At 59.3% G+C, this 56,263-nt stretch carries 54 protein-coding genes and 1 other RNA gene (2 of these 55 cut by a window edge); 38 read left to right on the forward strand and 17 right to left on the reverse strand.

Features of this window, described 5'->3' with window-relative positions; translation table 11 throughout:
- On the forward strand, positions 1-1,480 hold the 3' portion of the coding sequence (ppk1, locus tag ABVN21_RS24315; protein ID WP_339552608.1) for a polyphosphate kinase 1. The gene continues 743 nt to the left of window position 1, outside the view; 1,480 of the gene's 2,223 nt are visible here — the last part of the coding sequence; the start codon falls outside the window, past its left edge; its stop codon occupies positions 1,478-1,480.
- A 457-nt stretch (positions 1,481-1,937) separates the two neighbouring features.
- On the opposite strand, the gene ppx is transcribed toward ppk1, so the two are convergent.
- From ppx to ABVN21_RS24340, 5 genes are all read right to left on the reverse strand, one after another.
- The gene (ppx, locus tag ABVN21_RS24320; RefSeq protein WP_339552609.1) at positions 1,938-3,446 is read right to left on the reverse strand and encodes an exopolyphosphatase; all 1,509 of its coding nucleotides are present in this window, start codon (positions 3,444-3,446) and stop codon (positions 1,938-1,940) included.
- Between the two features lie 202 nt (positions 3,447-3,648).
- On the reverse strand, positions 3,649-4,386 hold the full coding sequence (locus ABVN21_RS24325) for an amino acid ABC transporter ATP-binding protein (protein ID WP_339552610.1): 738 nt from the start codon (positions 4,384-4,386) through the stop codon (positions 3,649-3,651).
- On the reverse strand, positions 4,373-5,023 hold the full coding sequence (locus ABVN21_RS24330) for an amino acid ABC transporter permease (protein ID WP_339552611.1): 651 nt from the start codon (positions 5,021-5,023) through the stop codon (positions 4,373-4,375). Before ABVN21_RS24330 ends, ABVN21_RS24325 begins: the two co-directional genes overlap by 14 nt.
- Positions 5,020-5,700 carry an amino acid ABC transporter permease gene (locus ABVN21_RS24335; RefSeq protein WP_339552612.1) on the reverse strand — a complete coding sequence of 227 codons (681 nt, stop codon included), beginning with the start codon at positions 5,698-5,700 and terminating at the stop codon, positions 5,020-5,022. Before ABVN21_RS24335 ends, ABVN21_RS24330 begins: the two co-directional genes overlap by 4 nt.
- A gap of 22 nt (positions 5,701-5,722) precedes the next feature.
- Entirely contained in the window at positions 5,723-6,508 is a 786-nt protein-coding gene (locus tag ABVN21_RS24340) for a transporter substrate-binding domain-containing protein (RefSeq protein WP_339552613.1), read from the reverse strand.
- Between the two features lie 256 nt (positions 6,509-6,764).
- On the opposite strand from ABVN21_RS24340, the gene ABVN21_RS24345 reads away from it, so the two are divergent.
- The 7 genes from ABVN21_RS24345 (at position 6,765) to ABVN21_RS24375 (ending at position 13,832) form a co-directional block, all read left to right on the forward strand.
- A complete protein-coding gene (locus ABVN21_RS24345; protein WP_339552614.1) occupies positions 6,765-7,472 on the forward strand; it encodes a FadR/GntR family transcriptional regulator in 708 nt (235 codons plus the stop codon).
- Between the two features lie 121 nt (positions 7,473-7,593).
- Entirely contained in the window at positions 7,594-7,923 is a 330-nt protein-coding gene (gene trxA / locus ABVN21_RS24350; RefSeq protein ID WP_003206727.1) for a thioredoxin TrxA, read from the forward strand.
- 246 nt (positions 7,924-8,169) lie between these two features.
- Positions 8,170-9,429 (forward strand): transcription termination factor Rho, encoded by a 1,260-nt coding sequence (gene rho / locus ABVN21_RS24355; protein WP_003206716.1) that lies wholly within the window; start codon positions 8,170-8,172, stop codon positions 9,427-9,429.
- 297 nt (positions 9,430-9,726) lie between these two features.
- Complete coding sequence (ubiD, locus tag ABVN21_RS24360; protein ID WP_020797260.1) at positions 9,727-11,193, forward strand: 4-hydroxy-3-polyprenylbenzoate decarboxylase; 1,467 nt, start codon at positions 9,727-9,729, stop codon at positions 11,191-11,193.
- Positions 11,193-12,161 (forward strand): CDP-6-deoxy-delta-3,4-glucoseen reductase, encoded by a 969-nt coding sequence (locus ABVN21_RS24365; protein WP_339552615.1) that lies wholly within the window; start codon positions 11,193-11,195, stop codon positions 12,159-12,161. Before ubiD ends, ABVN21_RS24365 begins: the two co-directional genes overlap by 1 nt.
- A gap of 206 nt (positions 12,162-12,367) precedes the next feature.
- Entirely contained in the window at positions 12,368-13,036 is a 669-nt protein-coding gene (locus ABVN21_RS24370) for a gamma-glutamylcyclotransferase (RefSeq protein WP_339552616.1), read from the forward strand.
- A 181-nt stretch (positions 13,037-13,217) separates the two neighbouring features.
- Positions 13,218-13,832 (forward strand): energy transducer TonB, encoded by a 615-nt coding sequence (locus ABVN21_RS24375; RefSeq protein WP_339552617.1) that lies wholly within the window; start codon positions 13,218-13,220, stop codon positions 13,830-13,832.
- A gap of 63 nt (positions 13,833-13,895) precedes the next feature.
- On the opposite strand, the gene ABVN21_RS24380 is transcribed toward ABVN21_RS24375, so the two are convergent.
- A complete protein-coding gene (locus ABVN21_RS24380) occupies positions 13,896-14,873 on the reverse strand; it encodes an NADPH:quinone oxidoreductase family protein (RefSeq protein WP_339552618.1) in 978 nt (325 codons plus the stop codon).
- A 150-nt stretch (positions 14,874-15,023) separates the two neighbouring features.
- Between ABVN21_RS24380 and ABVN21_RS24385 the strand changes: the two genes are divergently transcribed.
- A complete protein-coding gene (locus ABVN21_RS24385) occupies positions 15,024-15,431 on the forward strand; it encodes a flagellar basal body-associated protein FliL (protein ID WP_339552619.1) in 408 nt (135 codons plus the stop codon).
- Between the two features lie 84 nt (positions 15,432-15,515).
- Here ABVN21_RS24385 and ABVN21_RS24390 read toward each other — a convergent pair whose 3' ends face one another.
- Positions 15,516-15,965: an EVE domain-containing protein gene (locus ABVN21_RS24390; RefSeq protein ID WP_339552620.1), complete on the reverse strand. Its 450-nt coding sequence runs from the start codon at positions 15,963-15,965 to the stop codon at positions 15,516-15,518.
- A gap of 197 nt (positions 15,966-16,162) precedes the next feature.
- On the opposite strand from ABVN21_RS24390, the gene ABVN21_RS24395 reads away from it, so the two are divergent.
- Complete coding sequence (locus ABVN21_RS24395) at positions 16,163-16,318, forward strand: hypothetical protein (RefSeq protein ID WP_223504843.1); 156 nt, start codon at positions 16,163-16,165, stop codon at positions 16,316-16,318.
- A 35-nt stretch (positions 16,319-16,353) separates the two neighbouring features.
- Here ABVN21_RS24395 and ABVN21_RS24400 read toward each other — a convergent pair whose 3' ends face one another.
- The 4 genes from ABVN21_RS24400 to ABVN21_RS24415 all read right to left on the reverse strand — a co-directional run bounded on the left by ABVN21_RS24400 (position 16,354) and on the right by ABVN21_RS24415 (position 17,778).
- Complete coding sequence (locus ABVN21_RS24400; protein ID WP_032831317.1) at positions 16,354-16,959, reverse strand: 5-formyltetrahydrofolate cyclo-ligase; 606 nt, start codon at positions 16,957-16,959, stop codon at positions 16,354-16,356.
- Between the two features lie 86 nt (positions 16,960-17,045).
- A non-coding RNA gene (gene ssrS, locus ABVN21_RS24405) (6S RNA) lies at positions 17,046-17,224 on the reverse strand.
- 30 nt (positions 17,225-17,254) lie between these two features.
- Positions 17,255-17,572 (reverse strand): cell division protein ZapA, encoded by a 318-nt coding sequence (locus ABVN21_RS24410; protein ID WP_008055229.1) that lies wholly within the window; start codon positions 17,570-17,572, stop codon positions 17,255-17,257.
- Positions 17,569-17,778: a TIGR02449 family protein gene (locus ABVN21_RS24415; protein ID WP_007942437.1), complete on the reverse strand. Its 210-nt coding sequence runs from the start codon at positions 17,776-17,778 to the stop codon at positions 17,569-17,571. Before ABVN21_RS24415 ends, ABVN21_RS24410 begins: the two co-directional genes overlap by 4 nt.
- Positions 17,779-17,971: 193 nt before the next feature.
- Between ABVN21_RS24415 and ABVN21_RS24420 the strand changes: the two genes are divergently transcribed.
- The 10 genes from ABVN21_RS24420 (at position 17,972) to gcvP (ending at position 30,469) form a co-directional block, all read left to right on the forward strand.
- Positions 17,972-18,529, forward strand: coding sequence for a YecA family protein (locus tag ABVN21_RS24420; RefSeq protein ID WP_339552621.1), 558 nt, complete (start codon positions 17,972-17,974; stop codon positions 18,527-18,529).
- Between the two features lie 26 nt (positions 18,530-18,555).
- The gene (gene pepP, locus ABVN21_RS24425; RefSeq protein ID WP_339552622.1) at positions 18,556-19,890 is read left to right on the forward strand and encodes a Xaa-Pro aminopeptidase; all 1,335 of its coding nucleotides are present in this window, start codon (positions 18,556-18,558) and stop codon (positions 19,888-19,890) included.
- Positions 19,887-21,074, forward strand: a complete 1,188-nt coding sequence (ubiH, locus tag ABVN21_RS24430) for a 2-octaprenyl-6-methoxyphenyl hydroxylase (RefSeq protein ID WP_339552623.1) — start codon at positions 19,887-19,889, stop codon at positions 21,072-21,074. The genes pepP and ubiH overlap by 4 nt, the downstream gene beginning before the upstream one ends.
- A complete protein-coding gene (locus ABVN21_RS24435; protein ID WP_339552624.1) occupies positions 21,067-21,552 on the forward strand; it encodes a DUF4442 domain-containing protein in 486 nt (161 codons plus the stop codon). The genes ubiH and ABVN21_RS24435 overlap by 8 nt, the downstream gene beginning before the upstream one ends.
- Before the next feature lie 9 nt (positions 21,553-21,561).
- Complete coding sequence (locus ABVN21_RS24440) at positions 21,562-22,779, forward strand: 2-octaprenyl-3-methyl-6-methoxy-1,4-benzoquinol hydroxylase (protein WP_339552688.1); 1,218 nt, start codon at positions 21,562-21,564, stop codon at positions 22,777-22,779.
- Positions 22,780-22,992: 213 nt separating this feature from the next.
- Entirely contained in the window at positions 22,993-23,997 is a 1,005-nt protein-coding gene (locus ABVN21_RS24445; RefSeq protein ID WP_339552625.1) for an extracellular solute-binding protein, read from the forward strand.
- A 184-nt stretch (positions 23,998-24,181) separates the two neighbouring features.
- The gene (locus ABVN21_RS24450) at positions 24,182-25,798 is read left to right on the forward strand and encodes an iron ABC transporter permease (protein WP_339552626.1); all 1,617 of its coding nucleotides are present in this window, start codon (positions 24,182-24,184) and stop codon (positions 25,796-25,798) included.
- A 156-nt stretch (positions 25,799-25,954) separates the two neighbouring features.
- Positions 25,955-27,037, forward strand: coding sequence for a glycine cleavage system aminomethyltransferase GcvT (gene gcvT, locus ABVN21_RS24455; protein ID WP_339552627.1), 1,083 nt, complete (start codon positions 25,955-25,957; stop codon positions 27,035-27,037).
- Between the two features lie 49 nt (positions 27,038-27,086).
- The gene (gene gcvH, locus ABVN21_RS24460) at positions 27,087-27,470 is read left to right on the forward strand and encodes a glycine cleavage system protein GcvH (RefSeq protein ID WP_339552628.1); all 384 of its coding nucleotides are present in this window, start codon (positions 27,087-27,089) and stop codon (positions 27,468-27,470) included.
- A gap of 125 nt (positions 27,471-27,595) precedes the next feature.
- The gene (gene gcvP / locus ABVN21_RS24465) at positions 27,596-30,469 is read left to right on the forward strand and encodes an aminomethyl-transferring glycine dehydrogenase (protein WP_339552629.1); all 2,874 of its coding nucleotides are present in this window, start codon (positions 27,596-27,598) and stop codon (positions 30,467-30,469) included.
- A gap of 170 nt (positions 30,470-30,639) precedes the next feature.
- Here the strand turns inward: gcvP and ABVN21_RS24470 are convergent, their stop codons facing one another.
- The 3 genes from ABVN21_RS24470 to ABVN21_RS24480 all read right to left on the reverse strand — a co-directional run bounded on the left by ABVN21_RS24470 (position 30,640) and on the right by ABVN21_RS24480 (position 33,241).
- The gene (locus ABVN21_RS24470) at positions 30,640-30,957 is read right to left on the reverse strand and encodes a DUF2388 domain-containing protein (protein ID WP_339552630.1); all 318 of its coding nucleotides are present in this window, start codon (positions 30,955-30,957) and stop codon (positions 30,640-30,642) included.
- A gap of 70 nt (positions 30,958-31,027) precedes the next feature.
- Positions 31,028-32,812 carry an ATPase, T2SS/T4P/T4SS family gene (locus ABVN21_RS24475; protein ID WP_339552631.1) on the reverse strand — a complete coding sequence of 595 codons (1,785 nt, stop codon included), beginning with the start codon at positions 32,810-32,812 and terminating at the stop codon, positions 31,028-31,030.
- 90 nt (positions 32,813-32,902) lie between these two features.
- Positions 32,903-33,241, reverse strand: coding sequence for a hypothetical protein (locus ABVN21_RS24480; RefSeq protein WP_339552632.1), 339 nt, complete (start codon positions 33,239-33,241; stop codon positions 32,903-32,905).
- A gap of 126 nt (positions 33,242-33,367) precedes the next feature.
- On the opposite strand from ABVN21_RS24480, the gene ABVN21_RS24485 reads away from it, so the two are divergent.
- The gene (locus ABVN21_RS24485; RefSeq protein WP_339552633.1) at positions 33,368-33,832 is read left to right on the forward strand and encodes an Lrp/AsnC family transcriptional regulator; all 465 of its coding nucleotides are present in this window, start codon (positions 33,368-33,370) and stop codon (positions 33,830-33,832) included.
- 124 nt (positions 33,833-33,956) lie between these two features.
- On the opposite strand, the gene ABVN21_RS24490 is transcribed toward ABVN21_RS24485, so the two are convergent.
- Entirely contained in the window at positions 33,957-35,327 is a 1,371-nt protein-coding gene (locus ABVN21_RS24490) for a CYTH domain-containing protein (RefSeq protein ID WP_339552634.1), read from the reverse strand.
- A gap of 156 nt (positions 35,328-35,483) precedes the next feature.
- On the opposite strand from ABVN21_RS24490, the gene argE reads away from it, so the two are divergent.
- From argE to ABVN21_RS24545, 11 genes are all read left to right on the forward strand, one after another.
- Positions 35,484-36,650, forward strand: coding sequence for an acetylornithine deacetylase (gene argE / locus ABVN21_RS24495; protein WP_339552635.1), 1,167 nt, complete (start codon positions 35,484-35,486; stop codon positions 36,648-36,650).
- A gap of 232 nt (positions 36,651-36,882) precedes the next feature.
- Positions 36,883-38,181: an amino-acid N-acetyltransferase gene (argA, locus tag ABVN21_RS24500; protein WP_339552636.1), complete on the forward strand. Its 1,299-nt coding sequence runs from the start codon at positions 36,883-36,885 to the stop codon at positions 38,179-38,181.
- A 521-nt stretch (positions 38,182-38,702) separates the two neighbouring features.
- On the forward strand, positions 38,703-40,052 hold the full coding sequence (locus tag ABVN21_RS24505; protein ID WP_339552637.1) for an OprD family outer membrane porin: 1,350 nt from the start codon (positions 38,703-38,705) through the stop codon (positions 40,050-40,052).
- A gap of 414 nt (positions 40,053-40,466) precedes the next feature.
- Entirely contained in the window at positions 40,467-41,837 is a 1,371-nt protein-coding gene (locus tag ABVN21_RS24510) for an OprD family porin (protein ID WP_339552638.1), read from the forward strand.
- A 288-nt stretch (positions 41,838-42,125) separates the two neighbouring features.
- Positions 42,126-42,764, forward strand: coding sequence for a peroxiredoxin (locus ABVN21_RS24515; RefSeq protein ID WP_339552639.1), 639 nt, complete (start codon positions 42,126-42,128; stop codon positions 42,762-42,764).
- Between the two features lie 294 nt (positions 42,765-43,058).
- The gene (ssuE, locus tag ABVN21_RS24520) at positions 43,059-43,652 is read left to right on the forward strand and encodes an NADPH-dependent FMN reductase (RefSeq protein ID WP_339552640.1); all 594 of its coding nucleotides are present in this window, start codon (positions 43,059-43,061) and stop codon (positions 43,650-43,652) included.
- A gap of 99 nt (positions 43,653-43,751) precedes the next feature.
- Complete coding sequence (locus tag ABVN21_RS24525) at positions 43,752-44,717, forward strand: sulfonate ABC transporter substrate-binding protein (protein ID WP_339552641.1); 966 nt, start codon at positions 43,752-43,754, stop codon at positions 44,715-44,717.
- A 28-nt stretch (positions 44,718-44,745) separates the two neighbouring features.
- Entirely contained in the window at positions 44,746-45,894 is a 1,149-nt protein-coding gene (ssuD, locus tag ABVN21_RS24530; RefSeq protein WP_339552642.1) for an FMNH2-dependent alkanesulfonate monooxygenase, read from the forward strand.
- A gap of 8 nt (positions 45,895-45,902) precedes the next feature.
- Positions 45,903-46,685: an aliphatic sulfonate ABC transporter permease SsuC gene (ssuC, locus tag ABVN21_RS24535; protein ID WP_339552643.1), complete on the forward strand. Its 783-nt coding sequence runs from the start codon at positions 45,903-45,905 to the stop codon at positions 46,683-46,685.
- Positions 46,682-47,488 (forward strand): aliphatic sulfonates ABC transporter ATP-binding protein, encoded by an 807-nt coding sequence (gene ssuB / locus ABVN21_RS24540; protein ID WP_339552644.1) that lies wholly within the window; start codon positions 46,682-46,684, stop codon positions 47,486-47,488. Before ssuC ends, ssuB begins: the two co-directional genes overlap by 4 nt.
- A 33-nt stretch (positions 47,489-47,521) precedes the next feature.
- On the forward strand, positions 47,522-47,737 hold the full coding sequence (locus ABVN21_RS24545) for a TOBE domain-containing protein (RefSeq protein ID WP_003229256.1): 216 nt from the start codon (positions 47,522-47,524) through the stop codon (positions 47,735-47,737).
- 149 nt (positions 47,738-47,886) lie between these two features.
- Here ABVN21_RS24545 and ABVN21_RS24550 read toward each other — a convergent pair whose 3' ends face one another.
- Complete coding sequence (locus tag ABVN21_RS24550; RefSeq protein ID WP_339552645.1) at positions 47,887-48,525, reverse strand: TetR/AcrR family transcriptional regulator; 639 nt, start codon at positions 48,523-48,525, stop codon at positions 47,887-47,889.
- A gap of 156 nt (positions 48,526-48,681) precedes the next feature.
- A complete protein-coding gene (locus ABVN21_RS24555; RefSeq protein WP_126367464.1) occupies positions 48,682-50,058 on the reverse strand; it encodes a glutamine synthetase family protein in 1,377 nt (458 codons plus the stop codon).
- A 278-nt stretch (positions 50,059-50,336) separates the two neighbouring features.
- On the opposite strand from ABVN21_RS24555, the gene ABVN21_RS24560 reads away from it, so the two are divergent.
- From ABVN21_RS24560 to potA, 6 genes are all read left to right on the forward strand, one after another.
- Positions 50,337-50,699, forward strand: a complete 363-nt coding sequence (locus tag ABVN21_RS24560; RefSeq protein WP_339552646.1) for a glutamine amidotransferase — start codon at positions 50,337-50,339, stop codon at positions 50,697-50,699.
- A 38-nt stretch (positions 50,700-50,737) separates the two neighbouring features.
- Positions 50,738-52,096 (forward strand): glutamine synthetase family protein, encoded by a 1,359-nt coding sequence (locus tag ABVN21_RS24565; protein WP_339552647.1) that lies wholly within the window; start codon positions 50,738-50,740, stop codon positions 52,094-52,096.
- A 59-nt stretch (positions 52,097-52,155) separates the two neighbouring features.
- A complete protein-coding gene (locus ABVN21_RS24570) occupies positions 52,156-53,520 on the forward strand; it encodes an aspartate aminotransferase family protein (RefSeq protein ID WP_339552648.1) in 1,365 nt (454 codons plus the stop codon).
- A gap of 169 nt (positions 53,521-53,689) precedes the next feature.
- Complete coding sequence (locus ABVN21_RS24575) at positions 53,690-54,802, forward strand: polyamine ABC transporter substrate-binding protein (protein ID WP_339552649.1); 1,113 nt, start codon at positions 53,690-53,692, stop codon at positions 54,800-54,802.
- A 188-nt stretch (positions 54,803-54,990) separates the two neighbouring features.
- A complete protein-coding gene (locus tag ABVN21_RS24580) occupies positions 54,991-56,088 on the forward strand; it encodes a polyamine ABC transporter substrate-binding protein (RefSeq protein WP_339552650.1) in 1,098 nt (365 codons plus the stop codon).
- A gap of 73 nt (positions 56,089-56,161) precedes the next feature.
- Positions 56,162-56,263 carry the start of a polyamine ABC transporter ATP-binding protein gene (potA, locus tag ABVN21_RS24585; protein ID WP_339552651.1) on the forward strand. The gene runs 1,041 nt beyond the window's last position, so only the first 102 of its 1,143 coding nucleotides appear in the window; the start codon lies at positions 56,162-56,164; the stop codon falls past the right edge of the window.

Genomic DNA, 56,263 nt, shown 5'->3' on the forward strand with positions numbered 1-56,263 from the left:
CGACAACTACGTGTTCCTGTCGTCGATGATTCACGCCCACGCCGATGATCTGTTCCAGGGCATGAAGGTCAAGGGTTGCTACCAGTTCCGCCTGACCCGAAACGCCGACCTGGCACTGGATTCCGAGGACGTCGAAGACTTGGCTCGCGCCCTGCGTGGCGAGTTGTTCTCCCGTCGCTACGGCGATGCGGTGCGTCTGGAAGTGGCTGATACCTGCCCGAAACATCTGTCCGACTACCTGCTCAAGCAATTCAACCTGAGCGAGACCGAGTTGTATCAGGTCAATGGCCCGGTCAACCTGACACGGCTGTTCAGCATCACCGGCCTCGATAGTCAGCGCGAACTGCAATACACGCCGTTCACGCCGCAGATCCCGAAATTGCTGCAGAACAGCGAGAACATTTTCAGCGTAGTCAGCAAGCAGGACATCCTGTTGCTGCACCCCTTCGAGTCGTTCACTCCGGTGGTCGATTTGCTGCGCCAGGCTGCCAAGGACCCGCACGTGCTGGCCGTACGCCAGACGCTGTACCGCTCCGGTGCCAACTCGGAAATCGTCGATGCACTGGTGGACGCGGCGCGTAACGGTAAGGAAGTCACCGCCGTCATCGAATTGCGCGCGCGGTTTGACGAAGAGTCCAACCTGCAACTGGCCAGCCGTCTGCAAGCGGCCGGTGCGGTGGTGATCTACGGCGTGGTCGGCTTCAAGACCCACGCCAAGATGATGCTGATCCTGCGCCGCGAGGCGGGTGAGATCGTGCGTTACGCCCATCTCGGCACGGGCAACTACCACGCCGGCAACGCCCGCCTGTACACCGACTACAGCCTGCTGACTTCAGACGACGCCTTGTGCGAAGACGTCGGCAAGCTGTTCAGCCAGCTCATCGGCATGGGTAAGACGCTGCGCATGAAGAAGTTGCTACACGCGCCGTTCACCCTGAAGAAGGGCATGCTCGACATGATTGCCCGCGAAACCCAGTTCGCCCTCGACGGCAAACCGGCGCACATCATCGCCAAGTTCAACTCGCTGACTGATCCGAAGATCATCCGCGCGCTGTACAAGGCCAGTCAGTCGGGCGTGCGCATCGACCTCGTGGTGCGCGGCATGTGCTGCCTGCGGCCGGGCATCGCAGGGGTTTCGCACAACATTCACGTGCGCTCGATCATCGGTCGCTTCCTGGAGCACACCCGAGTCTTCTACTTCCTCAATGGCGGCGACGAACAGATGTTCCTCTCCAGCGCCGACTGGATGGAGCGCAACCTCGATAAGCGCGTCGAGACTTGCTTCCCGGTAGAGGGCAAGAAGCTGATCATGCGGGTCAAGAAAGAGCTGGAGCTTTATCTCACCGATAACACTCACAGCTGGAGCCTGCAGTCGGACGGCCGTTACATCCGCAACACGCCGACCGGCAACCAGAACCCGCGCAGTGCCCAGGCGACGTTGCTGGAGCGTTTGGGTAGCCCGATCCTGGCGGTTCGTTAACCCAGACACCGGATAAAAAAATGGCGATCCCTGCGGATCGCCATTTTCATTTACACCCCACCCCTGTAGGAGCTGGCTTGCCAGCGATGACGATCTCTCAATCACCGCAAGGCTGAAGGCCCTATCGCCAGCAAGCCGGCTCCTACCAACCTTGACCTTCAGCCATCCCCGTTAATGTAGGAGCTGGCTTGCCAGCGATGACGATCTCTCAATCACCGCAAGGCTGAGGCCCTATCGCCAGCAAGCCGGCTCCTACAGACCTTGACCCCCAGCCATCCCCGTTAATGTAGGAGCTGGCTTGCCAGCGATGACGATCTCTCAATCACCGCAAGGCTGAGGCCCTATCGCCAGCAAGCCGGCTCCTACCGACCTTGACCTTCAGCCATCCCCGTTAATGTAGGAGCTGGCTTGCCAGCGATGAAGATCGTTCAGCCACCGCATGAGTAAGGACCGTGTTTCAGCGCACGTTCAACACAAAATTCACGCGAGTCAGCCATTCCGCTTCGAGGGCGAAGTCGGCCTGGGTCAACTGGTTCTCTTCCAGCCACTTTTCCGGGAACAGCACGTCGAGGCTGTCGCCGTTGGCTTGCAGGACCACCTGAGGCATTTGCTGAGTGCCGCGAATGTGATGGAACAGAATCGCGAAGCGCAGCAGCACGCACAGGCGAATCAGCTTGATGCCGTCATCGCCGAACTCGGCGAATTTGTCCTTGGGAATGTTGCGGCGGTGGCCGCGTACCAACAGCGCTAGCATCAGCTGGTCTTCGCGGGAGAAACCGGCCAGGTCCGAGTGCTCGATCAGGTAGGCGCCGTGCTTGTGGTAGTGATAGTGCGCGATGTCGAGGCCCACTTCATGCACCTTGGCCGCCCAGCCGAGCCGCTCGCGCCAAACACCGTCTTCGTCGTCCAGATCCCAATCCTTGGCCACCTGATCGAAGGCATGCAGGGCTTTGCGTTCAACCCGCACCGCCTGTTCCTGGTCGACGTGATAGCGCTCCATCAGCGACGTCAGGGTGCGCTCGCGCACGTCTTCGTGATGATGGCGGCCCAGCAGGTCGTAGAGCACACCCTCGCGCAGGGCGCCTTCGCAGTGGTCCATGCGTTGCAGTTCGAGGGAGTCGAAGATCGCTTCGAGAATCGCCAGGCCGGCGGGGAAAATCGCGCGGCGATCCGGCTTGATGCCTTCGAAGTCGATTTTATCGACATCGCCGAGTTTGAACAGTTTGCGCTTGAGCCAGGCCAGGCCTTCGGCGTTCACCTCGCCCGCACCGTGGCCGCCGGCCTTCAATGCCAGGCCAATGGCGCGAATGGTCCCCGAGGAGCCGATGGCTTCGTCCCAGGTCAGGCGGTGCAGGGCGTGTTCGATGCTCATGATCTCCAGCCGCGCCGCCGTGTACGCCTGGGCGTAGCGGGCCGGGGTGATCTTGCCGTCCTTGAAGTAGCGCTGGGTGAAGCTGACGCAACCCATTTGCAGGCTTTCACGCAGCAGCGGTTCGAAGCGCTGGCCGATGATGAATTCGGTACTGCCACCGCCGATGTCGGCCACCAGGCGCTTTCCCGGCGTGTCGGCGAGGGTGTGGGACACGCCAAGGTAGATCAGGCGCGCCTCTTCACGACCGGAGATGACTTCCACCGGGTGGCCGAGGATTTCTTCGGCGCGGTGGATGAATTCGTTGCGGTTACGCGCTTCACGCAGGGCGTTGGTGCCCACGATCCGCACGGCGCCGGGCGGCATACCGTTGATCAGTTGGGCGAAGCGTTTCAGGCAATCGAGCCCGCGCTGCATGGATTCTTCGCTGAGCTTGCGCTCTTCGTCGATGCCGGCGGCGAGCTGAACCTTCTCGCCGAGACGCTCGAGAATACGGATTTCGCCGTTCTGGGCCTTGGCCACGACCATGTGAAAGCTGTTGGAGCCCAGGTCGATTGCGGCGATCAGGGACAGATTCTTGGCTTGGGATAGCGGCATGGTCAGGGGGTCTCGGTCGATAACCCTGACATCGTGCCACGATCAAAGGCTGACGCCAACGCGTACGAGACCGCTTCGCGGTCAATCGCGAGCAGGCTCGCTCCCACAGGGAACCCTGTAGCCGCGAAACCCGAGACCGACACAGGACCAATGTGGGAGCGAGCCTGCTCGCGATGGCGGCCTCTACGGCACCGAAGATCTGTCAGCCCGCCGCCTCAACCGTCCCAATGAAATTCGCCAGCTCAGCTGTCTGGGGATTGGCAAACAGCACTTTCGGATCGCCCACCTCATGCACCAGGCCCTGATGCATGAACACCAACTTATCCCCAACCTCCCTGGCGAAGCGCATTTCGTGGGTGACCATGATCAGCGTCATGCCTTCCTTGGCCAGTTGCCGGACCACGCTCAGCACTTCGTTGACCAGTTCCGGGTCCAGGGCGGAGGTGATTTCATCGCACAACAAAACCTTCGGCGACATCGCCAGTGCGCGGGCAATCGCCACCCGCTGTTGCTGGCCGCCGGACAGTCGGTCCGGGAAGGCATCGAATTTCTCCCCGAGCCCGACCCGCTCCAGCATCTGCCGCGCCAATTCGGCGGCTTTGGCTTTCGGGACTTTCTGCACCACCTGCGGCGCGAGCATCACGTTTTCGCCTACGGTCAGGTGCGGGAACAGGTTGAACTGCTGGAACACCATGCCGACCTTCTGCCGCAAGCTGCGCAGGTCGGCGCGGGCGGCGTCGAGGTATTCGCCGTCGACTTCGATGACCCCGTCGTTGATCGATTCCAGCCCGTTGAGGGTGCGCAGCAAGGTCGACTTGCCCGAACCGCTGCGGCCGATGATCGCCACCACCTGGCCTTCCTCGACGCTCAGGTCGATGCCTTTAAGCACATGGTGGTCGCCGTAATATTTATGCAGGGCGGAAATTCTAAGCAGAGGCATGCAGTCTCCTTTCCAGGTAGCGCGCACTGAGCGACAAGGGGTAGCAGAGCAAGAAGTAGCCGAGGGCGACGAGGCCGTAGACCATGAACGGTTCGAAGGTGGCGTTGGCGAGCATGCCGCCGGTCTTGGTCAGTTCGGTGAAGCCGATGATCGAGGTCACGGCGGTGCCTTTGACCACCTGCACCGAAAAGCCCACGGTCGGCGCCACGGCAATGCGCAGGGCTTGCGGCAGGATCACGTAGCGCAATTGCTCCAGAGGGTTCAGCGCCAGGCTCGACGAGGCTTCCCACTGGCCGTGGGGGATCGACTCGACGCAACCGCGCCAGATCTCCGCCAGATAGGCGCTGGTGAACAGCGTCAACGCAATCGCCGCCGCCATCCACGGCGAAATCTCGATACCGGCCAACGCCACGCCGAAAAACACCAGAAACAACTGCATCAACAGCGGCGTGCCCTGGAACAGTTCGATGTAAGTCCGGGCGAAATTGCGTGGGAGGGATTTGCCGGAAATGCGCATGACCATGATCAACAGGCCGATCAGCCCGCCGCCAATGAATGCCACCAGCGACAGCGCCAGCGTCCATTGCAGACCGGTGAGCAGGTTGCGCACGATGTCCCAAAAGGTGAAATCGCTCATCGGCTGCCCCTTGCGCTGTTTCTTGCCACAAATCGATGGCCGATCCAATTCAGCAACTGGCGGATCATTAGCGCCATGCACAGGTAGACCAGCGTGGTCAGCGCGTAGGTTTCAAAGGCGCGGAAGTTGCGCGATTGAATGAAGTTGGCGGCGAAGCTCAGCTCTTCGGTGGCGATCTGCGAGCAGACCGCCGAACCGAGCATGACGATGATGATCTGGCTGCTCAGGGCCGGCCAGACCTTGCCCAGTGCTGGCAGCAATACCACATGGCGGAAGGCTTCGAAGCGCGTCATTGCCAGCGCCGCTGCGGCTTCCAGCTGACCCCGGGGGATCGCCTGGATGCCCGCACGAATGATCTCGGTGGAATAAGCCCCCAGATTGATAACCATCGCCAACACCGCTGCCTGCCACTCGGAAATCTGCACACCCAGTGACGGCAAGCCGAAGAAGATGAAAAACAACTGCACCAGGAACGGTGTGTTGCGGATCAACTCGACGTAAACGCCGAAGATGCCGGCGAACGGGCGAATATTCCACGCCCGCACCAGGGCTCCGACGATGCCCAGCGCTACACCGAGCACCGCGCCGATGGCCGTCAGCTCCAAGGTGAACAACGCACCGCGCAACAGCAAATCGGTGTTTTGTACCACCGGCAAGAAATCGAACTGATAAGCCATAATGTGTCTCCTGCGTGCCGGATCAGAGGTCGGCCGGCAGCGGTTCTTTCAGCCAGGTCAGGGCGTTTTTCTCCAGTGCGCCGTCGCTCTTGGCAGTGACGAGGATCTGGTTGACCTTGTCCAGCAGCGCCGGCTCGTTCTTGTTCACGCCGACGTAGACCGGCGAATCCTTGAGCTTCACTTTCAACGCAGGCACACGTTTCGGGCTCTTCTCGCTGATCGCCACCATCACCACGTTGCCGCTGGCGATCAGGTCGACCTGACCGGCCAGGTACGCAGCAATGGTCGAGTTGTTGTCTTCGAAGCGCTTGATGGTCACGCCTTCAGGGGCGACTTTAGTCAGCTCGATGTCTTCGATGGCGCCGCGGGTGACGCTGATGGTTTTGCCCTTGAGATCGTCCAGGCTTTTGATGTCGGCGTCTGGCGGACCGAACACGGCGAGATAGAACGGCGCATAGGCGCGGGAGAAGTCGATGACTTTTTCGCGCTCCGGGTTTTTACCGAGGCTGGAAATCACCAGGTCAACTTTGCCGGTGGTCAGGAACGGGATGCGGTTGGTGCTGTTGACCGGGGTCAGTTCGAGTTTGACCTTGAGCTGGTCGGCCAGCAGTTTCGCGGTGTCGATGTCGAGGCCGCGCGGCTTCATGTCCGGGCCGACGGAGCCGAAGGGCGGGAAGTCCTGCGGCACGGCGACCTTGAGGACGCCGCGCTTGACCACATCCTCCAGGCCGTCGGCGTGGGCGGGTGCCTGGCTCAGCATCAGACTGGCAAACAGGGCAGCGAGGAGGGCGCTGTAACGCTGGGTCATGGCAAATCTCCGAATCGGCGAGGTGTGAATTCTGCGATTCGGCAGAGCATGGGCCATGCCAACATGGGTTTATCGGGTCGGAAAGCCGCGGTTTTGCTGGCGCCGCAAGGTCTTACTGGTCTGAACAGTCAACTCTCGTTTCGCACCTCGATAGCGCACCTGCGAAAATTCCCGAACCCCCGTGGGGCACGACTTGCCGGACGCCGCGAATAGCTTTACAACTGGCCGCACATTGGCCTGGTTCGTCTGGAAAACCATGAATTCGATCTCCCGTGCCGTACCCGAAGTTGCGCTGCAAGCCATCCGCAAACTGATTACCGAGCAGGGTTTCGGGCCGGGGGATGCCTTGCCTTCGCAAAGGGACCTGGCTGTGCAATTGGGCGTCAGCAGGGCGTCGTTGCGGGAGGCGTTGTCGTCGCTCAGCGCGCTGGGCGTCATCAGTATCCAGCCGGGCAAAGGCGTGTTTGTGCAGGCACCGGTGGAGCTGCCGCGAGGCGATGCGGCGCCGGGCTGGCCGTTCGCGGCGCAGGCTTCGCCGCTTGATATCTTCCAGTTGCGCTATGCGTTGGAGGGGTTCGCCGCGGGATTGGCAGCTGTGACCTTGAGCACCGACGAGCTTGATGCGCTGGAAGACAATGTCGCGGCCATGCGCAACGAATTGAAGTCCGGCGACTTCGATGCGGCGGCGCGCCTGGACTTCGAATTTCACCGTCGCATCCTATTGGCCAGCGGCAATCAGGCGATGTTGAGCATCCTCACCGCCAGGGCCGACATCTTCCTGGAGAGCCAGAAACTGCCGTTCATCCGGGCAGAGCGAGCCATGGAAACCTGGCAGGAGCATCGCAAAATCCTCCGTGCGCTGGCCCGGCGGGCCTCTGGCGCTGCACAGAAGGCCATGCACGAACACGTGCGCAACGCTGCGCTGCGTACGGGCATTGCATTCGTGGCTCCCGCCACGGCATGACTTGGGCTATACCCAAACTCATGGACCACCATAGCGAGACTCAATCATCTGCGGCTTCCTGAACACGGGAAGGGCGGCTATGATGGGCCACGTTTTTTTGCTTACAACCCTGGAGAATTCCATGAGCAGCGATCTTATCAAACACGTTAGCGACGCTAGCTTCGAGGCCGACGTACTCAAGGCTGAAGGCGCTGTACTGGTCGATTACTGGGCTGAGTGGTGTGGTCCTTGCAAAATGATCGCTCCTGTTCTGGACGAAATTGCCGAGACTTACAAAGGCAAGCTGACCGTTGCCAAACTGAACATCGACGAAAACCAGGAAACCCCGGCCAAGCACGGCGTGCGTGGTATCCCGACTCTGATGCTGTTCAAGAACGGCAACGTTGAAGCGACCAAGGTCGGCGCACTCTCCAAGTCGCAGCTGGCGGCTTTCCTCGACGCCAACATCTAAGCGTCGTTGTAGCGTGTCAAAAAAAGGCCCCGCATATTGCGGGGCTTTTTCGTTATTGAGGGCTAGACGCTCCGAAACTCAGGTGTTACATTCGGCCCCGCGCTGGTTTCTCCAGTGCCCCCTGCTAGCCGTCGCCGACGCTCTCCTTTCGAATAAGTACGCGATCCTGTCGCCTTCTCCGCGGCGCGGCCTCATTAAGCCAAAAGCTTAATTTCCCCCCTCCATAAATGATTACGTCATTCCTATATGAATCTGACTGAACTCAAGCAAAAGCCGATTACCGAACTGCTCGAATTGGCCGAACAGATGGGCATAGAAAATATGGCCCGTTCGCGCAAGCAGGACGTGATTTTCTCCCTGCTGAAAAAGCACGCGAAAAGCGGCGAGGAAATCTCCGGTGATGGCGTGCTGGAGATTCTCCAGGACGGCTTCGGCTTCCTCCGCTCTGCAGACGCCTCCTATCTCGCCGGCCCAGACGATATCTACGTCTCGCCGAGCCAGATCCGTCGCTTCAACTTGCGCACCGGTGACACCATCGTTGGCAAGATCCGCCCTCCGAAGGAAGGCGAGCGTTATTTCGCGCTGCTCAAGGTCGACACGATCAACTTCGACCGTCCGGAAAACGCGAAAAACAAGATTCTCTTCGAGAACCTGACTCCGCTGTTCCCGACCGTGCGCATGAAGATGGAAGCCGGTAACGGTTCCACCGAAGACTTGACCGGTCGCGTGATCGACCTGTGTGCCCCGATCGGTAAAGGCCAGCGCGGTCTGATCGTTGCACCGCCGAAAGCCGGTAAAACGATCATGCTGCAGAACATCGCGGCGAACATCGCTCGTAACAATCCTGAAGTTCATCTGATCGTGCTGCTGATCGACGAACGTCCGGAAGAAGTAACCGAAATGCAGCGCACGGTGCGCGGCGAAGTGGTTGCCTCGACGTTCGACGAGCCGCCAACCCGCCACGTGCAGGTTGCCGAAATGGTGATCGAGAAGGCCAAGCGCCTGGTCGAACACAAGAAGGACGTGGTGATCCTGCTCGACTCCATCACTCGTCTGGCCCGTGCCTACAACACCGTGATCCCGAGCTCCGGCAAAGTGCTCACCGGTGGTGTCGATGCCCACGCCCTGGAGAAACCGAAGCGTTTCTTCGGCGCCGCGCGGAACATCGAAGAAGGCGGCTCGCTGACCATCATCGCCACCGCGCTGGTTGAAACCGGCTCGAAGATGGACGAGGTGATCTACGAGGAATTCAAGGGCACCGGCAACATGGAACTGCCTCTGGATCGCCGGATCGCTGAAAAGCGTGTCTTCCCGGCCATCAACATCAACCGTTCCGGCACCCGCCGCGAAGAGTTGCTGACGGCTGACGACGAGTTGCAGCGCATGTGGATCCTGCGCAAGCTGCTGCACCCGATGGACGAAGTCGCTGCCATCGAGTTCCTGGTCGACAAGCTGAAAACGACCAAGACCAACGATGAGTTCTTCCTGTCGATGAAACGCAAGTAAGTCGAGCAGGGCTGTGCCCTGTGTGGCTGTTTCGTTAGTTCAAATTCGGATGCCGCTGGCTCATAGCCAAGGCGCTGCGACGAGTCATAGCCCGCTATGGCGAGGAGCAGCAACGCAGGATATGAGCCAGCGGCGCCGAAGTTGACTAACAGAGACAGCCATACAGGGCACCTGAGCCGGGGAAACCCGGCTTTTTGCTATCTGATTTTTGATCAAGCGGCAGTTCGTGGTTCTGAATGGAAGGGTTCGGCGCTAAACTGCCACCCCCGAACGCCACGGCCAATACGAGGCTCACGCATGCAGTATCGCGACTTGCGCGACTTTATCAGCGGCCTGGAACAGCGCGGCGAACTCAAGCGCATCCAGGTTCCGGTGTCCCCAGTGCTCGAAATGACCGAGGTCTGCGACCGCACTTTGCGCGCCAAGGGCCCGGCCCTGCTTTTCGAAAAGCCCACCGGTTTTGATATTCCCGTGCTCGGCAATCTGTTCGGCACCCCCGAGCGCGTAGCGTTGGGCATGGGCGCCGAAGCGGTCAGTGAGCTGCGTGAAATCGGCAAGTTGCTGGCGTTCCTCAAGGAGCCCGAGCCGCCGAAGGGGCTGAAAGACGCCTGGTCCAAGCTGCCGATCTTCCGCAAGATCATCTCGATGGCACCCAAGGTCGTCAAAGACGCGATCTGCCAGGAAGTGGTCATCGAAGGCGATGACGTTGATCTCTCGACCCTGCCGGTGCAGACCTGCTGGCCAGGCGACGTCGCGCCGCTGATCACCTGGGGCCTGACTGTCACCAAGGGTCCGAACAAGGACCGGCAGAACCTCGGCATCTACCGTCAGCAAGTGATCGGCCGCAACAAAGTCATCATGCGCTGGCTCAGTCACCGTGGCGGCGCGCTGGATTACCGCGAGTGGTGCGAGAAGCATCCGGGTCAACCGTTCCCGGTGGCGGTGGCGCTGGGCGCCGATCCCGCGACCATCCTCGGCGCCGTGACGCCAGTGCCCGACAGCCTCTCGGAGTACGCTTTCGCCGGCCTGCTGCGCGGCAACCGTACCGAATTGGTGAAGTGCCGCGGCAACGACCTGCAAGTGCCGGCCACCGCCGAAATCATCCTTGAAGGCGTGATTCATCCGGGCGAGATGGCCGATGAAGGGCCATACGGCGACCACACCGGTTACTACAACGAAGTCGACAGCTTCCCGGTGTTCACCGTCGAGCGCATCACCCATCGGATCAAACCGATCTACCACAGCACCTACACTGGCCGTCCGCCGGATGAGCCGGCGATTCTCGGCGTGGCGTTGAACGAAGTGTTCGTGCCGATCCTGCAGAAGCAGTTCCCGGAGATCACTGACTTCTACCTGCCGCCTGAAGGCTGTTCGTACCGCATGGCTGTCGTGACCATGAAGAAGTCGTATCCGGGTCATGCCAAGCGGGTAATGCTCGGTGTCTGGTCGTTTTTGCGACAGTTCATGTACACCAAGTTCGTTATCGTCACTGACGACGATATCAACGCACGTGACTGGAATGATGTGATCTGGGCCATCACCACGCGCATGGACCCCAAGCGCGACACGGTGATGATCGAGAACACGCCAATCGACTACCTCGACTTCGCCTCGCCGGTCTCCGGCCTGGGCTCGAAGATGGGGCTCGATGCCACGCATAAATGGCCGGGCGAAACCACGCGTGAGTGGGGTCGGGTGATCGTCAAGGATGATGCTGTGACCCAGCGGATCGATGCCATCTGGAATCAGTTAGGAATAGATTGATGCGTGTAACCTTGCAGCCCTCCGGAGCAGTGCTGGATATTTTGCCCGGCGAGCGGATTCTCGATGGCGCACGCCGTCTGGGCTATGAATGCCCGCAAAGCTGTCGTAACGGCAACTGCCACGTGTGCGCCGCGTTGCTGGTGGAAGGGCGCGTCGAACAGTCGGGGAATGTGCGCGACCATGGCGAGTTCTACACTTGCATAGCAGAGCCGCTGGAAGACTGCATCGTGCTGTGGGATGGCGTGCTCGCGCTGGGAGAATTGCCGGTGCGCAGTCTTTCGTGCCAGGTCACCAGTTGCACCGACGTCGGCGGTGATACATGGCGGGTGCGGCTGCGGGCACCTGCCGGCAAGCCGCCGCGATATCACGCCGGTCAGTACCTGATGATTCATCGGGACAACGGCGACAAGTCGTCCTTTTCCCTGGCCTCGGCGCCGTCTTCGGGGCGCGATCTGGAAATCCATGTGCTGGCGCGCGAAGCCAGTGCATTGAACCTGATCAAGCAGCTGCAACGTGACACGATGGTGCGAATCGACATGCCGTTCGGTGATACGCACCTGGCCGAGTTACCGGATGGTCCGTTGGTGTTGATTGCCGCGGGCACCGGTATGGGCCAGGTTCATGGCTTGATCGAACATTGCCGCGCCACCGGTTTCAAGCATCCGGTGCATCTGTATTGGGGCGTGCGACGTCCTGAAGACTTTTACGAAATCGAACATTGGGACGAGTGGCTGAAGTTGCCCAATCTGTTCCTGCATAAAGTCGTCAGCGATCATTGCGGCTGGGAGGGGCGCTGCGGCATGTTGCACGAGGCGGTGTGCGAGGATTTTCCCGATCTCAAAGCATTGCACGTTTACGCCAGTGGCTCGCCGGCGATGGTCTACGGCACGCTGGATGCGCTGGTCGAGGCGGGGATGGACGCCCATCAGATGCGCGCCGACGTGTTTGCGTACGCGCCTCGCTCTTGAGTCGCACTCTCTCGTTATAACTCCCTATATAGCCTATCGGTATTTATGCAATCGTATAAATACCGGTAGGTTATATATCAGCAAGGCTATTAATTAAGAACTGTGCCATGGCACTTAAATTGCCTTAAAACATATGTGCCTTATTGTTACAGCGGTGCGTTCTATTAAGTAATTCTTCACTCGCGGGGAGCTGAACGCTAATCGCCATGAGCGCCATTGAATCGTCCATTTTGAATCTGGCTTACCCTCCGCGGCTCGATCTGGGGCCGCAGCTCACGCACGAACAATTACTCAACTCCATGCAGTCGACCATGGCACGCCACAAGGGTGGGCCGGTGTGGTTGTTCGCTTACGGTTCACTGATCTGGCGTCCCGAGTGCACGGCGGTTGAACGGGTTCGCGGGCGTGTGCATGGCTACCATCGCGGCTTGTACCTGTGGTCCCACGAACATCGCGGCACGCCGGAAATGCCCGGTCTGGTCTTCGGCCTGGATCGCGGCGGTTCCTGCAGCGGGTTTGCCTACCGCTTGCCGGAAGAACAATTGGACGCTTCGCTGTATGCGCTGTGGAAACGGGAAATGCCATTTCCGTCCTACCGTCCGCACTGGCTCAATTGCCGACTTGAAGACGGCAGTCAGGTTCAGGCGTTGGGCTTTGTTCTGGAGCGGCATCTGCCCAGTTATGCCGGCAACTTGCCGGATCACGTGCTGAGCCACGTGTTCGAAAACGCTTGCGGGCGTTACGGCACCACTCGCGATTATGTCGAACAGACCGCCCACGCCCTGCGTAGCCATGCCATGCCAGACCGGAATCTGGAGGCGCGGCTCAAGCGCTGCAAATCAAAGGTCGAGCAAACGAGTGCTCCGCTTGTCTGAGCCAAGCGTAGGAAATGTTCACCTCATCGTTTTAATGCACCTGAATTGTCCGAATTAAGGGGGGACTTTGGGAAATGTCCTGCGCTTTTCCCGGAAGCCATGACCTTCAGCTCAAAGCCCTCGATCTTTACCCTTTGTCCTGCTGCCAGACATGGCATTTCAGGTGCGAAGGGGAGGGTTTATGCGGTGGTTTGTGTTGATGCTCATGCTGGCGATGTCTGGTGAAATCCGGGCCGGGGAGGTTTTTCTGATACCGGAGGACAATCCCAGACCGATTTATCCAACGGCACTGCAACGGGCCGGGATCATCGGCGATGTACGAGTCAGTTTCATGGTCAAAGCCGATGGATCGGTCAGCAAGGTGAACATTTTGCAAAGCGATCATCCCGATCTCGCTGAAGCGACGAGAGTGGCAATTGGGCAATGGCGGTTCAAGCCATGGAGGGTCGAAAGTGACAAACCAGCCGAGCAGGAAGTGATAGCCCCGATGGTTTTCGGATTCGATTCAAGGCTGCCGATTCACCTCAACAAATCGCTCAAGGAACTGAAATGCCGGGAGCTTAACGAGACCACTGTACGAGCCCCGGAACACGCTTGGGTTGATGTCGCCGCGTTCCACTACACCCGTGCTTATTTGTCGAACGCGTTTTCTACGACAACACTGACCAACGAGCGACGCCTGGCGTTGATAGCCAGTCTGAACAGAAAAGTACCGATTATTGTCAGGAAATGCATGAATAGCCCTGTTTCGAGGTATATGAGGTTTTTGCCGGAGGACATTCGCAAGTTGCTGTAGACAGATAAATAAGAAGGCCGGAACAACCCCGTCAGTTGTTCCGGCCTTTTTTCAAGCACAGATTCAGCGAACCTGAACCACCACTTTCCCTACGGCCTTGCGCTGACCAAGATCATTGATCGCCTGCGCCGCATTGCTCAGCGGGTAAACCTGCGACACCAGCGGCTTAAGCTTGCCTTCGGCAAACCAGCCAAACAGTTGCTGGAAGTTCGCTGCGTTGTCCTGGGGTTGGCGTTGGGCGAAGGAGCCCCAGAACACGCCAAGGACGGCCGCGCCTTTGAGCAGTGCGAGATTGACCGGTAGTTCGGGGATGCGACCGCTGGCGAAACCGACCACCAGCAGGCGGCCGTTCCAGGCGATGGCGCGGATGGCCTGATCGAACAGGTCACCGCCCACTGGGTCGTAGATCACATCGGCGCCCTGGCCGTCGGTCAGGCGTTTGATTTCGTCCTTCAGGCTGGTTTCGCTGTAGTTGATCAGTTCATCGGCGCCGGCGGCTTTGGCCACGGCGAGTTTTTCGGCGCTGCTGGCGGCGGCGATCACCCGGGCGCCCATGGCTTTGCCGATCTCTACTGCCGCCAGGCCGACGCCACCGGAGGCGCCAAGCACCAGCAGGGTTTCACCCGGTTGCAGGTTGCCACGTTGCTTGAGCGCGTGCATCGAGGTGCCGTAGGTCATGCTGAAGGCAGCGGCGGTGTTGAAGTCCATTGAAGGTGGAATCGGCAGCACGTTGTAGCCCGGCACCGCGACCTGTTCGGCGAAGCTGCCCCAACCTGTGAGGGCCATGACCCGGTCGCCGACTTTCAGGTGACTGACCTTCTCGCCCACCGCGCTGACAACACCAGACGCTTCGCCGCCCGGGGAAAACGGGAAGGGCGGTTTGAACTGGTATTTGCCTTCGATGATCAGCGTGTCCGGGAAATTCACCCCGGCGGCGTGCACGTCCAGCAGGATTTCGTTCTTCTTCGCGACAGGACTGGCGACGTCTTCCAGCACCAGCGATTCGGCAGGGCCGAAGGCATTGCACAGCACGGCTTTCATCAGGGCTATTCCTTTGGGAGTGATGGCCGATAAGTGTAGGTGTGTGAGTCGATGGGTCAACGAGCATGCCCGGCCCTGATAGTCAGCCATAAGCTTGTGCTTGAGCGGCGGGTCGATATGCTAGGCCGCAAACCGGATAAGGAGCGAATTGTGAAAGCGTGGATCATGTTGATGCTGGCCCTGACCCTGCCTGTGGCAGCGGTGGCCGAAGAGGCCAAGGAAGATGCAGCACCGAAGGTCAGTTACATAACCCTGAGCCCGCCATTTGTCGGCAACTATGGGTTGGACGGGACACCGAAGCTCAAGGTCTACAAGGCCGATGTGGCGTTGCGGGTAACTGGCGATGAGGCGACCAAAGCGGTGAAAGCCAACGAACCGTTGATTCGTAATCAACTGGTGGCGCTGTTTGCCCAACAGACCACCGAGGCGATGAACAACGTCGAAGCCAAGGAAAAACTGCGTCAGGAAGCGTTGAAGCAGACCCAGCAAATCATGAACGACGAAACCGGCAAGCCGGTGGTCGAGGATCTGTTGTTCAACAACCTGATCATCCAGTAATGCTGGATCCTGTAGGAGCCGGCTTGCCAGCGATAGCGCCCTAAAGACCGCCATCGCCAGCAAGCCGGTTCCTACAGATGCATCTCAGCGCAGGGCAATCACCGCCGCCCACTGCTCGGGCGTCACTGGCATCACCGACAGCCGCGATCCTTTCTGCACCAGCGGCATCTCCACCAACGCCGTCTGTTGCTTCAGATAATCCAGCTTCAAGACCCTGGTAAATGTCTCAACGTGAGCGACATCAATCGCGCTCCAGGCGTTTTTCTCTGCCGTTGCCTTTGGATCGTAGTAATGGCTCTCAGGCTCCAGCGCTGTCGGGTCTGGATAAGCCGCTTCGACAATCTTGCCAATCCCGGCAATCCCCGGTTCGGGGCAGCTGGAATGGTAGAAAAAGAACTCGTCCCCTACTGCCATCGCCCGCAGGAAGTTACGTGCCTGATAGTTTCGCACCCCGTCCCAGCGCGCTCGGCCAAGCTTCTCCAGGCCTTTGATCGAGAGTTCGTCGGGCTCGGATTTCATCAGCCAATAGGCCATGTTTTTTGCTCCTTGCGAGGTGAGTGGGCAGGTTGTCCGGCAATTTTATGACAAACCGACAGTCGGTTGACGCCAGCATTTGCGCAGCGGTTCACGTTGTCGCAAAATGCCGGCCTTTAAAGCTTGACGCTGCTGCACGGCCTACAAAACGGAAACCGCTGCTGTCATCGTGTTGATATGCCTTTGGGGGGCAATCGATGAAACGCAAACCGGATTTACTATGGATTTTGGTCATTTTGTTCGGCCTCGGCGTCGTGACCACTGGCTATGCCCAAAGCCTGTGGGCCAACAAGCCCGACGCACCGGTCGAAGTGGCGCAGCTGCAACAACAATCGACCGCGTTCAAGCGCTGAGCCTGTCTTTCCGACGCCGCTGATTCCAGTGGCGTCTAGCCTGCGTAATACCAGGCCTTGTCCGTTACCGTTCCTTGCAGCGGCACATCCCAGCTCGCTTGGGCCAATCGCTCCACCTTCTGACATTCATGGGCCAGCCCCAGCAACGTCGGCTTGCGCCAGTCATTACGCCGCGCCAAGTACGCCAGGCTTCGATCATAGAAGCCGCCACCCATGCCCAGGCGTCCGCCGACATCATCAAACCCCACCAACGGCAGCAGCACCAGGTCCAGTGCCCAGACTTTACGTTGCCGGGCGAGGTTGTGCCGGGGCTCAAGAATGCGGAAGCGATTGGGTTTGAGTTTTTCGCCGGGGCGGATGCGCTGGAACACCATTTTGGTTCGCGGCCAGGCACTCAATACCGGCAAATAGGTGGCTTTGCCGCGACGTTGGGCTGCACGCAGCAACAGGCGCGGATCGATTTCACCGTCGGTCGGCAGATAAAGAGAGATATGTTTTGCACGGCGAAACAGCGGTTGCTGGGCCAATTGCTTGTACAACCCGCGAGCAGCCTGGCGCTGTTGGCTGGGTGTCAGTGCGCGGCGGGCCTTGCGCAGCATGCGTCGAAGTTGCGGGCGAGGGAGCAGCGCAGGTTCGGTCATGGATTGGGGCTTCGGCAGTACGGATACGTAAAGCGTATCCGTAAAAAAGCCGATGCCGGTATTTAAACCGGCATCGGACTGGAATCAGGCTCCCCGGATGTACCGCTGTCGACTTAGCCCTTGAACCCGAAAGTTCAAGGTGGAAGATGCAGTAGGCTTTAAGGCTTTCCGTCTAGCGGACATGCACACCAGCCCAACGTGCAACCTCCAGGGTATAGCAAATCGGCTCAGGGACATCGCCAACTGGCAAGCACCCCAGGGAGTGATGCGAGTATAACGCAAGCGGTGGCGTGAATCAGCCTTTGGTGACGTCCGGATCAGTTGCGAGCACCAGATCGACACGATCCAGCAGGTCGCGCACCTGCTCGCGGGTCGAGCCGCTGGCCTGGATATCCGGACGTTCTTCCTTGTGCAACAGGTCGTGGGTGATGTTCAGCGCGGCCATGACGGCGATGCGATCGGCACCGATGACTTTGCCGCTGCTGCGGATTTCGCGCATCTTGCCGTCGAGGTAGCGGGCGGCGCTCACCAGGTTGCTGCGTTCCTCCTGGGGGCAGATGATCGAATATTCTTTGTCGAGGATCTGCACGGTGACGCTATTGCTTGAACTCATGAGTCTTGCTCCAGGGCCTTGAGGCGCGAAATCATCGATTCGACCTTACGCCGGGCGATTTCGTTTTTTTCAATGAGGTGAGCGCGTTCCTCGCGCCAGGTCTTTTCCTGAGCTAGTAAGAGTCCGTTTTGGCTCTTAAGTTGCTCGACTCGGCTAATCAGCAATTCGAGTCTGGCCATCAGCGCTTGCAGGTCGGTGTCTTCCATTGTCTTCACTGTCTGATGGGGTTGGACTGTAGGAGCGAGCTTGCTCGCGATGAGCCTGAGAACGCCGCGGGGTGTCAGGTGCCCAGCGTTATCGTTGAAGACCATCGCGAGCACGCTCGCTCCTACAGGGGTAGTCGATGTAGGATACAAGGCCTTCATTCTAGACATAGCGCCGTCTGGCGCCTAGCTGCCCATGCCCATTCAGAATTCCCCGTACCAAGCCTTTGCCACCCTGCTGACCTCTAGCGGTCATAACGTCTCGCCTGCCGAACTGCACGGCCTGCTGCTCGGCCGCAGCTGCGCCGGTGCCGGTTTTGACGCCGAAGGCTGGCTGATCGACGCCGCCGAGTTGCTCGAAAGCGAGCCACAGGACAACGTCCGAGCAGCCTTGATCGGCCTGCAAGAGATGGTCAAGGGTGAGCTCACCGGCGACGACGTGACCGTTGTTCTGCTGTTGCCGACTGACGATGCCCCGCTCACAGAGCGTGCCGCTGCACTGGGCGAGTGGTGCCAGGGGTTCCTCAGCGGTTTCGGCCTGAACTGCCGCGACAGCAGCGCCCTGAGCACCGAAGCCACCGAGGTGCTGCAGGACCTGGCGGCCATTTCCCAAGTGCAAGACGCTCTGGAAGAATCCGACGACGGCGAAAATGACTATATGGAAGTGATGGAGTACCTGCGCGTCGCACCGCTGCTGTTGTTCTCCGAAACCAAGAAAGACGTAGCGCCCGCCGCCAAACCATCGCTTCACTGATCAATGCCAGGGAACGCCATCTGCCCATGACTCATATCCCGAAATCGGAATACAGCCGTCGCCGCAAGGCCTTGATGGCGCAGATGGAACCCAACAGCATCGCCATCCTGCCCGCCGCCGCGGTGGCCATCCGCAATCGTGACGTCGAGCACGTTTACCGGCAGGACAGCGACTTCCAGTACCTCAGCGGTTTTCCCGAGCCTCAGGCCGTGCTGGTCCTGATCCCGGGGCGTTTGCATGGCGAATACATCCTGTTCTGCCGTGAGCGCAACGCCGAACGCGAGTTGTGGGATGGCCTGCGCGCCGGCCAGGAAGGCGCGATCCGCGATTTCGGTGCCGATGACGCTTTCCCGATCACCGATATCGACGACATCCTGCCGGGCCTGATCGAAGGCCGCGACCGGGTGTATTCGGCCATGGGGAGCAACCCGGAGTTTGATCGGCACCTGATGGACTGGATCAACGTGATCCGCTCCAAGGCCAATCTCGGCGCCCAGCCGCCGAACGAATACGTTGCTCTGGATCACCTTCTTCATGACATGCGCCTTTATAAATCGTCGGCGGAAGTGAAAGTGATGCGCGAAGCCGCACGTATTTCCGCCCAGGCCCATGTGCGGGCGATGCAGGCCAGTCGGATCGGGTTGCATGAGTTCAGTCTTGAAGCCGAGCTCGATTACGAGTTCCGCAAGGGCGGGGCGAAGATGCCGGCCTACGGTTCGATCGTCGCAGCGGGGCGCAACAGCTGCATCCTGCATTACCAGCAGAATGACGCGGTGCTCAAGGACGGCGATCTGGTGTTGATCGACGCCGGATGCGAAATCGACTGCTACGCCAGCGACATCACCCGCACCTGGCCGGTCAACGGCAAGTATTCAGCGGAACAGAAGGCAATCTACGAATTGGTACTGGCTGCCCAGGAAGCCGCGTTTGCCGAAATCGCTCCGAACAAGCACTGGAATCAGGCCCACGAGGCCACGGTTCGGGTGATTACCGCCGGTCTGATCGAGCTGGGTTTGTTGCAGGGCGACGTTGATGAATTGATCGCCAGCGAAGCCTACAAAGCGTTTTACATGCACCGCGCCGGCCACTGGCTGGGCATGGATGTACATGATGTCGGCGAATATAAAGTCGGCGGCGAGTGGCGCGTGCTGGAAGTCGGCATGGCGCTGACCGTGGAGCCGGGAATCTACATTGCTCCGGACAACCAGAACGTGGCGAAGAAATGGCGCGGCATTGGCGTGCGCATCGAGGACGACGTTGTGGTCACCAAAAGCGGCTGTGAAATCCTGACCAAAGGCGTACCGAAAACCGTCGCCGAGATCGAGGCCCTGATGGCGCAAGCACGGACACAAGCGGCATGAGTCGAGTCAATCTGGCGATCATCGGTGGCGGTCTGGTCGGCGCGAGTCTGGCGTTGGCCCTGCAGGCCGGCGCGAAGTCCCGTGGCTGGAAGATCGTGCTGATCGAGCCGTTCGCTCCCGGCGATACTTATCAACCGAGCTACGACGCGCGTTCCACGGCGTTGTCCTTCGGTGCGCGGCAGATTTATCAGCGCTTGGGCGTCTGGCAGGAAATCTCCCGCCACGCCGAGCCGATCAAACAAATTCACGTCTCCGACCGTGGGCGTTTTTCCACGGCGCGGCTCTCCGCAATGGAAGAAGGCGTACCGGCGCTGGGTTATGTGGTGGAAAACGCCTGGCTCGGCCAATGCCTGTGGCAAGGCCTGGACAAGGACGTGATCAGCTGGCGTTGCCCGGCGGAAGTTACGCGCATGGAGCCGCTCACCGACGGCTACCGCTTGACCCTCAATGACGAAACCACCCTGGAATGCGACCTCGCGGTGCTTGCCGATGGCGGCCGTTCAGGTTTGCGCGAGCAACTGGGGATCGGCGTCAAGAAACGCCCGTACAACCAAAGTGCACTGATCGCCAACATCACCCCGAGCGAAGCCCACAACGGCATGGCTTTCGAGCGTTTCACCGACGAAGGCCCGATGGCGTTACTGCCGCTGCCGGACAACCGTTGTGCGCTGGTCTGGACTCGTTTGGGGATGGACGCGCAGCGTCTGGCCGCGCTTGATGAACGCAGTTTCCTCAGCGAATTGCAGGGCGTTTTCGGTTATCGCCTCGGTACCTTGAAGCAAGTCGGCGCGCGGCACTTGTATCCGCTGTCGTTGGTGGAGGCCGAAGAACAGGTGCGACCGCATCTGACGATTCTCGGCAATGCTGCGCACAGCCTGCACCCAATTGCCGGACAGGGGTTCAACCTGTCCCTGCGGGATGCCCAGGCCTTGGCAGACGCGCTGCTCGCCAGTGAACAACCGTTGGGTGATTTTGCGACCTTGCAAACCTATCGCGAACGCCAGCGCCTGGATCAGAACCTGACCGTGGGCTTCTCCGATCAGGTCACGCGCTTGTTCGGCAGCACACAGCCACTGGTTTCCATGGGCCGTAATCTCGGCCTGCTGGGTCTGGATCTGCTGCCGCCGGCCAAGCGCTGGTTCGCCCGCCAGGCCATGGGTTTGGGTACTCGTCCTGATGTTTAAGTGGCTGACCAAGACGTTCGGCAAGGCGCGGTTGATGCGCTGCTTCATGAATTTCTACCCGCCATACCTTGGCGCCGGAGTTCGAGTGCGGCACATCAGCGACGATTTTCGCGAGGTTCAGGTGTCCATGGGCTTGAGCTGGTACAACCGCAATTACGTGGGTACCCAGTTCGGCGGCAGCCTGTATTCGATGGTCGACCCGTTCTTCATGCTGATGCTGATGGAAAACCTCGGGCGCCATTACATCGTCTGGGACAAGGCGGCCGACATTGATTTCATCGCGCCGGGCAAAGGTCCGGTGTTCGCACGATTCAACATCGACGACACCTTGCTCGACGAGATCCGTCGGCAGACGGCGGGTGGCGAAAAATACCTGCCGCAATTGCAGGTCGACATTCACGATGGCGCCGGCAATCTTGTAGCGCGTGTCGGAAAAACCCTTTACGTGCGGCTCAAGCCGCAAGCGAGACAGGCTTAAAGCATGGAAATGCGCGCAGATCTGCTGATTGTCGGCGCCGGAATGGTCGGCAGCGCCCTGGCGTTGGCGTTACAGGACAGCGGGCTGGAAGTCCTGTTGCTGGACGGCAGCCCCATGAGCGTCAAACCCTTTGACGCCCAGGCGCCGTTCGAGCCGCGGGTGAGTGCCTTGTCTATCGCCAGCCAGCGGATTCTCGAACGTCTGGGCGTGTGGGACGGCATCGCCAACCGGCGTAGCAGTCCCTACAGCGACATGCACGTGTGGGACGGCAGCGGCACCGGGCAAATCCATTTCTCGGCGACCAGCGTGCACGCCGATGTGCTGGGCCACATCGTCGAAAATCGCGTGGTTCAAGACGCCTTGCTCGACCGCTTGCACGACTGCGATCTGGGTATGCTGGCCAACGCACGCCTCGAGCAGATGCGCCGCTCCGGTGACGACTGGTTGCTGACCCTCGCCGATGGCCGCACCTTGCGCGCTCCGTTAGTCATTGCGGCGGATGGCGCCAACTCGGCGGTACGGCGCCTGACGGGTGTCGCGACGCGCGAGTGGGATTATATGCACCACGCCATCGTCACCAGCGTGCGCAGCTCAAAACCTCATCAAATGACCGCATGGCAACGCTTCACCGACAACGGCCCGTTGGCGTTCCTGCCGCTGGAGCGGGATGGGCAGCAGGATTGGTGCTCGATTGTCTGGTCGACCACGCCGAGCGAAGCCGAACACTTGATGGCGCTGGATGACGAAGGTTTCTGTCGCGCTCTGGAGCGGGCCTTCGAAGGTTGCCTCGGCACAATATTCAGCGCCGACCCGCGCCTGTGCGTGCCATTGCGTCAGCGCCATGCCAAGCGATACGTCGCCGAAGGCCTGGCGCTGATTGGTGATGCGGCGCACACCATTCACCCGTTGGCCGGGCAGGGCGTGAATCTTGGTTTCCTCGATGCCGCCGTGCTGGCGGAAGTGTTGCTGCAAGCGGCAACCCGAGGTGAACGCCTGGCGGACGAGAAAGTCCTTAGCCGTTACGAGCGTCGACGCATGCCACACAACCTGGCCCTAATGGCGGCGATGGAAGGGTTTGAGCGCTTGTTCCAGGCTGATCCGTTGCCTGTGCGCTGGTTGCGTAATACCGGGTTGAAAATGGTCGATCAGATGCCTGAGGCCAAGGCGTTGTTTGTGCGCGAGGCGCTGGGGTTGATCGGGGATTTGCCGGCGCTGGCCAAGGCCTGAGATTTTTATAGAGGTTGCCGGCCTAATCGCGAGCAGGCTCCCACATTGGAATGCATTTCAACTGTGGGAGCCTGCTCGCGATGGCGGCCACTCAGTCGCCACCTATTTCTGCTTGTGCAACATCTGGTAACTCCTCCGCAAACTGTTCGATTGAGAAGGCAAATGTGAGTCCTTATCATTTGGCCTCATTTTTTCAATCGAGAGACCGCTCCCATGTTGGCACCGAAGCGTCTGCTGACCGCACTGGCCCTGACTCTGATTGGCAGCACCACCGCCCAGGCCGCTGACGAGGTGGTGGTCTACTCCTCGCGTATCGACGAGCTGATCAAGCCAGTCTTCGATGCCTACACCGCCAAAACCGGCGTGAAGGTGAAGTTCATCACCGACAAGGAAGCGCCACTGATGCAGCGGATCAAGGCCGAGGGCGAGAATGCCACCGCCGACCTGCTGCTCACCGTCGATGCCGGCAACCTCTGGCAAGCCGAGCAGATGGGTATCCTCCAGCCATTCACCTCGAAAACCATCGACGCCAACATTCCGCTGCAATACCGCGCGGCTTCTCATGCCTGGACCGGCCTGAGTCTGCGGGCGCGGACCATCGCCTATTCCACCGATCGGGTGAAACCGGGCGAACTGACCACCTACGAAGCACTGGCCGACAAGAATTGGGAAGGTCGCCTGTGCCTGCGCACGGCGAAGAAGGTCTACAACCAGTCGCTGACCGCCACCATGATCGAAGTCCACGGTGCGGAAAAAACCGAGAAGATCCTTAAAGGCTGGGTCAACAACCTGTCGACTGATGTGTTCTCCGACGACGTCGCGGTGCTCGAAGCCATCAGCGCGGGCCAGTGTGATGTCGGCATCGTCAACACCTACTACTACGGTCGCCTGCACAAGCAGAAAACTGAGCTGCCGGTGAAGCTGTTCTGGCCGAATCAGGCGGATCGTGGCGTGCACGTCAACCTGTCGGGCATCGGCCTGACCAAGCACGCTCCGCACCCGGAAGCGGCCAAGGCCCTGGTGGAATGGATGACCACGCCTGAAGCGCAGAAAATCTTTGCTGACGTGAACCAGGAATTCCCGGCCAACCCGGCGGTGCAGCCGTCTGCGGAAGTCGCGGCATGGGGCAAGTTCGTGGCTGACACCTTGCCGGTGGAAGTCGCAGGCAAGCGTCAGGCTGAAGCGATTCGCATGATGGATCGGGCTGGCTGGAACTGAGTTGTGGCGTGGGAAGCTTGCTCCCGCTGGGCTGCGAAGCAGCCCCATTGTCCAGACGGGTCATGATTGAAATGATCTGATAACCTTCTGCGGCTGCTTCGCGGCCGAGCGGAAGCAAGCTCCCTCGCCACAGATTGGAGTGCGCTGCAGACCTGCATTCGCTCCACATTTTTAGAGAATTTCCTTGGCCCACCCCGCCCAACGCCGCTGGTATCCCCTGGTCTTCGCCATCGCTGCGCTGGTCCTGCTGCCTCTGAGTGTCCTGCTACTGTCCTGGCAAACCCTCGATCAACAGATCTGGTCCCACCTTTGGGAAACCCAGATGCCGCGTTTGCTGAGCAATACCCTGATTTTGGTGCTGGGCGTTGGCGTCGGCGTGACGGTCCTCGGAGTGAGCCTGGCCTGGCTTACCAGCCTCTGCGAATTCCCCGGCCGCCGTTGGCTGGACTGGGCGCTAATGCTGCCCTTTGCAATTCCGGCCTACGTCCTGGCGTTTGTCTTTGTCGGCCTGCTGGACTTCGCCGGCCCTGTGCAAACCCTGCTGCGCGAGTGGTTCGGTTCCGGCTTGCGTTTGCCGCGCGTACGTTCCACGGGAGGGGTGATTCTGGTTCTGGTGCTGGTCTTCTATCCCTATGTTTATCTGTTGGCGCGCACGGCGTTCCTGGCGCAGGGCAAAGGCCTGATGGAAGCGGCACGCGTGCTCGGCCAGTCACCATGGCAGGCGTTCTGGCGGGTGGCGATGCCCATGGCGCGACCGGCCATCGGTGCAGGCGTGGCGTTGGCGCTGATGGAAACACTGGCGGATTTCGGCGCGGTGTCGGTGTTCAACTTCGATACGTTTACAACGGCCATCTACAAGACCTGGTACGGATTCTTCAGCCTGTCCAGCGCCGCGCAACTGGCCAGCCTGTTGCTGCTGGTGGTGATGGTCGTGCTGTACGGCGAGCGTCGTGCTCGCGGCGCCAACCGGGCGAGCAACGAGCGCCCACGGGTCAAGGCGTTGTATCACCTGCATGGCTTCAAGGCGATGCTGGCCATGACGTGGTGCGGACTGGTTTTTGCCTGTGCTTTTGTCATTCCGATGCTGCAACTGTTGGTGTGGTTCTGGCAGCGCGGGCGTCTGGATCTGGATGAGCGTTACGCCGGGCTGATCGTCCATACCTTGTACCTGGGCGCGTTGGCGGCGTTGATCACGGTCGGCGTCGCCTTGGTGCTGGCCTTTGCCCGGCGCCTGGCGCCGACCCGGGCGATCCGTTCCGGGGTCGGCCTGGCCAATCTGGGCTACGCCTTGCCCGGGTCGGTGCTGGCGGTCTCGATCATGCTGGCGTTCAGTTATCTGGATCGCGAGCTGGTGATCCCACTGTCCGGTTGGCTCGGCGGGGCCGGCAAGCCGCTGCTGTTGGGCAGCCTGTCGGCATTGTTGCTGGCGTACCTGGTGCGGTTTATCGCCGTGGCTTACGGGCCGCTGGAAAGCAGCCTGGCGCGTATACGGCCATCTTTGCCCGAAGCGGCACGTAGCCTGGGTGTCAGTGGGCCACGACTGTTTTTCAAAGTGTATCTGCCGTTATTGCTTCCCGGCTCGTTGAGTGCGGCGCTGCTGGTATTCGTCGATGTGCTCAAGGAAATGCCCGCGACCCTGCTAATGCGCCCCTTTGGCTGGGACACGCTGGCAGTGCGGATCTTTGAAATGACCAGTGAAGGTGAATGGGCGAGGGCTTCTTTGCCGGCCTTGACCCTGGTTTTGGTCGGGTTGCTACCAGTCATCGGATTGATCCGGCGTTCAGCGCATCGAAACAGCTAGGTGCCAGTCCTACACCTTGCGGCTACAATGCGCGGCATTCGGTGCGGTACGTCTGACAGACAAGGTAGTGAAAATCGGCTGAAAGCCTTTAGTTTCAAGGCTTTCACTCAAATAGGCACTCACCCGCACCTTCGCCACGCCCGGAAGGAGAAACCCATGGGACAGCGTACGCCTCTGTATGACCTTCATCTCGCCCTCGGCGCGAAGATGGTCGATTTTGGCGGTTGGGATATGCCTCTGCATTATGGATCGCAGGTCGAGGAACACCATCAGGTGCGCCGCGATTGCGGTGTTTTCGATGTATCCCACATGACCGTGATCGATGTCGCCGGTAAGCAGGCCAAAGCCTGGCTCCAGCATTTGCTGGCCAATGACGTTGAACGCTTGCACAGCCCCGGCCGTGCGTTGTACAGCACCATGCTCAATGAGCGCGGCGGCATCGTCGACGACATGATCGTTTATCGCCTCGATGACGGTTATCGCCTTGTAGTCAATGCGTCCACCCGCAATCAAGACCTGGCGTGGATGCAGGCCCATCTCGACGGCTTCGAGGTGCAGCTCAGCGAGCGCTCCGAGCTGGCGATGCTGGCCATTCAAGGCCCCCACGCCCGGCACAAAGTCGCCGAACTGGTGAGCCAGTCCCGCGGCAATCTGATCCAGCTACTCAAACCCTTCGAAGGCCTGCCCGACGGCGACTGGTTCATCGCGCGCACCGGCTACACCGGCGAAGACGGGCTGGAAATCATCCTGCCGGCCAACCAGGCACCGGGATTTTTCAACGATCTGGTGGGGGCGGGAATTTCCCCGATTGGTCTTGGCGCGCGGGATACCTTGCGGGTGGAGGCCGGCATGAACCTCTACGGCCAGGACATCAATCAAGACGTTTCACCGCTGGCCTCCAACATGGGCTGGAGCATCGCCTGGGAACCGGCCACTCGCCAGTTCATCGGCCGCAAGGCGTTGGAAACCGAGCGCAGCGGTGGCGTACAGCACAAACTGGTCGGTCTGGTCCTTGAGGAGCGCGGGGTTTTGCGCGCTCATCAAGTGGTCCGCATCGCCAATGTTGGCGAAGGAGAGATCACCAGTGGTAGTTTCTCTCCTACGCTTAGCAAGTCGATTGCACTGGCGCGCGTGCCGATGGCGACTGCCGACCGCGCAGAAGTGGAAATCCGTGGCAAGTGGTACCCGGTCCGAGTGGTCAAACCGACCTTCGTACGCCATGGCAAAACCTTGATCTAACCTTTTCGGGCGGCATCGGCCGCCGACAAACTTCTTGAGGACACAGAACATGAGCGATATCCCTGCCGACCTGCGTTTTGCCGAGAGTCACGAGTGGGCTCGCCTGGAAGCCGATGGCACCGTCACCGTAGGCATCAGCGATCACGCGCAGGAAGCGCTGGGTGATGTGGTGTTTGTCGAGCTGACTGAAGTCGGAAAAACCTTCGCCGCCGGCGATCAGTCCGGTGTGGTGGAGTCGGTTAAGGCTGCTTCCGACATTTATTCCCCGGTTGCTGGTGAAGTGATTGCGGTCAACGAAGCATTGAGCGGTGAGCCTGAGTTGCTCAACTCCGACCCGTACGGCGCGTGGATCTTCAAACTCAAGCCAAGCAACACCGCTGAGCTGGAAAAGCTGCTTGACGCAGCGGGTTACAAGGCCGCTATCGGCGAGTAAGCCTTCAAGCGTCATCCCAAAGCCCCGACTTGTCGGGGCTTTTTTGTGGGCGCTAAAAGATCGGCTGCTATGCTGGTTTGACCGTGTTGCATCGACGCTGAGCGCCAGTCAAGAGAGAGCCCGTCATGTCCCAGTTGCCGTCCCTGAGCCAGTTACGCGATCCCAATGCTTTCCTTCGTCGCCACCTCGGCCCCGATGCCGCCGAGCAACAGTCGATGCTCGACAGCCTCGGCCTTGGCAGCCGGGTCGAGCTGATCGAGCAGACAGTGCCACCGGGAATCCGCCTGAACCGGCCACTCGACCTGCCGCCGGCCCTCGACGAAGAAGCCGCGCTGGCCAAGCTGCGGGGCTACGCCGAGCAGAACCAGGTCTGGACCAGCCTGATCGGCATGGGCTATCACAACACGCTGACGCCAACCGTCATCCTGCGCAATGTGCTGGAAAATCCTGGTTGGTACACCGCGTACACCCCTTATCAACCGGAAATCGCCCAAGGGCGGCTCGAAGCGCTACTGAATTTCCAGCAATTGACTATCGACCTCACAGGCCTGGAACTGGCCAACGCTTCGCTGCTGGACGAAGCCACGGCGGCAGCGGAAGCCATGGCCTTGGCCAAGCGTGTTGCCAAGTCGAAAAGCAATCTGTTCTTTGTCGATGAAGGCTGCCATCCGCAGACCATCTCCGTGGTGCAGACCCGCGCCGAGGGTTTCGGATTCGAGCTGATCGTCGACGCTGTGGATAACTTGAAACAGCACCAGGTATTCGGCGCGCTGCTTCAATACCCTGACACCCACGGCGAAATCCGGGACCTGCGTCCGTTGATTGACCACCTGCATGCCCAGCAGGCGCTGGCGTGTGTCGCCACCGATCTGCTGAGCCTGCTGTTACTGACCCCGCCAGGGGAATTGGGGGCCGACGTGGTGTTCGGCTCATCCCAGCGTTTTGGTGTGCCCATGGGCTACGGCGGACCGCACGCGGCGTTTTTTGCCAGCCGCGACGAGTACAAACGAGCGATTCCCGGGCGCATCATTGGCGTGTCAAAAGACGCCCGCAGCAACGTTGCCCTGCGCATGGCGCTGCAAACCCGCGAGCAACATATTCGCCGTGAAAAGGCCAACTCGAACATCTGCACCGCGCAGGTGCTGCTGGCCAATATCGCCAGTTTCTATGCGGTCTACCACGGTCCGGAAGGGCTGAAACGAATTGCCCAACGTGTGCACCGGCTGACCTGCATCCTCGCCACCGGTCTTGAGCGAAAAGGTATTACCCGCCTCAACCAACACTTCTTCGACACCCTGACCCTGGAAGTTGGCGGCACTCAAACCGCAATCATCGAAAGCGCCCAGGCTGCGCAAATCAACCTGCGTATTCTGGGCCGTGGGCAACTCGGTTTGAGCCTCGACGAAACTTCTGACGAAACCACGGTGGCGAAACTGTTCGATGTGTTCCTGGGTGCCGATCATGGGCTCAACGTTGACGAACTGGACGCTGAAACCCTCGTTGCGGGCATTCCCGAGGCACTGTCGCGAACCTCGCCCTATTTGCGCCATCCGGTGTTCAGCGCCCACCACAGCGAAACCGAGATGCTGCGCTACCTCAAGCAGTTGGAAAACAAGGATCTGGCGCTCAATCAATCGATGATTCCGCTCGGCTCCTGCACGATGAAGCTCAACGCCACCAGCGAGATGATCCCGATCACCTGGCCGCAATTCGCCAACCTGCATCCCTTTGCGCCGAAAGAACAGGCCGTCGGTTACTCATTGATGATCGAAGAACTGGAGCGCTGGCTGTGCGCGATCACCGGATTCGATGCGATTTGTATGCAGCCCAACTCCGGCGCCCAGGGCGAGTACGCCGGGCTTCTGGCGATCCGCAAATACCACGAGAGCCGCCAGGAGGGCGGGCGGGATATCTGCCTGATTCCATCATCGGCCCACGGCACCAACCCGGCCTCGGCGCAAATGGCCGGGATGCGCGTGGTGATTGTCGAGTGTGACGAGGCGGGTAACGTCGACCTGGATGATCTGAAGGAAAAAGCCGCGCAGGCCGCGGATAAACTCGCCTGCCTGATGGCGACCTATCCTTCGACCCACGGCGTGTACGAGGAAGGCATCAGCGAAATCTGCCAAGTTATCCACAGCCACGGCGGCCAGGTCTACATGGATGGCGCCAACCTCAACGCACAGGTCGGGTTGGCGCGCCCGGCGGACATCGGCGCCGATGTGTCACACATGAACCTGCATAAAACCTTTTGCATTCCGCATGGCGGCGGCGGGCCGGGCATGGGGCCAATTGGCGTGCGCGCACATCTCGCGCCGTTCGTGGCCAATCACCCGGTGGTGCCGATTGACGGGCCGCTGCCACAGAACGGCGCGGTCAGTGCGGCGCCTTGGGGCAGCGCGAGCATTTTGCCGATCAGCTGGATGTACATCGCCATGATGGGGCCGCAACTGGCCGATGCCAGTGAAGTGGCGATCCTCGCGGCGAATTACCTGGCGCGGCACTTGTCCGGTGCGTTCCCCGTGCTCTATACCGGGCGCAACGAGCGGGTGGCCCACGAATGTATTCTCGACCTGCGGCCACTCAAGGCGCTGACCGGCATCAGCGAAGAGGACGTGGCCAAACGCCTGATGGACTATGGCTTCCATGCGCCGACCATGTCGTTCCCGGTGCCTGGGACGTTGATGGTCGAACCGACCGAAAGTGAATCGAAGGCAGAGCTGGATCGCTTTATCGGCGCAATGCTGAGCATCCGCGCGGAAATTACCGAGGTGCAGAACGGCAACTGGCCGGCCGAGGACAACCCGTTGAAACGTGCGCCGCACACGCTGGCGGACATCACTGGCGTATGGGAACGGCCCTACAGCATCGAACAGGCGGTGACGCCGGATGCGCACACCAAGGCTCACAAATACTGGCCGGTGGTGAACCGGGTGGACAATGTCTACGGGGATCGAAATCTGTTTTGTGCGTGTGTTCCGCTGGATGAGTACCGCTGAAAATCAAACGCCCCCTGTAGGAGCTGGCTTGCCAGCGATGAGGCCGGCACATCCAACATCACCGGTGACTGACACGCCGTCATCGCTGGCAAGCCAGCTCCTACAAGGGTTTTGTGTCGTGCATAAAAAATGCCGCTCATGTGAGCGGCATTTCTGTACGGCAACCGGGCTTATTCCGAAGCCACGGCATTCTTCGCCAGGATCGCATTCGCCAATTCCATGTCCGTGGCCTGCAGGCCCGGGTTGTCGGCGCGGACTTTCTGCATGGCTGCTTCCAGGTATGGGCCGCGGATGCCGCCGTCACTGGCGACAAAACTGCTGGCATCGTCCTGGGCAGCGATGATCAGCTTGTGATCCTTGAACGTCAGGTAGGTCGAACCGGTGGTTGCACCGGAAGAAATGACGTTACGCCAAAAGCTATCGGCCATCGCCGAACCGACAGGCAGGGACAACAGGGCGATGGTAGCGACAGCAAGTTTGAGACGCATAGGGGGTGACTCCACTGGTTAACTGCGGTGTTGGATTGTCGCCCCCTCATCGAGTTCCCTGGCGGCCAAGCTACTTCTGCTCACTCTGCGGCGTTACGCGCAGCACCTCCTCGATCGTGGTCAAACCCGCTGCGACTTTCTGTGCCCCCGACAGGCGCAGGCTGCGCATGCCTTCCTTGAACGCCTGGCGCCGCACCGCCAGCAAGTCGGTATCGGGATTGATCAGTGCCTTCAAGCCATCGGTCAGTTGCATGATTTCGTACACCCCGGCGCGGCCGTGATAGCCGGTGTCGCGGCATTCCAGACAGCCGATCGCCCGTTGCGCGTTGCTGGGCGGTGGTGCTTGCCAGGGCCGGGTCAGGGTTTGCCAGTCCTCTTCCCCCAAGGCTTGCGGTGCCTTGCAGTGCGGGCACAGGGTGCGCACCAGTCGCTGGGCCATGACGCCGAGCACGGTGGCTTTGATCAGGTAATGCGGCACGCCGAGCTCCAGCAAGCGACTGATCGCGCTCGGCGCATCGTTGGTGTGCAGCGTCGACAGCACCAGGTGGCCGGTCAACGCAGCCTGGATCGCCATTTCCGCGGTTTCGAGGTCGCGGATCTCGCCGATCATGATGATGTCCGGGTCTTGCCGCATCAACGCACGCACCCCGGCGGCGAACGTCAGATCAATGTTGTGCTGGACCTGCATCTGGTTGAACGCCGGTTCGACCATTTCGATCGGGTCTTCGATGGTGCAGAGGTTGACCTCCGGCGTCGCCAGTTTCTTCAGCGTGGTGTAGAGCGTGGTGGTCTTGCCGGAACCGGTCGGCCCGGTGACCAGGATGATGCCGTTGGGCTGGCGGGTCATGTCCTGCCAGCGGCGCAAATCGTCGGCGGAGAAGCCCAACTGATCAAAATCCTTGAGCAGCACCTCCGGGTCGAAGATCCGCATGACCATTTTTTCGCCAAACGCCGTCGGTAATGTCGACAGACGCAACTCCACTTCGCCGCCGTCCGGGGTCTTGGTTTTCACCCGGCCGTCCTGAGGTTTGCGTTTTTCCGCGACGTTCATCCGCCCGAGGCTTTTCAGGCGACTGACGATGGCCATGGTCACCTGCGGCGGGAATTGATAGACGTTGTGCAGCACCCCGTCGATACGAAAACGCACGGTGCCCTGTTCGCGCCGGGGTTCGATGTGGATATCGCTGGCGCGCTGCTGGAAGGCGTACTGGAACAGCCAGTCGACAATGTTGACGATGTGCGCGTCGTTGGCGTCCGGCTCCTGGTCGCTGGCGCCGAGGTTGAGCAACTGTTCGAAATTGCCCAGGGTGTTGGTCTGCTGATCGGCGTTGTTTGCGCCGGTGACCGACTTGGCCAGGCGGAAGAACTCCACGCTGAAGCGCTGGATGTCCACCGGGTTGGCCACCACCCGCTTGATCGGCAGCTTCAGCACATGGGTCAGGTCGGCCTCCCAGCCGTTGACGTAGGGCTGGGCGCTGGCCACCGTCACAGCATCGCGGTCGATGGAAACCGCGAGGATTTTGTGGCGTTGGGCGAAAGCATAGGACATCAGTGGCGTAATGGCCGCGACGTTGATTTTCAGCGGGTCGATACGCAGATAAGGCTGGCCGGCCTGTTGCGACAACCACAGCGTCAGGCTTTCAAGGTCGAGGTGTTTACCGGGCCGGCTGAGGTCGTCCAGTTGTTGGCTGGCGATGAATTCCAGCGGGTGCATCTGGCCATTGGCGGCATGGCGACGACGGGCATTAAGCGCGTGTTCGGCGGCGTCCTGGCTGATTAAGCCCTGGGCGACCAGCTCACGCAGCAAATCATTGAGATCCAGCCAGCGGTCCTGAATGGCGAGTTGAACGGACATGCGGGCTCCTTTTGAACAACAGTGCGCAAAGGATAGTCGTGAGCCCGCAGACCGTTGGGCCACTACCCGACGAAGCCGTATCGGGATTTTTCAGCCCGCCGCCTGAGCCGCCTCAGTCCAGGCAGAATCAGCCGTTTGCAGATCGACCGAGCAAACGCTGATCAGGTTACGAAGTTTTTCCGCGATCACTTGGGCGCGGTGCCAGCTCAAACCGTCCATCACGATATCGATGGCCAGCAGGTCTTTCCGGCGCTGCACATTCACCTGTTCCGGCGTCAGGAACTGCAAGGCGAAGAGGTTGAGTGCGCGACACAGCAAGTCCGGTTCGGCTTCGGCCAGTAGTTGGTAGCGAACGCGGCAGTGAGCGTTGCCGGCACTCCAGACATCGGCGCGGGTGAGCGGGGTGGTTACGGCTTCCAGGTGCGGCATGGTCGGTCTCCAGACTGAGTGGAGAAATTTTTACATCCGGTGGCGGGTATTTCTTATCTATGATTGGGCATATTGCGATTGTTTCGAATTGTACAATTCGAAAAATTATCATTTGAAGGTTTTTTTATGCAGAGCGAGCTGGACAGCTACGACCGCAAGATTCTCGAATTGCTGCAAGAGGACGCTTCGCTTTCCAGCGCGCAGATTGCAGAGCAGGTGGGATTGTCGCAATCACCGTGCTGGCGACGGATTCAGCGCATGAAGGAGGAGGGGATTATTCGTGCCCAGGTGACTTTGCTCGACCGCAAGAAAATCGGCCTGAACACGCAGATTTTCGCCCAGGTAAAACTCAACGCCCACGGACGCTCGAACTTCACCGAATTCACCGAGGCGATTCGAGGGTTTCCCGAGGTGTTGGAATGCTACGTGCTGATGGGCGCGGTGGATTTCATGCTGCGGATTGTTGCGGCGGACATCGAGGCGTATGAGCGGTTTTTCTTTGAAAAGCTGTCGCTGGTGCCGGGGATTCAGGAGGTGAATTCGATTGTGGCGTTGTCGGAGATCAAGTCCACGACGAGTTTGCCGGTCTGATGCTTTGCGGTGAATTGGCTGGCCTCATCGCTGGCAGGCCAGCTCCCACAAAGTTTTGTGTTGAAACACGATATGCGTTCCAACTCTGAACACTGTGGGAGCTGGCTTGCCAGCGATGGCGGTGTTACATACGCAGCAACATTTTCCAGGCGCGATTCTGGTAAACCGCAATCGCCTGCTGCTTGCGCGCATCGAGCAGTTCATCAGTGATCGTCGGCTCGTTGGCCAACTGCGCCAGTTTGTTCAGCTCGCCATACAGGCGATCCATTTCTGGGACTTCCAGCACGTTGCGCGCATGGTGCAACCAGGCCTGGATGCGTTCGATGCGCGGCAGTTGCTCGGCGAGGTCTTCCGGCTGTTGCTGGTAGCGCTGCAGTTGCAGGGACGTCGCCTCTTCACCCAACAGACGTGGCAACCAGCTACCCAGTTGAGCGGCGCCCTGGCGATTGCCGCGAACGTTGCGATCCGCCGCCCAGGTGCGAGCCAGCAGCCAACGCGAGGTGGTCAAGGAGAACAGACCCCAGCGCGGGTCTTCCAGTTCTTCGAGGAACTGCTCAGGCGCGGCTTTGCGCACGTCTTCATCTTCCAGACCGGCCTGGACCAGCGGACGCCAGTCTTCGAGCAAGGCATCGAGCGCGAGGCGCAGGTCGTGGGTCGATTGACGCGGCGCGGCTTGGCCGAGGCTGCTAACCAGTGCACGCAATTCAGCGAGGTTTTCTACCCAGTCCTGCAGCAGGCGCCAGTGGCCATTGAAGCGATACTGCTCGGCCAGACGCTGGCTGCTGCCCAGCAAGTGCCAGCTCAGCGCGGCGAAGGCGTCGTCCAGTGGTGTTTCAGCGGTGATCTGCGGCGCCGGCAGGCTCAGCGAATAGCTATTGGCGTCGTACAGGCGATATCCGCGCTCGGCCTTGCTGATGTCACATGGCATCAGTGGCAGGGTCGCGGCCAGCTCGGCGGCCAGTTCCAGCAGCGCGGCGGGTTCACCTTCGCGCAGTTCCAGTTCCAGTTCGCAAATTTCTTCTTTCTGCTTGCCGACCACCACGTGGCCCAGGTCCAGCGCGGCTTCGATGACCACTTTGGTCTTGCCCCGGCCCCAGGCGATCTCTGCGCGCTCACGCACGAAATCAGTGGTGAAGATCGGCTTGAGGGTTTTCTTGTCCAGCTCAGCCAGCTCTTCAGGCCAGCATTCGCCGTCGAGTTTCTTCACGTCGAGCTTGGCTTTGGGCAGGTTCCAGTCGTACTCGTTACGCTCGGACAGACCGGCGACACTCTGGCCGCGAGTCTTGAGCGTCTGGATGACATCTTCACCGTCCTTGCGCAGGCGCAGGGCAACCTTGGCGCGGGCCAAGTCGCGCTCGGGCGTGTCGAAGTACTGGTTCATCAACTCACGGCGTTCCCAGCCACTTTTGTTGCGTTTTTTCAGTAACGGGTGCTCGCGCAGGGCGGCGAGGGTTTCGCGGCTGACGCGGAGTTTGATTTCGGTTTCTTTCTGCATGGCCGGAAAATCCAGGATCGGGAGCGCAGCCGGGGGAATGTGTGGCTGCCAAGGTCGTGCAGTGTACAGGACTCATCCGCGCTTCGCGCCGCAACGGTTTATTCCTGTCGCCGGATGGTTCTATGATGGACTTCAATTCGGGAGTTGGAGCCAGCGATGCCTTTGCCGTCCATGAAAGATCAATTCGCTGCGTTGATCGCTGCACCATCGGTCAGTTGCACCCAGGCGAGCCTCGATCAATCCAACCGTCCGGTGATCGACCTGTTGGCCGCCTGGCTCGGCGACCTGGGTTTTGCCTGCGATATCCAGCAGGTCAGCCCCGGAAAATTCAATTTGCTCGCCAGTTTCGGCTCCGGCCCCGGCGGCCTGGTACTGGCCGGGCACAGCGACACCGTGCCGTTCGACGGCGCGTTGTGGCAGACCGATCCGCTGAAGCTGACTGAAGTCGATGGGCGCTGGGTCGGTCTCGGCAGTTGTGACATGAAAGGCTTTTTCGCCCTGGCCATCGAAGCGGTCAAGCCGCTGCTCGATCAACCGTTCAAACAACCACTACTGATCCTCGCGACCTGCGATGAGGAAAGTTCGATGTCCGGCGCCCGGGCGTTGGCCGCAGCGGGGCGGCCGCTGGGGCGTGCGGCGGTGATCGGCGAGCCGACCGGGCTCAAGCCGATCCGCATGCACAAAGGCATCATGATGGAGCGCATCGACATCCTCGGGCAGAGCGGTCACTCCTCGGACCCGCGCCTGGGCCACAGCGCCTTGGAGGCCATGCACGACGCCATCGGCGAGCTGCGTGGCTTGCGTCTGGCGTGGCAGCGCGAATTTCGCAATCCACAATTCAGTGTGCCGATGCCTACCATGAACTTCGGCTGCATTCATGGTGGCGATAACCCCAACCGCATCTGCGGGCAGTGCTCGCTGGAGTTCGACCTGCGGCCGTTGCCGGGCATGGACCCCAAGGCCCTGCGCGCTGCGATTTTGCAGAAGCTCAATCCGGTTGCCGAACGGCATCAGGTAAAGATTGATTACGCGCCACTGTTCCCCGAAGTGCCGCCGTTCGAGCAGGCCGAAGACGCGGAACTGGTGCGGATCGCCGAAAAGCTCACCGGCCATAGCGCCGAAGCAGTGGCGTTCGGCACCGAAGCGCCTTATCTTCAGCGTCTTGGCTGCGAGACACTGGTGCTCGGCCCTGGCGATATCGCCTGCGCCCACCAGCCGGGGGAATACCTCGAAATGTCACGTTTGCAACCTACGGTGCATCTACTACGTCAGTTGATTGAACATTACTGCCTGACGCCGGCCCAAACGCAACACAACCTGTAGGAGCCAGCTTGCTGGCGATGAACGATGACGCGATTCATCTGGTGGACCGCAGCGCTTGCATCGCCAGCAAGCCGGCTCCTACGGGTTTCATGTATAAATTGCCGATGTTCAAACCCGTATTCATGAGGAGAGCGCGCGTGTCGCCAAGCCTGTTCCGACGATAACCATCAGCCCGCTGTGCGTTTTCTGATCCGCCCTTTTTTCGGCTGCTCTTTATTACAGGCCCAGGTTCATGCCCGAATACGTTAATTGGCTTCGTCACGCTTCGCCTTACATCAACGCCCACCGCGATTGCACCTTTGTCGTCATGCTTCCCGGCGACGGCGTTGAACACCCGAATTTCGGCAATATCGTCCACGACCTGGTGCTGTTGCACAGCCTGGGCGTGCGGCTGGTGCTGGTTCACGGTTCCCGTCCGCAGATCGAAGCGCGCCTGGCTGCACGCGGCCTGACCCCGCATTACCATCACGGCATGCGCATCACCGATGCCGCGACGCTGGAGTGCGTGATCGACGCGGTGGGCCAGTTGCGCATTGCCATTGAAGCGCGCCTGTCGATGGATATGGCTTCGTCACCGATGCAGGGCTCGCGCCTGCGGGTCGCCAGCGGCAACCTGGTCACCGCGCGGCCAATCGGCGTGCTCGAAGGCGTCGATTATCACCACACCGGTGAAGTGCGCCGGGTCGACCGCAAGGGCATCAATCGCCTGTTGGATGAACGCTCCATCGTGCTGCTGTCGCCGCTGGGTTACTCGCCGACCGGCGAGATTTTCAACCTCGCCTGCGAAGACGTCGCCACCCGAGCGGCCATCGACCTGGGTGCAGACAAATTGCTGCTGTTCGGTGCCGACCCTGGCTTGATCGACGAAAATGGTCGTCTGGTTCGCGAACTGCGTCCGCAGCAGGTTCCGGCGCATCTGCAACGTCTGGGCAGCAATTATCAGGCGGAGCTGCTGGATGCTGCTGCTGAAGCTTGCCGTGGTGGCGTGGCCCGCAGCCATATCGTCAGCTACGCCGAAGACGGCGCGCTGCTGACCGAGCTCTTCACCCGTGACGGTGGCGGCACGCTGGTCGCGCAAGAGCAGTTCGAAGTGGTGCGCGAAGCGGCCATCGAAGACGTCGGCGGTTTGCTGGATTTGATCAGTCCGCTGGAAGAACAGGGAATTCTGGTGCGGCGTTCCCGCGAAGTGCTGGAGCGTGAGATCGAGCAGTTCAGCGTAGTTGAGCGCGAAGGCATGATCATCGCCTGCGCGGCGCTGTATCAGATCGCCGATTCGGATGCCGGTGAGCTGGCGTGTTTGGCGGTGAACCCGGAGTACCGTCATGGCGGTCGCGGTGATGAGCTGCTGGAGCGCATTGAAACCCGCGCGCGGGCGCAGGGCCTGAAAACCTTGTTCGTCCTCACCACCCGCACTGCGCACTGGTTTCGTGAGCGAGGCTTCGTGCCCAGCAGCGTCGAGCGTCTGCCGTCGGCGCGGGCATCGCTGTACAACTATCAGCGTAATTCGAAAATCTTCGAAAAGACCCTCTGACGCAATGTCTTTTTGTGGCGAGGGAGCTTGCTCCCTCGCCACAGTGGATCGCCTTCCTTCCCCTGTTCCTTCAGAACGGCATCGCCGCGTGCGCGGAAAATAATTTCAGCGATACATAAACTGTAACAAATGGATTGGATAGTGCGCGTCTGATCGTCTTGGGGGCGCCTCTCGATAACGGAATTGTTTCCGATTTGCGTCAGCGCTGAACGATCTAAAAAAACACTGATAAATACCCTTTAGGAATTGGCTTAAATGCCGGCCGCTCTGTTCCGCGGGCCGGAGAAACGGGGGCTAAATTCCTAAACGGTATTAGAAAAGAGATTGCAGTTTCTTTTCAGGTTTATGACGTGTTCATAGCCCTGCATGGACCAAAAAACGGGGGATTAGACTATGGTCGTAGACACACATAGTTACGATTGACTTGTGAGTCACGCTGCGGCGCTAATCGCGCATCTTAGGATTCGAGGCAACGACCTCGAGCCAGGAATACAAGAATTAGAGACGAGAGGAGCTAAACAATGAACAAGTCCACCTTGGCCCTGGCCGTGGCCGTAGGGGTTTTGGCGCAGCAGGCAGGCGCCGCAGGTTTCATCGAAGACAGCAAGGCATCCGTTAGTTCACGTACCTATTATTTCGACTCGGATAAACGTGAAGGTTCTACCAGTACCGCTCCTAGTAACGCTGGTAACAGACAACGCGAGGCCGCTGAAGGTCTGAAGTTTGATTACCAGTCGGGCTTCACCCAAGGTGTAGTTGGCTTCGGTATCGACGCCCAGGCTCTGGTGGGCATTCATCTGGACGGCGGCAAGGGTCATCACCCGAATGTCAACACATTCAGCCCGAGCGATTCCGATGGTTCGGCGTCCGATGAGTGGAGCCGTTTGGCCGGCAACGTCAAGGCGCGCTTTTCGAAGACCGAGGCCCACTTGGGCGGCGCTCTTCAACCAAACATGCCGATCCTGATCGCGAACGACAGCCGCGTGCTGCCACAAACTTTTGAAGGTGGCACCATCACCTCCAAGGAAATCGACAACGTTACCTTTAACGTCGGTCAACTGGAGAAAGCGACCGGTCGCGCCTCTTCCAACAGCACTGGCTTGGCGGTGAATGGCGGTACTGAAGAGAGCAACCAGTTCCGTTATGCCGGCGCCGACTGGAAGGTCACCAAAGACCTCTTGCTGCAGTACTACTACGCGAACCTGGAAGACTACTACACGCAGAACTTCCTCGGCCTGGTGCACGTTTTCCCGATAGCGCCAAATCAGTCGTTCAAGACTGACCTGCGTTATTTCGACAGCAGTTCCGACGGCAAGAACGGCGACCCTGGCTATCAGTTCAACAACAACGGTGGCTACGCCAAGCACCTGGGAGAAATTGATAACCAGACCTGGAGTGCCACGTTCACCTACACCCTGGGTGGCAACGCGTTCCTGCTCGGTCATCAGCGCGTAAGCGATGACGGCGGCTTCGTCTTCCTGAACCAGGGTAGCCTTGTTGATGGTCGAGGCCGTAACGAAGGTGCGGGTGGTGCTAGCTTCTACTCGTTTACCGATGCCACTGTGGGCAGCTTCATCCGTGCCGGTGAAAACACCTCGTACGGCCAGTACTCTTATGACTTCGCCTCGCTTGGCGTGCCAGGTTTGAAAGCTTCGCTGGCTTACCTCTATGGTCAGGACATAAAGACTGTCAGCGGTAATGGTAAGGACCTGAATGAGCGTGAAGTCGACGCGCGGGTGGATTACGTGATCCAGACAGGCGTGCTCAAAGGGTTTGGTACCACACTGCGTCACGGTACTTATCGTGGCAACGCCAGCCCAGACGAAGACCAAACCCGTCTGATCTTCAACTACACCTACAGCTTCATGTAAGCTGCGCCCCCGGAAAAAGCCTCGCCGACTGGCGAGGCTTTTTTTTGCGTGTGTTTTTATATTCCATAAATCGCACAGGTGATTATTTTTTATTCTTTTTAGCTTTTTGCTCAAACGAATAAAGTGAGCATTCCGGCTCGATACGAGCCTCGGAAATGACGATTTCACCCCTCGACAATAGATCAGGTTAAGGAATTGGCCTTTTAGCCGATACCTCGGATCTGTGCTGCAAAGCCATATAGCTTAAAGGCATGAAAAAGAATCTGGTAATTCTTTTGAGATTTGTGCCGAAGTGCCCCTTTGCGGCAAGACCAGCGGTTTAGAAGGGTTGACGCGATTTTCGCGTCTGCGGATCCCGGGCAAACGACCCAGGACCAGCAACACAAAAAATTAGAAAACGATAGGAGCGAAACAATGAACAAGTCCACCTTGGCCCTGGCTGTGGCCGTAGGGGTTTTGGCGCAGCAGGCAAGCGCCGCCGGTTTCATCGAAGACAGCAAGGCTACTTTGGGCCTGCGTAACTTCTACATCAACCAGGATTTCCGTGACGGTAATGCCGAGCCAAACAAGAACGAAGAATGGGGCCAAGGCTTCGATCTGCGTTTCACTTCCGGCTACACCCAGGGCACCGTTGGTTTCGGTATCGACGCAATCGGCCTGCTGGGTGTGCGTCTAGACTCGGGTGGCGGTACTAACGGCGGATCTGCTGCCACTGCGACCAACTACGGCTCTTACGGCGGTACTGTTTTCCCGAGCAAATCCAACGGCGAAGCGGTTGATAACTTCTCCAGCCTGGGGCTGACGGCCAAAGCCAAGATCTCCCAGACCGAGCTGAAGCTGGGCACCTTGCAGCCGAAACTGCCGGTCATCGTAACCAACGATGGTCGTCTGTTGCCGCAAACCTTCCAGGGTGGTCAGATCACCTCGAATGACATCAAAGACCTGACACTGGTCGGCGGTCAGATCGAGCACGCCAAGGGTCGTAACTCCAGCAACAACGAAGAGTTGTCGATTTCGGGCGCTAACTCCCGCACGGCCGCCGGTCGTGACAGCAATAAATTCATCTACGGCGGCGGTGACTACAAAATCACCAAAGACCTGACTGCACAGTATTACTACGGCAATCTGGACAACTTTTACAAACAGCATTTCCTTGGGCTGGTTCACAATTGGGCAATCGGTCCGGGTGTGTTGAAGTCCGACCTGCGGTACTTCAATAGCCGTGATGACGGTGCCAATGGTCACGACACTACCTACTACAGCACCGGCGACTACAGCGGCGTTGCAAGTGGCCGAGGTAAAGTCGATAACAACCTGTACAGCGGTCTGTTCCTGTATACCGTGGCGGGTCACACCTTTGGTGGTGGTTATCAGGTCAGCAACGGCAGCAGTGATTTCCCTTGGTTGAACCAGGGCGACGGCTCTTCGGCTTACCTCACCACCGACATGCAAATCCAGAAGTTCGCCCGTGCCGGCGAGCGCACCTGGCAAGCTCGTTACTCGTATGATTTCGCCACCGTAGGCGTGCCTGGCTTGACCGCCGGTTTGGTTTACCTGCGTGGTGACGACATCGATACCGTTTCGGGGACTCGTCCTTTTGCTCAAGTAGCCAACGGCGCTTCCGAGTGGGAACGCGACCTGACCGTGGGTTACGTCGTTCAGTCCGGCGCGTTGAAAAACCTCGGCCTGATGTGGAAAAACGCCATGTGGCGCACCGACCTGCCGAACACACGTACCCAGGACGAAAACCGCTTGATCGTCAGCTACTCGATCCCGCTGTTGTAATAGCGTTCGGGTAAGCAAAAAAAGCCCCGCCCGGCATTACGCCGGGCGGGGCTTTTGCGTTTCAAGGCAGGATCACCCCCGTAAGCCCACCTTGAAATTCCCCTCTTTTGCAGCAACTCAAGGCCTTCTCGAACCTTGTGGTCGATGTTCGACGGGATGCGCAGGCGCGTCCAGTGAACAGATCTTTAATATTCTCTTATGATCTAAATAAATCGATATTTATTCTTTTTAATAGATAAAAAACACAGGCACAGTTGAGCTCATCAAGCACTCACAAGGAGCAGCACCATGAGCCTCAGACTCGGCGATATCGCCCCAGACTTTGAACAGGATTCCAGCGCCGGCACCATCCGTTTCCACCAATGGCTGGGCGATAGCTGGGGCGTGCTGTTCTCCCACCCGGCCGATTTCACCCCGGTGTGCACCACCGAGCTGGGCTTCACCGCCAAGCTGAAAGATGAATTCGCCAAGCGTGGGGTCAAGGCCATTGCGCTGTCCGTCGACCCGGTGGATTCGCACCACCGGTGGATCGAAGACATCAACGAAACCCAGAACACCGTCGTCAACTTTCCAATCCTCGACGACGCCGACCGCAAGGTCTCCGATCTTTACGACCTGATCCATCCCAACGCCAACGACACCCTGACCGTGCGTTCGCTGTTCGTGATCGACCCGAACAAAAAGGTTCGACTGACCATCACCTACCCGGCGAGCACTGGCCGCAACTTCCACGAAATCCTGCGGGTGATTGACTCACTGCAACTCACCGACAACCACAAAGTCGCCACCCCGGCCAATTGGCAGGATGGTGATGACGTGGTGATCGTGCCGTCGCTCAAGGATGAAGAGGAAATCAAACAGCGCTTTCCGAAGGGCTATCGGGCGGTGAAACCGTACCTGCGCCTGACACCACAACCGAATCGTTAACAGCTTTTGTAGGAGCCGGCTTGCTGGCGATTAATCCGACGTGGTCTGTCAGACATGTCGCCATCGCTGGCAAGCGAGCTCCTACAAGGTATGTGCAGATCACACAGCAGGGGATTTTCAGGCCGTTTTAACGGCCTGTTTTTTTGCCTGGAAATCGGTGTTTTCATATGCCTGTAACGCATAACTAAATGAATAAATATGATTTATGGATATATAAATCAGCTGTTAAGGTCACTTCCATCACAGCGAGATCGCAAACCGCGAATCGCCCACACCGTTTAAGGAAGTGTCTGAATGCTGGTCGTCTCACTCGGTGGCAGTCCTAGCCAACGCTCCCGTTCCGGGGTGCTGCTGGACCGCTCTCAACGCTGGTTGCAGGAGCAAGGTGTGGAAGTGGTGAGTTACCAGGTACGGGACTTCCCGGCCGAAGACTTACTGCACGCACGCTTCGACAGCCCGAAAGTGATCGACCTGCTGCAACAGATTGAAAACGCCGATGGCCTGCTGATTGCCACGCCGGTGTACAAAGCGTCGTTCTCCGGGGCTCTTAAAACCGTGCTGGATCTGCTGCCCGAACGCGCCCTGGCCCACAAAGTGGTTTTGCCCATGGCGACCGGCGGCAGCATCGCCCACATGCTGGCGGTGGATTACGCGCTCAAACCTGTGTTGTCGGCGCTGAAAGCCCAGGAAATGCTCCACGGGATTTTTGCTGAAGACAGCCAGATCGCTTACGGCGAAGGCAGCGCCCAGGCGCAGTTGGCGCCGGAGCTGGAGCAACGACTGAATGAATCGCTGGCGCTGTTTTTCAGCGCCATGGCGCGACGGCCCAAGCCGCTCGATCCAAACCTGTTGAATGAACGTTTGTTGAGTGCTCGCTGGAGCATTTAAGCCGCACCAAGCCACACCCGAAATTGAAGTACTGGCCTTACTCGCCCGCCAACGGGCAAGCAGGTGCAGCCATAACCCAACTGCAAAAAGGAGAGCGCCATGCGCCCTGTCATTTTGCGTCGTGGTCTGGTCGCTCTGTTTGCAGCGGCTGTAGCCTTCGGCGCCATTACTCAAGTTCAAACTGAAACTCTGCGAATCGGCTATCAGAAATACGGCACCCTGGTGCTGCTCAAAGCCAAAGGCACTTTTGAAAAACGCCTCGCCGCCCAAGGCGTTGACGTGCAATGGACTGAATTCCCTGGCGGCCCGCAACTGCTCGAAGGGCTGAACGTGGGCTCCATCGACTTCGGCGTTACCGGCGAAACCCCGCCCGTGTTCGCTCAAGCCGCAGGCGCGGATTTGCTCTACGTCGCCTACGAACCGCCAGCGCCGCACAGCGAAGCGATCCTGGTGCCGAAGGACTCGCCGATCAAATCCGTGGCGGACCTCAAGGGCAAGAAAGTCGTTCTGAACAAAGGCTCCAACGTCCACTATCTGTTGGTGCGTGCGCTGGAAGACGCCGGCCTCAAATACACCGACATCCAGACTGTGTTCCTGCCACCAGCCGATGCCCGCGCAGCCTTTGAGCGTGGCAGCGTCGACGCCTGGGTCATCTGGGACCCATATCAGGCAGCCGCCGAACAGCAGCTGCAAGCGCACACCCTGCGCGATGGTCAGGGCATCGTCGACAACCACCAGTTCTACCTCGCCACCAAGCCTTATGCGCAGAAAAATCCTGAAGTGATCAAGACCCTCGTCGAAGAAGTGCGCGCGGTCGGCGAATGGTCCAAAGCCAATCCCGAAGACGTGACCAAACAGGTTTCGCCACTGCTCGGCCTGCCGACGGACATCACCCTGACTTCAGTGAAACGCCAGGGCTACGGCGCGCTGTTTCTGACCCCGGAAGTGGTCGCCGCGCAACAGAAAATCGCCGACAGCTTCTACCAGCTCAAGCTGATTCCTAAGCCGCTGAGCATCAAAGACGTGATCTGGACGCCACCGGCGGCCGTTGCCAAAGCACAGTAAAAATTCGATTCCCCAAGGAGACCACTCCATGAGCCTCAATATCTTCTGGTTCCTGCCTACCCACGGCGACGGCCATTACCTTGGCACCGCCGAAGGCGCTCGCGCCGTTGACCACGGTTACCTGCAACAAGTCGCGCAAGCGGCGGATCGCCTGGGCTTCGGCGGGGTGCTGATTCCTACCGGTCGATCGTGCGAAGACTCGTGGCTGGTGGCAGCGTCGCTGATCCCGGTGACCCAGCGTCTGAAATTCCTCGTCGCCCTGCGCCCCGGGATCATTTCCCCGACGGTGGCGGCGCGTCAGGCCGCAACGCTGGATCGCTTGTCTGGCGGCCGAGCGCTGTTCAACCTGGTGACCGGTGGTGATCCGGAAGAGTTGGCCGGCGACGGTTTGTTCCTCAGTCACGAAGAGCGCTATCAAGCCTCGGTGGAATTTACCCGCATCTGGCGCCGCGTACTGGAAGGTGAAACCGTTGATTACGACGGCCAACACATCAGCGTGAAGGGCGCCAAGCTGCTCTATCCGCCAATCCAGCAACCGCGTCCGCCGCTGTACTTCGGCGGTTCGTCGGAGGCGGCGCAGGACCTGGCGGCAGAGCAAGTGGAAATGGTCCTGACCTGGGGCGAACCACCGGCCGCTGTTGCCGAGAAGATCGAACAAGTGCGCGCCAAAGCCGCCAAGCTTGGCCGCACCGTACGCTTCGGCATTCGTCTGCATGTGATCGTTCGCGAGACCAACGCCGAAGCCTGGCAAGCAGCCGATAAATTGATCTCGCACCTGGACGACGACACCATTGCCCGCGCCCAGGCTTCACTGGCGCGCTTCGATTCCGTCGGCCAGCAGCGCATGGCTGCGCTGCACGGCGGCAGTCGCGACAATCTGGAAGTCAGCCCTAACCTGTGGGCCGGTGTCGGCCTGGTGCGTGGCGGTGCCGGTACGGCGTTGGTGGGCGATGGTCCGACCGTGGCGGCCCGTGTGAAGGAGTACGCGGACCTGGGCATCGACACGTTCATCTTCTCCGGTTATCCACACCTGGAAGAGTCGTATCGCGTTGCCGAGTTGCTGTTCCCGCACCTCGATGTCGAACGTCCCGAGCTGCCGAAAAGCGCCGGGTACGTTAGCCCGTTCGGCGAAATGGTGGCCAACGACATTCTTCCTAAAGCTGCGTCCCAGAGCTGAGGCGCGCCATGAAGAAGATCATTCACAACCTCGCGCCCTGGGCGTTGCCGGTGTTGCTGCTGGCGGTGTGGCAGTTGTCGGTGTCGGCGGGCTGGTTGTCGACGCGGATCCTGCCAGCACCGATCGCCGTGATCGAAGCCGGCATCAGCCTGGTGCGCAGCGGCGAAATCTGGACGCACCTGGCGATCAGCGGCTGGCGCGCCGCGTTGGGTTTCACTATCGGTGGCAGCATCGGTCTGGTCTTGGGCTTCATCACTGGCCTGTCGAAATGGGGCGAACGCCTGCTCGACAGTTCGGTGCAGATGATCCGTAACGTGCCGCACCTGGCGCTGATTCCGCTGGTGATCCTGTGGTTCGGCATCGATGAGTCGGCGAAGATTTTCCTGGTGGCACTGGGCACGTTGTTCCCGATCTACCTCAACACTTACCACGGCATCCGCAACGTCGATCCGGCATTGGTGGAGATGTCACGCAGCTATGGCTTGTCGGGTTTCAGCCTGTTCCGCCAAGTGATTCTGCCGGGTGCTTTGCCTTCGATTCTGGTCGGTGTGCGCTTCGCCCTGGGCTTCATGTGGTTGACGCTGATTGTCGCGGAAACCATTTCCGCCAGCTCCGGCATTGGCTACCTGGCGATGAACGCCCGGGAGTTTTTGCAGACTGACGTGGTGGTGCTGGCGATCCTGATGTACGCGGTGCTCGGCAAACTCGCCGACCTCGCGGCCCGTGGACTTGAACGCGTGTGGCTGCGCTGGCATCCGGCCTATCAGGTCGTCAAAGGAGGTGCCGCATGACTGCTCAACAACCTCCACGTCTGCTGCGCGGGATCCCGCTGGCGGTGCGAAATCTGCAAAAAACCTTTGGTTCGCGGCAGGTATTGCGCGAGATCGATCTGCACATTCCGGCGGGCCAATTCGTTGCGGTGGTCGGGCGTAGCGGCTGCGGCAAAAGTACGTTGCTGCGCTTGCTGGCCGGTCTCGACAAGCCTACGGGCGGTGAGTTGCTCGCCGGCGCTGCGCCGTTGAGTGATGCGCGGGAAGACACCCGATTGATGTTCCAGGAAGCGCGTTTGCTGCCGTGGAAAAAGGTCATCGACAACGTCGGCCTCGGCCTTAAAGGCGACTGGCGTGCGCAAGCCCTTGAAGCACTGGAATCGGTCGGCCTGGCGGATCGCGCCAATGAATGGCCGGCGGCATTGTCCGGTGGGCAGAAGCAGCGTGTGGCGCTGGCCCGTGCGCTGATCCATCAGCCGCGCTTGCTGTTGCTCGACGAACCGCTGGGCGCACTGGATGCGTTGACTCGAATCGAGATGCAGCAACTGATCGAACGGCTCTGGCAAAAGCACGGCTTTACCGTGCTGCTGGTGACTCACGACGTCAGTGAAGCGGTGGCGATTGCCGATCGGGTGATCCTGATCGAAGACGGCGAAGTCGGCCTCGACCTGCACGTGGAACTGCCGCGTCCTCGGGTGCGCGGTTCCCATCGGCTGGCGGCGCTGGAAACCGAAGTCCTCAATCGCGTGCTGTCGCTACCGGGCCAACCACCGGAGCCAGAACCTGTTTCACCCTTGCCTACGCAGTTGCGTTGGGCTCAATAACTCAAGCCTTATCCAACGACAGGAATCAACATCATGACTATCAAAGCCATCAACGTACGCAACCAGTTCAAAGGCTCGATCAAGGAAATCGTTCTTGGCGACGTGCTGTCGGAAATCGACGTGCAGACGGCTTCCGGCATCGTTACTTCGGTCATCACCACCCGTTCGGTGAAAGAGCTGGAACTGGTTGTGGGCAGTGAAGTGATCGCGTTCGTGAAGTCCACCGAGGTGTCGATCGCCAAGTTGTAAGGGCGTGGAAAGACAGTGAGACCGCGCCGCGACCATCGCGAGCAGGCTCACTCCCACAGGGTTTTGGGTTGGCCACACAATTTGTGTTCAACACCAATCCACTGTGGGAGTGAGCCTGCTCGCGATGGGGCCGGAGAGGCGGATAAAAATCAGGCAGGTTCAGCGCGCTTGTGCAGATAGGGCGGTAAGTACAAGCCCAGGTATGCATCAAACACCCGCATCCCTTCCTCCGCCATGCGCGGCGTGATCTGTCCGTGCTGCTGCACCGAGCGCGCATAAACCCGGTCACCCAATTCCATCGCCAACGCAAACACATCGACATCACCCGGCAGCTTCGGCAACTCGAAGTGATGGTCGAACAGCTTGTGCATCAGGTCGCCCAGTTCGATGTCGTGCTGGCGGTCGGCTTGGGTGACTTCGGTCAGACCGTGCTGGGCGAGGATTAATTGGCGTGCGGCGGCGTCTTCGCTGTAGATCGCCAGCATGCGCTGCTCCACCAGTCGCGACAGATCACGCCAGCCGCCGAGGGCGTGATGGTCGATGGGCGCTTGCAGGCAGGCGCGGAAGGCGGCGTGGACATCGGCGGTCAAGGCTTCGAGCAAGGCCGGGACGCTGGCGAAAAAGTGGTAGACGGAGGAGGGCGGAATTTCCGCGCGCTCGGCGACACTGTAGATCGACAGACTGGCCACGCCCTCGGCGGCCAGCAGCGTGCGGGCGGCATCAAGGATCGAATCGATCCGCGCCTGACTGCGTGCGCGGGGTTTGCGAAGGGTGGCGGTGCGCGTCATTGGAGTCTCCTGCGGGGCAGGGGGGCATTGTACGCAGAGCGGGCAAATGTTCCATATCCCAGGAGTGGAACATTGCCCTCGCCACAGGTTTAGTGTTGGCCATAAAAAAAACGCCGCTGGCTGTGAAGCCGGCGGCGTTCTTTTTTCTGCAACCGCTTACACGGTATGCAGGTACCAGTTGTATTCCAGGTCGGAGATGGAGTGTTCGAACTCCTCCAGCTCGCTTTCCTTGCAGGCCACGAAGATATCGATGTATTTCGGATCGATGTACTTGGCCATGACTTCGCTGTCGTCCAGCTCACGCAATGCATCGCGCAGGTTGTTCGGCAGGCTTTGCTCGTTCTGCTCGTAGCTGTTGCCTTCCACCGGTGCGCCAGGCTCGATCTTGTTGACCAGGCCATGGTGCACGCCCGCCAGAACCGAAGCCATCAGCAGGTACGGGTTAGCGTCGGCGCCGGCCACGCGGTGTTCGATACGCACGGCATCGGACGAACCCGTCGGTACGCGAATCGCCACGGTGCGGTTGTCCAGGCCCCAGCACGGCGAGTTCGGCACGTAGAACTGTGCGCCGAAACGACGGTAGGAGTTAACGTTCGGGCAGAGGAAAGCCATCTGCGCCGGTAGGGTCTCGAGCACACCGCCGATCGCGTGACGCAGCGCGGCGTTCTGCTCGGGATCCTCGCTGGCAAAAATATTCTTGCCTTCTTTATCGAGAATCGAGATGTGGACGTGCAAACCATTGCCTGCCTGGCCTGGGTAAGGCTTGGCCATGAAGGTGGTGTCCATTTCATGGTCGTAGGCGATGTTCTTGATCAGGCGCTTGAGCAGTACCGCGTAGTCGCAGGCCTTGATCGGGTCGGCGACGTGGTGCAGGTTCACTTCGAACTGCGCCGGGGCACTTTCCTTGACGATGGCGTCGGCCGGGATGCCTTGCTCTTTCGCACCTTCCAGAATGTCCTGGAGGCAGTCGACGTATTCGTCGAGGTCGTCGATCAGGTAGACCTGTGTCGAGTGCGGGCGTTTGCCGGAGATTGGCGAGCGTGGCGGCTGTGGACGGCCGTTCACGTTTTCCTGGTCGATCAGGTAGAACTCGAGTTCGAATGCGGCGCAGATGGTCAGGCCCAGCTCGTCAAACTTTGCAACAACCTGACGGAGCACTTCGCGCGGATCGGCGAAGAAAGGATCGCCTTCGAGTTCGTGCATGGTCATCAACAGTTGCGCGGTCGGGCGCTTCTGCCATGGCTCGTTGCACAGGGTGTCGGGGATTGGATAGCAGATTCGGTCAGCATCACCGATGTCCAGGCCCAGGCCGGTGCTTTCCACCGTAGAGCCATTGATATCCAGAGCAAATAGAGAGGCCGGCAGGTTGATGCCTTTCTCGTAAACCTTGTGGAGGCTGGTGCGTTCGATGCGCTTGCCGCGCACCACACCATTCATATCCGCAATCAGAAGGTCAACGTACAGAACCTCAGGATGTTCCTTAAGGAACGCGTTCGCTTCGTTAAGCTGAACGGCACGCGGGGGTACCGACATGATGCAACACCTTTGTTGTTAAAAATATCAATCATTGATCTCTTCGGATTCCAGTCAACCCGAACGGCATGCCGAAGTCAAGCAAGGCCTTTTTTGCCCTAAAAAAGCGCTCGCGTGGCTTTTTTGAGGCACTTTGGGGCGTTTTTATGCCCCTTGGCACTATGACGTCCGCAGTCTTGAGCGGGCCGTGTTGTATTTTTTACGGGGGTGTTGTGTAAAAAAATGAACAAGGCTAAGCTCGAATCAAACCCATAACAGCAATAATACCGGGGTGCTTCATGTCTCGCCTGCCGTTAAGCGGCGTCACCGACTGCTCTATGCAGAACGGTCTGAATGCTTATCACATCAGTGGCGACATTTCTGTTCGCGCCGTGGCCTCCCAGGCTCCGGGCCTGTCGGTCATCCTTCCGTCCGTGATGGATCGGCCGTCCCCGTCCGATATTCTGGACGGTCGCGAGAGCACCCCCTTTAGGGTTACTCCATTCAATATAGAACCGATTCACTATAGCGGCTTGGCTATCGCTCAGGACCCCGCTCGCGATTCTGCACGCCCGGCATTTGCCGCGTGGTTTGGAAAAAACACGATAGCCTGTCGCATGCACGCATTTCAACGCGACGCCCATGCGTCAAACATCGCCTGACTCGCAAGAGCCAGGAAACTCAAAGCCTAGAGGCATTTATGAGTCACAACCTCGACCAGCTCACCGATTGGTTGAAAGACCACAAGATCACAGAAGTCGAATGCATGATCGCCGACTTGACCGGGATTACCCGGGGCAAGATTTCGCCGACCAACAAATTCATCGCCGAAAAGGGCATGCGCCTGCCAGAGAGTGTGCTGCTGCAGACCGTGACCGGCGATTACGTCGAAGACGACATCTATTACGAACTGCTCGACCCGGCCGACATCGACATGATCTGCCGTCCCGACCAGAGTGCGGTGTACCTGGTGCCATGGGCCATCGAGCCGACCGCTATCGTCATCCACGACACCTACGACAAGCAGGGCAACCCGATCGAGCTGTCGCCGCGAAACGTGCTCAAGAAGGTTTTGAAACTCTATTCCGATAGGGGTTGGCAGCCGATCGTGGCGCCGGAAATGGAGTTCTACCTGACCAAGCGCAGCGACGACCCGGACTACCCGCTGCAACCGCCAATCGGCCGTTCCGGGCGCCCGGAAATCGGTCGCCAATCGTTCTCCATCGAAGCAGCGAACGAATTTGATCCGCTGTTCGAAGACGTCTACGACTGGTGCGAATTGCAGGAGCTGGACCTCGACACACTGATCCACGAGGACGGCACGGCGCAGATGGAAATCAATTTCCGTCACGGCGATGCACTGTCCCTGGCCGACCAGATTCTGGTGTTCAAACGCACCATGCGCGAGGCCGCGCTCAAGCACAACGTGGCCGCCACCTTCATGGCCAAGCCCATGACCGGCGAGCCGGGCAGTGCCATGCACTTGCACCAGAGCATCATCGACCTCGAGACCGGCAAGAACATCTTCTCCAATGAAGACGGGACCATGAGCCAGTTGTTCCTGCACCACATTGGTGGTTTGCAGAAACTCATTCCCGAGCTGCTGCCGCTGTTCGCACCTAACGTCAATTCGTTCCGCCGCTTCCTGCCGGACACCTCGGCACCGGTGAACGTGGAGTGGGGCGAAGAAAACCGCACCGTGGGCCTGCGGGTTCCGGATGCCGGGCCGCAAAACCGTCGGGTGGAAAACCGCCTGCCGGGCGCCGATGCCAACCCGTACCTGGCGATTGCCGCGAGCCTGCTCTGCGGTTACATCGGCATGGTCGAAGGCCTGAATCCGAGTGCGCCGGTGGTGGGCCGTGGCTATGAACGCCGCAACCTGCGCCTGCCACTGACCATCGAAGATGCGCTGGAACGCATGGAAAACAGCGCAACCATCGAGAAGTACCTGGGCAAAAATTTCATCACTGGCTACGTCGCGGTCAAGCGGGCCGAGCATGAAAACTTCAAGCGCGTCATCAGTTCGTGGGAACGGGAATTCCTGCTTTTTGCCGTCTGATGCGCCGGGCGCCGTTGTCACCTGACGGCGCCTTCACCTGGATTTTTTAGGAGATTCGTATGACCAGCAACAACCCGCAAACCCGTGAATGGCAAACCCTGAGCAATGATCACCACCTGGCGCCGTTCAGCGACTTCAAACAGCTGAAAGAGAAAGGCCCGCGCATCATCACCACCGCCAAGGGCGTTTACTTGTGGGACAGCGAAGGCAACAAGATCCTCGACGGCATGGCCGGCCTGTGGTGTGTGGCCATCGGTTACGGTCGCGATGAACTGGCCGATGCCGCCAGCAAGCAAATGCGTGAGCTGCCGTATTACAACCTGTTCTTCCAGACCGCTCACCCGCCGGTCCTGGAACTGGCCAAGGCCATCGCCGACATCGCGCCAGAAGGCATGAATCACGTGTTCTTCACCGGTTCCGGTTCCGAAGGCAACGACACCATGCTGCGTATGGTTCGTCACTACTGGGCGATCAAGGGCCAGCCGAAGAAGAAAGTCATCATCAGCCGCAAGAACGGCTATCACGGCTCCACCGTGGCCGGCGCGAGCCTGGGCGGCATGACCTACATGCACGAACAGGGCGACTTGCCGATCCCGGGCATCGTCCACATCGCCCAGCCTTACTGGTTCGCCGAAGGCGGCGAAATGACCCCGGAAGAGTTCGGTGTCTGGGCCGCCAATCAGCTCGAAGAGAAGATTCTGGAGATCGGCGTCGACAACGTCGGTGCCTTTATTGCCGAGCCGATCCAGGGCGCGGGTGGCGTGATCATTCCGCCAGACAGCTACTGGCCGCGCATCAAGGAAATCCTCGCCAAGTACGACATCCTGTTCGTGGCGGACGAAGTGATTTGTGGTTTCGGTCGCACCGGTGAGTGGTTCGGTTCCGATTTCTATGGCCTCAAGCCCGACATGATGACCATCGCCAAAGGCCTGACCTCCGGCTACATCCCGATGGGTGGCCTGATCGTGCGGGACGAAGTGGTCGACGTGCTCAACGAGGGTGGCGATTTCAACCACGGCTTCACCTACTCCGGTCACCCGGTGGCGGCGGCGGTGGCGCTGGAAAACATCCGCATCATGCGCGACGAAAAAATTATCGAGCGTGTTCACAGCGAAACGGCACCGTATTTGCAAAAGCGTCTGCGGGAACTGAACGATCATCCATTGGTGGGCGAAGTTCGTGGAGTAGGTCTGTTGGGGGCCATCGAACTGGTTCAGGACAAGGCCACTCGCAAGCGCTACGAAGGCAAGGGCGTCGGCATGATCTGCCGGCAGTTCTGTTTCGATAACGGGCTGATCATGCGCGCCGTGGGCGACACCATGATCATCGCTCCACCGCTGGTGATCTCGCCGGCGGAAATCGATGAGCTGGTGACCAAGGCTCGCAAGTGCCTTGACCTGACCCTGAGTGCGTTGCAGGGCTAAGTGCTAGGCTCTGAGCGGGAGTCATGAAACTTTCGCTCGGAGCCGTCAGAAAGGCTGGCCTTTCCTTGAAAGACCGCCTCGGATCTTGCCAGACTAGCCGCGGTTCCAGTTGTCCGGGTTCGGCCGCTGAACAAAGTGGTTCAAAAAAGAAAAATTTGGAGCATTACGCATGAAGGCATTAGGAAAAAAGCTTGCTGGCAAGACACTCCTCGCCATGTCCCTGATGGGCATTATGGCGGGTGCGGTTCAGGCGGACGACAAGGTGTTGCACGTCTATAACTGGTCCGATTACATCGCCCCGGACACCATCAAGAAGTTCGAAGACGAGTCAGGTATCAAAGTTGTCTACGACGTCTTCGACAGTAACGAAACCCTCGAAGCCAAGTTGCTGGCAGGCAAGTCCGGTTACGACATCGTCGTTCCGTCGAACAACTTCCTGGCCAAGCAAATCAAGGCTGGCGTCTACCAGACGCTGGACAAGTCCAAGTTGCCTAACTGGAAAAACCTGAACACCGACCTGCTCAAAGCGGTATCGGTCAGCGACCCGGGCAACGAACACGCCTTCCCGTACATGTGGGGTTCGATCGGCATCGGCTTCAACGCCGAGAAGGTCAAGGCTGCACTGGGTGCCGACGCACCGACCGATTCCTGGGACCTGATCTTCAAGCCTGAAAACGCCGCCAAGTTGAAGGCGTGCGGTATCAGCTTGCTCGATTCGCCAACCGAAATGATTCCGGTGGCACTGCATTACCTGGGCCTGCCAACCGACAGCCAGAAGAAAGAAGACATCGACAAGGCTGAAGCGCTGATCATGAAGGTCCGTCCTTCGATCGCCTACTTCCACTCGTCCAAGTACATCTCCGACCTGGCCAACGGCAACATCTGCGTGGCCGTGGGTTACTCGGGTGACATCTACCAGGCCAAGTCCCGCGCGGCTGAAGCCGGTGACAAGGTGAAAGTCAGCTACAACATTCCGAAAGAAGGCGCTGGCAGCTTCTATGACATGGTCGCCATCCCTAAAGATGCCGAAAACGTCGAAGGCGCCTACAAGTTCATGACCTTCCTGCAGAAGCCGGAAATCATGGCTGAAATCACCAACGCCGTACGATTCCCGAACGGTAACGCGGCTGCCACGCCTTTGGTTGATAAAGACATCACCAGCGATCCAGGCATCTATCCACCAGCAGACGTGCTGGCCAAGCTGTACGCGATTGCCGACCTGCCGGCCGCCACCCAGCGGATCCTGACTCGCAGCTGGACCAAGATCAAATCCGGTAAATAAGCCGGTTTGAGGCAATAACCTGTTGTCGCTGCCTGCGCGGTGGCGGCAACAGGATTAATTAAATGACAGAAAGTTTTGCTGGAACGGTTTTTCGAGGGTAAGTTGCGCGCCGGTTTTGTTGCCAGGCAGCCACGGCTGTCATGTCACGCGGGGCAACTTGGGCCCAACTAATTTTAGAGGACCTCCACTTGCCTATTTTTTCTATGTTGCGCAATGCCATGCTGGTCGCTGCCGGGTTGACGCTTGCCGTTAATGTTCAGGCTGCCGGTACCGTGCATATTTATAACTGGTCGGACTATATCGGCGAGACCACCCTGGCCGATTTCCAGAAAGAGACCGGGATCAAACCGGTTTATGACGTATTCGATTCCAACGAAACCCTGGAAGGCAAGTTGCTGGCGGGACGTACCGGTTATGACGTGGTCGTACCGTCCAACCACTTTCTTGGCAAACAGATCAAGGCCGGTGCTTTCCAGAAACTCGACAAGTCCAAACTGCCGAATTACTCGAACCTCGATCCGGTGTTGCTCAAACGTCTGGAGCAAAACGATCCGGGCAACCTGTACGCAGTGCCGTACCTGTGGGGCACCAACGGCATCGGCTACAACGTCGACAAGATCAAGGAAGTGCTGGGCGTCGACAAGATCGACTCCTGGGCCGTGGTCTTCGAACCGGAGAACATCAAGAAACTCCACAGCTGCGGCGTAGCGTTCCTCGATTCCGCTGACGAAATGATGCCGACGGTCCTCAACTACATGGGCCTGAATGCCAACAGCACCAACCCTGAAGACTACAAAAAGGCCGAAGCCAAGTTGCTGGCAGTGCGGCCTTACGTAACTTACTTCCACTCTTCCAAATACATCGCCGATCTGGCCAACGGCGATATCTGTATCGCCATCGGTTTCTCTGGCGACATGTTCCAGGCCAGAAACCGCGCGGCTGAAGCCAAGAAAGGCGTGAACATCGCCTACTCGATTCCCAAAGAGGGCGGCGCGCTCTGGTTCGACATGCTGGCGATCCCAAAAGACTCGGCCAACGTCAAAGAGGCTCACGCGTTCATCAACTATTTGCTGAAACCTGAGGTGATCGCCCAGGTCAGTGATTACGTCGGCTACGCCAACCCTAACCCGGGGTCGGACAAACTGATGGAACAGTCCATTCGCACCGACGAAGCGGTTTATCCACCGCAAGCCGTGCTCGACAAGACCTACGTGTCCATTGAGTTACCACCAAACATTCAACGTTTGATGACCCGCAGCTGGACCAAAGTCAAGTCGGGTAAATAGCTTCAAGGCTCAAACTATCCAAGGTTGGCTCACCTTGAGCGAACTGCACTCTTTTTTTCTGGGAGTTTCGTAAATGGCAGTTGCCTCCGGCGCCTATAAGAAAGCCCTCGAGGGCGACCAGTCACCTAAGCAGGTGCTGGTCAAAATCGACCGGGTCACGAAGAAGTTCGACGAG

The organism is Pseudomonas sp. MYb327, from assembly GCF_040438925.1.
Classification (GTDB): Bacteria; Pseudomonadota; Gammaproteobacteria; order Pseudomonadales; family Pseudomonadaceae; genus Aquipseudomonas.

What these genes read in the sequence shown, in the direction of transcription:
- ppx (WP_339552609.1), bottom strand. Translation starts at nt 3,446, where the DNA reads ATGCCGCTATCCCAAGCCAAGAATCTGTCCCTGATCGCCGCAATCGAC.
- ABVN21_RS24325 (WP_339552610.1), bottom strand. Translation starts at nt 4,386, where the DNA reads ATGCCTCTGCTTAGAATTTCCGCCCTGCATAAATATTACGGCGACCAC.
- ABVN21_RS24330 (WP_339552611.1), bottom strand. Translation starts at nt 5,023, where the DNA reads ATGAGCGATTTCACCTTTTGGGACATCGTGCGCAACCTGCTCACCGGT.
- ABVN21_RS24335 (WP_339552612.1), bottom strand. Translation starts at nt 5,700, where the DNA reads ATGGCTTATCAGTTCGATTTCTTGCCGGTGGTACAAAACACCGATTTG.
- ABVN21_RS24340 (WP_339552613.1), bottom strand. Translation starts at nt 6,508, where the DNA reads ATGACCCAGCGTTACAGCGCCCTCCTCGCTGCCCTGTTTGCCAGTCTG.
- ABVN21_RS24345 (WP_339552614.1), top strand. Translation starts at nt 6,765, where the DNA reads ATGAATTCGATCTCCCGTGCCGTACCCGAAGTTGCGCTGCAAGCCATC.
- trxA (WP_003206727.1), top strand. Translation starts at nt 7,594, where the DNA reads ATGAGCAGCGATCTTATCAAACACGTTAGCGACGCTAGCTTCGAGGCC.
- rho (WP_003206716.1), top strand. Translation starts at nt 8,170, where the DNA reads ATGAATCTGACTGAACTCAAGCAAAAGCCGATTACCGAACTGCTCGAA.
- ubiD (WP_020797260.1), top strand. Translation starts at nt 9,727, where the DNA reads ATGCAGTATCGCGACTTGCGCGACTTTATCAGCGGCCTGGAACAGCGC.
- ABVN21_RS24365 (WP_339552615.1), top strand. Translation starts at nt 11,193, where the DNA reads ATGCGTGTAACCTTGCAGCCCTCCGGAGCAGTGCTGGATATTTTGCCC.
- ABVN21_RS24370 (WP_339552616.1), top strand. Translation starts at nt 12,368, where the DNA reads ATGAGCGCCATTGAATCGTCCATTTTGAATCTGGCTTACCCTCCGCGG.
- ABVN21_RS24375 (WP_339552617.1), top strand. Translation starts at nt 13,218, where the DNA reads ATGCGGTGGTTTGTGTTGATGCTCATGCTGGCGATGTCTGGTGAAATC.
- ABVN21_RS24380 (WP_339552618.1), bottom strand. Translation starts at nt 14,873, where the DNA reads ATGAAAGCCGTGCTGTGCAATGCCTTCGGCCCTGCCGAATCGCTGGTG.
- ABVN21_RS24390 (WP_339552620.1), bottom strand. Translation starts at nt 15,965, where the DNA reads ATGGCCTATTGGCTGATGAAATCCGAGCCCGACGAACTCTCGATCAAA.
- ABVN21_RS24395 (WP_223504843.1), top strand. Translation starts at nt 16,163, where the DNA reads ATGAAACGCAAACCGGATTTACTATGGATTTTGGTCATTTTGTTCGGC.
- ABVN21_RS24400 (WP_032831317.1), bottom strand. Translation starts at nt 16,959, where the DNA reads ATGACCGAACCTGCGCTGCTCCCTCGCCCGCAACTTCGACGCATGCTG.
- ABVN21_RS24410 (WP_008055229.1), bottom strand. Translation starts at nt 17,572, where the DNA reads ATGAGTTCAAGCAATAGCGTCACCGTGCAGATCCTCGACAAAGAATAT.
- ABVN21_RS24415 (WP_007942437.1), bottom strand. Translation starts at nt 17,778, where the DNA reads ATGGAAGACACCGACCTGCAAGCGCTGATGGCCAGACTCGAATTGCTG.
- ABVN21_RS24420 (WP_339552621.1), top strand. Translation starts at nt 17,972, where the DNA reads ATGCCCATTCAGAATTCCCCGTACCAAGCCTTTGCCACCCTGCTGACC.
- pepP (WP_339552622.1), top strand. Translation starts at nt 18,556, where the DNA reads ATGACTCATATCCCGAAATCGGAATACAGCCGTCGCCGCAAGGCCTTG.
- ubiH (WP_339552623.1), top strand. Translation starts at nt 19,887, where the DNA reads ATGAGTCGAGTCAATCTGGCGATCATCGGTGGCGGTCTGGTCGGCGCG.
- ABVN21_RS24435 (WP_339552624.1), top strand. Translation starts at nt 21,067, where the DNA reads ATGTTTAAGTGGCTGACCAAGACGTTCGGCAAGGCGCGGTTGATGCGC.
- ABVN21_RS24440 (WP_339552688.1), top strand. Translation starts at nt 21,562, where the DNA reads ATGCGCGCAGATCTGCTGATTGTCGGCGCCGGAATGGTCGGCAGCGCC.
- ABVN21_RS24445 (WP_339552625.1), top strand. Translation starts at nt 22,993, where the DNA reads ATGTTGGCACCGAAGCGTCTGCTGACCGCACTGGCCCTGACTCTGATT.
- gcvT (WP_339552627.1), top strand. Translation starts at nt 25,955, where the DNA reads ATGGGACAGCGTACGCCTCTGTATGACCTTCATCTCGCCCTCGGCGCG.
- gcvH (WP_339552628.1), top strand. Translation starts at nt 27,087, where the DNA reads ATGAGCGATATCCCTGCCGACCTGCGTTTTGCCGAGAGTCACGAGTGG.
- gcvP (WP_339552629.1), top strand. Translation starts at nt 27,596, where the DNA reads ATGTCCCAGTTGCCGTCCCTGAGCCAGTTACGCGATCCCAATGCTTTC.
- ABVN21_RS24470 (WP_339552630.1), bottom strand. Translation starts at nt 30,957, where the DNA reads ATGCGTCTCAAACTTGCTGTCGCTACCATCGCCCTGTTGTCCCTGCCT.
- ABVN21_RS24475 (WP_339552631.1), bottom strand. Translation starts at nt 32,812, where the DNA reads ATGTCCGTTCAACTCGCCATTCAGGACCGCTGGCTGGATCTCAATGAT.
- ABVN21_RS24480 (WP_339552632.1), bottom strand. Translation starts at nt 33,241, where the DNA reads ATGCCGCACCTGGAAGCCGTAACCACCCCGCTCACCCGCGCCGATGTC.
- ABVN21_RS24485 (WP_339552633.1), top strand. Translation starts at nt 33,368, where the DNA reads ATGCAGAGCGAGCTGGACAGCTACGACCGCAAGATTCTCGAATTGCTG.
- ABVN21_RS24490 (WP_339552634.1), bottom strand. Translation starts at nt 35,327, where the DNA reads ATGCAGAAAGAAACCGAAATCAAACTCCGCGTCAGCCGCGAAACCCTC.
- argE (WP_339552635.1), top strand. Translation starts at nt 35,484, where the DNA reads ATGCCTTTGCCGTCCATGAAAGATCAATTCGCTGCGTTGATCGCTGCA.
- argA (WP_339552636.1), top strand. Translation starts at nt 36,883, where the DNA reads ATGCCCGAATACGTTAATTGGCTTCGTCACGCTTCGCCTTACATCAAC.
- ABVN21_RS24505 (WP_339552637.1), top strand. Translation starts at nt 38,703, where the DNA reads ATGAACAAGTCCACCTTGGCCCTGGCCGTGGCCGTAGGGGTTTTGGCG.
- ABVN21_RS24510 (WP_339552638.1), top strand. Translation starts at nt 40,467, where the DNA reads ATGAACAAGTCCACCTTGGCCCTGGCTGTGGCCGTAGGGGTTTTGGCG.
- ABVN21_RS24515 (WP_339552639.1), top strand. Translation starts at nt 42,126, where the DNA reads ATGAGCCTCAGACTCGGCGATATCGCCCCAGACTTTGAACAGGATTCC.
- ssuE (WP_339552640.1), top strand. Translation starts at nt 43,059, where the DNA reads ATGCTGGTCGTCTCACTCGGTGGCAGTCCTAGCCAACGCTCCCGTTCC.
- ABVN21_RS24525 (WP_339552641.1), top strand. Translation starts at nt 43,752, where the DNA reads ATGCGCCCTGTCATTTTGCGTCGTGGTCTGGTCGCTCTGTTTGCAGCG.
- ssuD (WP_339552642.1), top strand. Translation starts at nt 44,746, where the DNA reads ATGAGCCTCAATATCTTCTGGTTCCTGCCTACCCACGGCGACGGCCAT.
- ssuC (WP_339552643.1), top strand. Translation starts at nt 45,903, where the DNA reads ATGAAGAAGATCATTCACAACCTCGCGCCCTGGGCGTTGCCGGTGTTG.
- ssuB (WP_339552644.1), top strand. Translation starts at nt 46,682, where the DNA reads ATGACTGCTCAACAACCTCCACGTCTGCTGCGCGGGATCCCGCTGGCG.
- ABVN21_RS24545 (WP_003229256.1), top strand. Translation starts at nt 47,522, where the DNA reads ATGACTATCAAAGCCATCAACGTACGCAACCAGTTCAAAGGCTCGATC.
- ABVN21_RS24550 (WP_339552645.1), bottom strand. Translation starts at nt 48,525, where the DNA reads ATGACGCGCACCGCCACCCTTCGCAAACCCCGCGCACGCAGTCAGGCG.
- ABVN21_RS24555 (WP_126367464.1), bottom strand. Translation starts at nt 50,058, where the DNA reads ATGTCGGTACCCCCGCGTGCCGTTCAGCTTAACGAAGCGAACGCGTTC.
- ABVN21_RS24560 (WP_339552646.1), top strand. Translation starts at nt 50,337, where the DNA reads ATGTCTCGCCTGCCGTTAAGCGGCGTCACCGACTGCTCTATGCAGAAC.
- ABVN21_RS24565 (WP_339552647.1), top strand. Translation starts at nt 50,738, where the DNA reads ATGAGTCACAACCTCGACCAGCTCACCGATTGGTTGAAAGACCACAAG.
- ABVN21_RS24570 (WP_339552648.1), top strand. Translation starts at nt 52,156, where the DNA reads ATGACCAGCAACAACCCGCAAACCCGTGAATGGCAAACCCTGAGCAAT.
- ABVN21_RS24575 (WP_339552649.1), top strand. Translation starts at nt 53,690, where the DNA reads ATGAAGGCATTAGGAAAAAAGCTTGCTGGCAAGACACTCCTCGCCATG.